This window comes from Musicola paradisiaca NCPPB 2511 (assembly GCF_000400505.1).
Lineage (GTDB): Bacteria > Pseudomonadota > Gammaproteobacteria > Enterobacterales > Enterobacteriaceae > Musicola > Musicola paradisiaca.
Genome location: NZ_CM001857.1, coordinates 2590708 through 2648378, shown reverse-complemented (window position 1 = coordinate 2648378; position 57671 = coordinate 2590708). Strand labels below are relative to the sequence as shown.

The window sequence follows — 57671 nt, the reverse complement described above, 5'->3', positions numbered from 1 at the left end:
GGGTCGGGAAAACCGAAGTAACGCTGCAACTGGCCAAAGCGCTGGATATTGAGTTGTTGCGCTTTGATATGTCCGAGTACATGGAGCGTCATACCGTCAGCCGGCTGATCGGCGCGCCTCCGGGATACGTCGGGTTTGATCAGGGCGGGTTGCTGACCGATGCGGTCATCAAGCATCCACATTCGGTGCTGTTGCTGGATGAAATTGAGAAAGCGCATCCGGATGTCTTCAATCTGCTGTTGCAGGTGATGGATAACGGTACGCTGACCGACAATAACGGCCGCAAGGCGGATTTCCGCAACGTTATTGTCGTGATGACCACCAATGCCGGCGTGCGTGAGACCCAACGCAAATCCATTGGCCTGATCCAGCAGGACAATAGCAGCGATGCGATGGAAGAGATCAAGAAAGTCTTCACGCCGGAGTTCCGTAACCGGCTTGACGGCATTATCTGGTTCAACCATCTGTCGCCGCAGGTCATTCAGCAGGTGGTGGACAAGTTCATCGTCGAATTGCAGGCGCAACTGGATGCCAAGGGCGTCTCGCTGGAAGTGAGCGAAGAAGCGCGCAACTGGCTGGCCGACAAAGGCTATGATCAGTCGATGGGCGCCCGTCCTATGGCGCGTGTCATTCAGGAAAACCTGAAAAAACCGTTGGCCAACGAATTGCTGTTTGGTTCGCTGGTGGATGGTGGTTCCGTCAAGGTAGAACTGGACGATGCCGCTCAGATGTTGACCTATCGCTTCTTGAGTGCGCACAAAACCCGGCCGGAAGGGGCGGTGCACTGAGCCTCCGTCATCAGGCAAAAAAATACCTATGTGAAAAGGCATCTGCGGATGCCTTTTTTACTGCCAGTTTATCAACGTTGCCGGCTATGAACGCGGGGTGTCATGACACATTCGATCCAATAGCCGCGACGCCGCGCTGATGTCAATCTGGGGAATGTGGTCATCGTCGGATTGAACCTAGCCGATGAGGTGGTTTTCTGTCGTTTGCGGTATAAAACCGGCTCTTATCGCAGGGTTGGATGCAGCGTGAACCTTCCAGCGGGAGACCCGTGCCTGCCCGTTGAGCGTTGGCGCTGTTGGGGCGCTGCCGCTCACGCGATGTTGCCCCAGCAATCCGACTCAATGGATTGGCATCTCGCCGCAAAGGGAGAAACCCCCGCTGCCCTGAACGATAGACGCTATCGGTGTATTGTCCTGGTTATATGTTGCTGTGTCGTCGTTGTCATGAGTCTGCGGTAAAGCGATTTACCTGCGCGGGGGAAACCCTTTTTACCGAAAAACAACGGGCCGGATGCAAACATCGACCCAAAGAAACGCCCTCGCCGAAGGCAAGGGCTGCGGAGGGGGACATCCTCGTGAAATCGCGTTACACGATGGCGAGCCTGTTAGCGGCTACGGAAGACAATGCGGCCTTTACTCAGGTCGTACGGGGTCAGTTCCACAGTGACTTTGTCACCCGTCAGGATGCGGATATAGTTTTTACGCATTTTACCGGAGATGTGAGCGGTAACCACGTGTCCGTTTTCCAATTCAACACGGAACATGGTGTTGGGCAGCGTATCAAGTACGGTGCCTTGCATTTCAATATTGTCTTCTTTGGCCATCGAATCCTCTAGGTTTAATTACCTTAGTTTTTAACCGGCAAGATAATGCCGAAAAACCCACATCATGTAAAGGCATGTAAACACCCACCGCCGATTTATCGGGATGGCGTGTCGGGGGGGAAGATCAGCGTTTGAGGCTGCCAGCAAGCGTTACCGAGGGACTGGGTGCGGTATTGCGCCAGCCGATATAGAAAATCACGCCGGGGGATTTCTGTTGCGCCCAGCGATGCGGTATGGGGGTTAAGCACCTGACAATCAATTAGCCGTCCGCCGTAACCTACAAAATGGTACAGGAATGCCGTCAACGCAAATTTGGAGGCATTATCAGCGCGGCTGAACATGGATTCACCGCAGAACAAGCTACCTTGCGCAATGCCGTACAGGCCGCCCACTAATTGCCCATCATCCCAGACTTCGACGGAGTGGGCATGTGTGGATTGATGCAAATATAAATAGGCTTCAATAATGTCGTCGCTGATCCAGGTGCCGTCATCCCGCTCGTTGGCGCAGGCAGTGATGACCTCGGTAAATGACTGGTTGAGCGTGACGCGATAACGGGTATGTCGCATAAATTTCTTCATGCTGCGGCTTAAATGGAATTGTTCCGGGAACAGGACGGCGCGTGGATCGGGGCTCCACCACAGAATAGCGTCGCCGGGCGTGTACCAGGGGAAAATACCCTGGCGATAGGCGCTGAGCAGGCGATCAGGCGACAGATCGCCACCGTAGGCCAGTAGGCCGTTGGGTTCGCGCAGCGCGGTTTCAGGATCTGGAAACTGCAACGAAAAAGGGGAAAGCTCGCGCAACAGCATACTGACCTCTGAACTTAGCCTGCGGACTCTATTGAGCTACGGACGATTGAGCTACGGACGATTAAGTTACGAACGATTGCGTTACAGACGACTGAGCTACAGACGTTGATGAAACTGCCAGTAGCGCCCCTGCTGTGCCATCAGACCAGAATGATCGCCCTGCTCAAGCAGGGAGCCATCGTCCATAATGCATAAGCGGTTGAAGCTTTCCAACCCATTCAAACGGTGGGTGATGATCATCAGGGTTTTGCCGATGCAATGTTGTCGCAACAATTCAAGTATCCGTCGCTCGGTCTCCGCATCCAGCCCTTCGGTCGGTTCATCCAGCAGCACCAGTGGGGCGGGGTGCAGTAGCGCTCGCGCCAGCGCGAGGCGTCGCTGTTCGCCGCCGGATAACTGACGACCGCCTTCTCCTAACCAGGCGTTCAGCCCATCATCCGCCAGCAGCTTGTCCAGACCGACCTGAACCAGCACGTTTTTTAACTGTTCATCGTCAGCGTGCGGTGCAGCCAGCGACAGATTGTCCCGCAGCGTTGCGCTGAATACGTGCACACGTTGCGGCACAACGCTCATCATGGCGCGCAGCCGGGATTCCGGCCAATCCTGAATCGGCACGTCGTTGAGTAGAATTTCACCGGTGGTGCACTCCCAGGCGCGGGTAAGCAATTGCAACAGTGTGGATTTACCGCAGCCGGTGCGGCCGAGCAACGCGATGTGCTCACCTGGCGCAATCGTCAGTGAAACCGAACGCAGTACCGGCTGTTGCTGATCGGGATAAGTGAATCCAACATTATTTAGCGTCACGTTGATTTGCCCAGACACGTCAGGCCCATTGACCGGGAACGTCACCATCGGCGGCAAGGTCATTAACTGACCGACGCGCACGGCAGACGCGGCAACCTGCCCGATATGCTGGAACGCGCCGGCTACCGGCGCCAGTGTCTCGAACGCCGCCAACGCCGCAAAAACGAACAGCGCGATTAGCGGGCCCGGCTCGGCATTGCCGCCGACGCCGCCGGCCGCCAGCCACAGGATCAACGTGACGGTCAGGCCGCTGGCGCCGATCAGCAACGCCTGGGAAAGGGCGCTCAAGCCTGCCTGCTGTTCCTGACGTGCGAACCAGCGTTCTTCCCAGTGATCCAACTGCTGACGGAAGGAAGCCAGCGCGCCAAAGATAGTCAGCTCGGCTTGCCCTTGCAGCCAGGTGGTCAATTGAACACGATAATCGGCGCGCAGTTCGGTCAACGCCACGCCGATCGGCTGCCCGGCGCGATAGAAAACGGGGGGCAGTAATAGCAACATCGCCAGCAGGATGACGCCCAGCGTCAGTGCCAGCGAACCATCAACCAGGCTCAGGCCGTAAGTGATCGCCAGAATCACGGCCAGCGCGCTGACCAATGGGGATATTACCCGCAGATAAAGATGATCGAGCGTATCCACGTCTGCGACCAAACGGTTAAGTAATTCAGCCTGACGAAACTGGCTCAATCCGCCGGGGGACAACGGCAGGAGCCGGCTGAAGGTAAACACCCGCAGATGCATCAACACCCGAAAAGTAGCGTCATGGCTAACCAAGCGCTCGAAATAACGGCTGGCGGTGCGGATAATCGCCGCGCCCCGCACGCCGGCGGCTGGCAACATGTAATTGAACGTCGTCAATCCCAGCAGGCCGACAATCGCCGACGCGGCAAGAAACCAGCCGGACAGCGTCAGCAGGCTGATACTGGCCAGCAATGTGACGATCGCCAGTATGATGCCCAGGCCAAGCTGCCAGAAATGACGTCGATAAAGGGCTAAAAAGGGTTTAAGCGCCTGCATCACCTGAATCTTATCCATTACAGTTCTCCATGACGCTGGGCCAGCAAGTCGGCGAACGGGCCTACCGTCCGGCTTAATTCAGCAAAGTGACCGCGTTGCACCAGCTGACCGTTATCCATCACCCAGATTTCGTCATAATGTTGAATATCCTGCAGTTGGTGAGTGATCAGCAGGGTGGTTTGCCGTAACGCCGCCTGATTGAGCGCATGCATCACCAGTTGTTCGCTGTGCGCATCCAGACTGGCGGCGGGTTCATCCAGCAATAACAGCTGGCATGGGTGGAGCAACGCACGCGCCACCGCTACCCGCTGCGCCTGACCGACGGACAGACGCGCCGCGCCGTCGCCGATCGTGGTATCCAGCCCTTGGGGCAGATGGGGGAGAAACTCCTGCACGCAGGCCCGTTCCAGCGCCTGCTGTACCGCTGTTTCGCTGATATCGGGACGCCCCAGCGTGATGTTTTGCCGGAGGGTGGCGGCCGGCAGATGAGGGTTTTGGCCGACCCAGCTTAAATGTTTGCGCCACGCGGTCAGGGAGAGTGTATTCAGCTCCTGCCCATTGACTGTCAGCGAGCCGCGGTAAGGCAGGAAACCGAGCAGCACATTCAGCAGCGAAGTCTTGCCCGACCCGCTGGTGCCCACCAACGCGACACGTTGGCCGGCCTGCAGATGAAACGTGAGCGGCCCGGCCAGCGTCTTGCCGGTTGGCGAATGCAGCATAAGGTTTTCCGCCACAATCTCTACCGGCTGAACGCTGTGAAAGTGCGTCTGGCCGTTGCCGACGGCCTCGCCTTCGGTGGTCAGAAAACGGTGGAGCGCTTCGGCCGCGCCGATGGCTTGGGCCTTGGCGTGATAAAAAGTCCCGAGATCACGCAGCGGCTGAAAGAACTCCGGAGCGAGGATCAGTACCAGAAACCCTGCAAACAGCGTCACCGCCGTGCCATAGCTGCCGAAATGCAACTCGCCGAGGTAGGAAAAACCGAAATATACCGCCACCACGGCGATGGATACCGACGCGAAAAACTCCAGCACGCCGGATGACAAGAACGCCATGCGCAGCACGTCCATCGTCCGGCCGCGAAAATCCTCCGAAGCCTGACGGATACTGTCGATTTCCGTGTGGCCGCGATGAAACAGCCGTAGTGTGTCCAGCCCGCGCAGCCGATCGAGAAAGTGACCGCTTAGCCGCGCCAGCGCCTGAAAATTGCGGCGGTTCGCATCGGCGGCGCCCATGCCGACCAGCGCCATAAACAGCGGAATCAGCGGCGCGGTAAGAAACAGAATCAGCCCGGCCGCCCAGTTCACCGGGAAAACGACCGCCAGAATCAGCACTGGAATCAGTGCGGCCAGATACATTTGCGGCAGGTAACGGGCGTAGTAGTCCTGCATATTGTCGACCTGTTCCAGAATCAGGCTAGCCCAGCTTCCGGCGGGTTTGCCCTGAATCCAGGCCGGCCCCAACTGCTGTAGCCGGTCAAGCACCTGGCGGCGAACCTGGCGCCGTACCGCCAGACCGCAGCGAAAGCCGACGCGCTCCCGCATCCAACTGACCGCAGCCCGCAACATAAAAGCCGCCGCCAGCCACAGAAACAAGGGCGTCAGCGCTGGGCGGGGTGTGTGGTCGATCATCAGCGCATGCAGCAGCGACGCCATCAGCCAGGCCTGAGCGACGATAAGCAGGCCGCTGATGATCCCCAGCAGCAGTGAGAGTCGTAGCCAGCGGTGCGCCAGTTTGCTTTGCTGTCTGAGCCAGCGCAGCAGTTCGCGTTGTCGGGTGTCTTTCATCGCTAAAGAGTCGCTTCCTGTGAATTACGTAAAAATAACGCTTATATAACCGCCAGTTAACATAAAGTGCTGGCAACGGTTAGGTTGGCGTCATGTTACCGCGACAGCGTGTCACTGCAAAAGAAAAGCCAAAGCCAGATAGGGGGGTTGATCAATTTTTGCGGGAGAGTACGCAGAGCAGAGAGCGCGATATCCCGGAAGCACGAGCCTCCGGGAGGGGGCGGTTATTTGTCGTTCAGGCTGTCCAGATAGCGTTCAGCATCCAACGCGGCCATACAACCGGTGCCGGCAGATGTAATCGCCTGGCGATAGTTGTGATCCATGACGTCGCCGGCGGCGAAAACGCCAGGAATGCTGGTCTGGGTAGCGTTGCCGTTGGTGCCAGATTGCACCTTGATGTAGCCGTTTTCCAGCGCCAACTGGCCGTTGAAGATCGCGGTATTCGGGCTGTGGCCAATAGCGATGAAGACACCGGCGATATCCAACTGTTCGGTGGCGTCGCTCTGCGTATTGCGCAGGCGCACGCCGGTAACGCCCATGTCGTCGCCGATCACTTCATCCAGCGTGCGATAGGTGTGCAGTACGATGTTGCCGCTGTCGACTTTCGCCATCAGGCGGTCGATCAGAATTTTTTCAGCGCGGAAGCTGTCGCGGCGATGAATCAGGTGCACTTCGGCGGCGATGTTGGACAGGTACAACGCTTCTTCCACGGCGGTATTGCCGCCGCCGACGACGGCGACTTTCTGTTGGCGATAGAAGAAACCGTCGCAGGTGGCGCAGGCGGAAACGCCCTTGCCTTTAAAGGCGTCTTCAGAGGGAAGCCCTAAATAACGTGCGGAAGCGCCGGTTGCGATGATTAGCGCGTCGCAGGTGTATTCATCGCTGTCGCCGAACAGGCGGAATGGGCGTTGTTGCAGATCGACGCGGTTGATGTGGTCGAAAACGATTTCGGTATTGAACTTGACGGCATGGTCATGCATGCGTTCCATCAGCAGCGGGCCGGTCAGATCGTTCGGATCGCCGGGCCAGTTTTCGACTTCGGTCGTGGTGGTTAACTGGCCGCCTTTTTCCATGCCGGTGATCAGCAGCGGTTGTAAATTGGCCCGTGCAGCATAGACCGCGGCGGTGTAACCGGCCGGGCCTGAACCCAGAATCAATAATTTACGATGTTTGGCAGTGCTCATGAGTTCCTCAATTCGTGTGAACGGACGATGGCAGCGATTGTAAGGAAATTACTTCGGTAAAAAAAGTGTAGTGGAATGTTGTTGGCTATTTGTCTAATCGTTACAGGTTATTGGAATACCGTGGCGCAATCGGGTGCCGGATCTTTGCGTTAAGGGGGACGTGCGATGCGGGAAAAACCAGTCAATTCAGGGAGGAAAGCGTGAATCTGGCACTTTCTCCTGATTTTAATTGTTTTGCTTTGACAATCGGCTGTAGTTTTGCGAAAACATCCTTGGAAGAGGAAATTTTTTGTATGTGAATAGTTGAATGCTCCGCTTTTCATCAGCTTTTATCTGGATGGAAACACAGTGCCGCTTTTTGTGGAACGCTGTTTTAACGCCGATGCGCCGACGACTGACGGGAACGCTATTGTACAACAAAAGGCAGGGGTCTTCTTTAGGGCAGCTCTGGTACATGAGGTTGGTCAGAGACAGCAATTAAGCAGGGAAGGATGAAGAGAGACAACAAGAATGGTAGACACGAAGAAACGTCCGGGAAAAGATCTTGACCGCATTGATCGCAATATCCTGAACGAACTGCAAAAAGATGGTCGTATCTCCAACGTGGAGCTCTCCAAACGGGTTGGTCTTTCACCCACCCCGTGTCTGGAGCGTGTTCGTCGACTGGAGCGGCAGGGCTTTATTAATGGTTACACTGCACTGTTGAATCCGCATTATCTGGATGCATCATTGTTGGTGTTTGTGGAAATTACGCTGAACCGCGGCGCACCGGATGTGTTTGAACAGTTCAATGCCGCCGTGCAGAAGCTGGAAGAAATTCAGGAGTGTCATCTGGTTTCCGGTGATTTTGACTATCTGCTCAAAACCCGCGTGCCGGATATGTCAGCTTACCGCAAGTTGCTGGGTGAAACGCTGCTGCGCCTGCCGGGCGTCAACGACACCCGCACCTATGTGGTGATGGAAGAAGTGAAGCAGAGTAACCGGCTGGTGATTAAAACCCGCTGACGGCAGGGATGCATAATCCGGTAAATTTAGCTACACTCCTGTGAATATATACAGCATGCGCCGGGGCACCCTCGGCGCTTTGTTATGGCACATTTGCAGGAACCTGGAGATTGGCTTGAGCCAGGAATACACCGAAGACAAAGACGTGACGCTGAAAACGCTCAGCGCGGGTCGACGCTTATTAGAAGCGATGCTTATCGTGGCAGCGCTGTTCGCCGTTTATCTGGCGGTCGCGCTGCTGAGTTTCAGCCCCTCGGATCCCAGCTGGTCGCAAACGGCCTGGCATGAACCGATTCACAACCTGGGCGGCGGGGCCGGCGCCTGGCTGGCGGATACCTTATTCTTTATATTCGGCGTGCTGGCGTATGCCATACCGCCGATAATGCTCTCCCTGTGCTGGGCGGTTCACCGGTCACGTAGTCATGAGCACATCATTGATTATTTCACCCTGTCGCTGCGCCTTATCGGGACATTGGCGTTGATCCTGACATCCTGTGGGCTGGCCGCGTTGAACGTCGACGACATCTACTATTTTGCTTCCGGCGGCGTGCTAGGCAGTTTGCTCAGCAGTTCAATGATCCCCCGATTTCACAATATCGGCGCCACCATGATCCTGCTGTGTGTGTGGGCGACCGGCTTGACGTTATTCACCGGTTGGTCGTGGTTGACCATCGCCGAAAAGATTGGCGTAGCGGTCATGGGATGCCTCACGTTCTTTTCCACCCGCCGTCGCGACGATGACTATCATTACGATGAAGCGGATGACGACGCGGTGCCGGATGATACGGTCGATGTTGTTCACGCCAACGAACCCGAGACTGACCGGCGTGACGAGACCGATGATGTACTGTTCTCTGCGCCCGGCATTGGCGCGGCGGCGTCCGCAGCGGTGCAAGCGCAGGAGACGGAGAATAAGGCTCGTCCCGATGAAAGCACGCCGCGGCCGGACGTTCCGCTCCCAGTCATCGCGCATGATTCGGCGCTGAGCCCGGCTGATGCGCCGTCTTCAGCCGAGGTACCGCCATCGCCCGCCACAGCATCGGTTGCGCCGTCCGCGTCGATGCAACCGGCGTATACGGTGTCGTCCGTGGTGTCGGCGGCGTTGGCCGCCAAAGCGTCGTCTGAGCCGGCGCAGCCGCCTGCGCCGTCGTTCAATGAACCTGCGCCATCGTTCAATGAAGTCGCAGACTGGCACCCGCTCAGCGTGCAGCCTGAGGATCGCATCTCTCGTGTCGCTGCATCGGCGGCACCCGCTTTTGCCGTTCCTGAGCCGGATTCTGCGGTGACACCGAAAACCAATACGTTGTTTACCCCCGCCTTTACAACGGATGAAAACGAAAATCCCCAGGTGAAACGGGGGATGGGGCCAGAGTTGCCGCGTCCAAATCCGGTGCGTATTCCTACCCGCCGCGAATTGGCGTCCTACGGTATCAAACTACCGTCCCAGCGTCTGGCAGAGCAGCAGGCGCGCGAGGCGGAACGGCATACCCACGCAACGCAGGACGAAACCTCAATCGACCTGCCGCGTGACGCTGATGTTTCGTCAGTCGCCGAAACCGTGGCGCCTGACAGAATGTTCGATAGCCAGCCCGCGTTGGATGATGGCGAACCGTTGGATAATGACGAACAACAGGTACTGATCCAGGAAGCCGAATTGCGTCAAGCGTTTATGGATCAACAACGTACCCGTTATGGCGAAGAGTACGCGGTAGCGGAGGAAGATGAGGATGCATTAATGCAGGCGCGTCTGGCCCGCGATTTCGCCGAACAGCAGAAGGTTCGCTACGAAGACGAGACGCCGCCGCTAGCTAGCGATGTTACGACGACGGCCGCGTGGCGACAGGCGCCGCCGGTGGCTGCTTCTGCGCCGGAATCGTCTGTAGAGGATGAGCCGTCTTCGGCAACAACCATGAATGCACGCGGCGCCTTCGCGATATCGCCGTTTGCCGATCTGGTGGATGAAGGCCCTGCCGAACCGCTGTTTACCTTGCCTGCTCAGGAAGAACCGGATAACGAGGCTCCACCGTTTGCCCCTGCCGTTTCAGCGGCGGCGTCGGCATTGCATGCGCAACCGGAAGACAAGCCGGCATCGTCGCTGATGAATAGCCTGATCCATCCCTTCCTGATGCGCAATGATCAGCCGTTGCATACGCCAACGACGCCGCTGCCTTCGCTGGATTTACTGACGCCGCCATCCGTCAACGATGCGCCGGTGGATGAATTTGAACTGGAGCAGATGGCGCGGCTGATTGAGGCGCGTCTGGCCGACTATCGCGTTAAAGCATCGGTGGTCGACTATTCGCCGGGGCCGGTAATCACCCGTTTTGAGCTGGATTTAGCGCCGGGGGTGAAGGCGGCGCGTATTTCCAACCTGGCGCGCGACCTTGCGCGTTCGCTGTCGGTGGTGGCGGTGCGTATCGTTGAAGTTATCCCCGGTAAACCGTATGTCGGCCTTGAATTGCCTAACCAGCACCGGCAGACCGTATTCCTGCGGGAAGTGCTGGACTGCGAACGGTTTCGTGATAACCCTTCGCCGCTGGCGGTAGTGCTGGGCAAAGATATCGCGGGTGCGCCGGTCGTGGCGGATTTGGCGAAAATGCCGCATCTGCTGGTGGCGGGCACCACGGGTTCCGGTAAGTCGGTCGGCGTCAATGCCATGATTATCAGCATGTTGTACAAGTCTACGCCGGACGATGTGCGGTTCATTATGATCGATCCGAAAATGCTGGAGCTGTCGGTTTATGAGGGCATCCCGCATCTGTTGACCGAAGTGGTGACTGATATGAAAGACGCCGCCAACGCCTTGCGCTGGTGCGTCGGTGAGATGGAGCGGCGTTACAAGTTGATGTCGGCGTTGGGTGTGCGCAATCTGAGCGGCTACAACGAACGGATTATGCAGGCGGAGGCGATGGGCCGTCCGGTGCCGGATCCGTTCTGGAAACCGACCGACGGCATGGATACCCAACCGCCGGTACTGGAGAAACTGCCGTACATTGTGGTGATGGTAGACGAATTCGCTGATCTGATGATGGCGGTGGGCAAGAAAGTTGAAGAGCTGATTGCCCGCCTGGCGCAGAAAGCGCGTGCCGCCGGTATTCATCTGGTGCTGGCGACGCAGCGTCCATCGGTGGATGTGATCACCGGCCTTATCAAAGCCAACATTCCGACCCGCATCGCTTTTACGGTGTCCAGTAAAATAGACTCTCGCACCATCCTCGATCAGGGGGGGGCCGAGTCGCTGCTGGGGATGGGCGACATGCTGTATATGGCGCCGAACTCTTCTATCCCGGTGCGCGTCCACGGCGCCTTTGTGCGTGATCAGGAAGTGCATGCGGTAGTGCAGGACTGGAAGGCCCGTGGGCGGCCGCAATATATCGACAATATCGTCAGCGGCGATGATGACGGTGAGGGCGGTGGCCTTGGTTTTGACGGCGATGAAGATCTTGACCCGCTGTTTGACCAGGCGGTGGCCTTCGTGGTGGAAAAACGCCGCGCCTCCATCTCCGGCGTGCAGCGCCAGTTCCGCATCGGCTACAACCGGGCGGCGCGTATCGTCGAGCAGATGGAAATGCAGGGGATCGTCAGCAGTCCGGGGCATAACGGCAACCGTGAAGTGCTGGCGCCGCCGTCGATGGAGTGAGTGAGGGCGGCCGTGAAAAGAAACGTAAAAGCGCAAAATAGCGGATAATTCGTCTGTCATGCACGGTGCGTCTGGGCTACAGTAGCGCCCAATCGAAACGGCGGCCCAGGCCGCCGTGCATGTGGTCAGAACAATGAAATGAAAGGATTTTATCTATGCTGAAGAAATGGTTGATGGCCGGTTGCCTGTTGAGCAGCGTGATTTCCGGTGCGGCGTTGGCGGATGCCGCTGGCGATTTGCAGAGCCGCCTCAGCAAAGTGAACAGTTTCCATGCCGGTTTCACCCAGAAAGTGTCCGGCAGTGATGGCGGCACCGTGCAGGAAGGTCAAGGCGAGCTGTGGGTAAAACGTCCCAATCTGTTCAACTGGAAAACCACCGCGCCGGATGAAAGTCTGCTGGTGTCCGATGGCAAAACCCTGTGGTTCTATAATCCGTTTGTCGAGCAGGCAACGGCGACCTGGGTGAAAGACGCGACAGGCAATACACCGTTCATCCTGATTACCCGTAACGACCCGAAAGACTGGAGCAAGTACAACGTGACCCGTAACGGGGACGATTTCCAGCTGGTCCCGCGTGCCGCCAGCGGCAATCTGAAACAGTTCGCCATCAGTGTCACCGGCGACGGGACGATCAAGGGGTTCACCGCCACCGAACAGGATGGGCAACGTAGCGTTTATACGCTGAAAAATCAGCAAAATGGCGATGTGGATTCAGCAAAATTCCACTTTACGCCGCCGAAAAACGTCACGGTGGACGATCAACGTCAGTGAGGCGTGTGTGAGCAATCTGTCTCTCGATTTTTCCAGTCATCAATTTCAGCCGTTGGCCGCCCGTATGCGGCCGACCACGCTGGCGCAATACATCGGTCAGCAACATCTGTTGGGGCCGGGCAAGCCGTTGCCGCGCGCTATTGAGGCCGGGCAATTGCACTCCATGATCTTGTGGGGGCCGCCGGGCACCGGCAAAACCACGCTGGCGGAATTGATTGGCCGTTATGGTGAGGCGGATGTCGAACGCATCTCGGCGGTGACGTCCGGCATTAAGGACATTCGAGAAGCGGTCGAGCGGGCGCGCCAGAATCGTAATGCCGGGCGCAGAACCATTCTGTTTGTGGATGAAGTGCACCGTTTTAACAAAAGCCAGCAGGATGCTTTTCTGCCCCATATCGAAGATGGAACGGTGACGTTTATCGGCGCCACCACGGAAAACCCCTCATTTGAACTCAACTCGGCGTTGCTCTCGCGAGCGCGCGTTTATCTGTTGAAATCGCTGGATACCGCCGATATTGAACAGGTGCTGGCGCAGGCGATGGTTGATCGCGAACGTGGGCTAGGCGGGCAACACATTGTACTGCCGGATGAGACCCGCCGCCTGTTAGCGGAACTGGTGAACGGCGACGCGCGTCGGGCGCTGAATCTGCTGGAAATGATGGCGGATATGGCCGAGGTCGACGCCGACGGGCAGCGTGTCCTGACGCCGGCGCTGTTGAAAGCGGTGTCCGGCGAGCGCAGCGCCCGTTTCGATAACAAAGGCGACCGTTACTACGATCTGATCTCCGCCGTGCATAAATCGGTGCGCGGTTCTGCGCCGGATGCCGCGCTGTATTGGTATGCCCGCATTATCACCGCCGGCGGCGATCCGCTGTATGTGGCGCGTCGTTTGCTGGCCATTGCCTCGGAAGATGTGGGCAATGCCGATCCGCGTGCTATGCAGGTGGCGATCGCCGCCTGGGATTGCTTTACCCGCGTTGGGCCTGCCGAAGGCGAGCGGGCCATTGCGCAGGCGATTGTTTATCTGGCCTGCGCACCGAAAAGTAATGCGGTGTACACCGCCTTCAAGGCCGCCATGCGCGATGCGAAGGATAAACCGGATTACGATGTTCCGGCCCATCTGCGCAATGCGCCGACATCGTTGATGAAAGAGATGGGGCTGGGGGCTGAATATCGTTACGCCCATGATGAAACCAACGCTTACGCGGCGGGGGAGGTCTACTTCCCGCCGGAAATGGCAGAAACGCGCTATTATCAGCCGACATCCCGTGGGTTAGAGGCCAAAATCGGCGAAAAGCTGGCCTGGCTTGCTGCACAGGATCAAAATAGCCCGACAAAACGCTACCGCTAATTTAAGGGTTGCGGTAAGGTTTACGCGATACTTTCTGCTGCATGGCGTCGTTGGCCGGCGCCCTGTAATTATCGATTATCCACTCATAAAACAAGCACAGGACTAGCATGCTCGATCCCAATTTGCTGCGTAATGAGCTAGACGCAGTTGCTGAAAAATTACTGGCTCGCAGAGATTTTAAACTGGATGTGGAAGCGCTGCGTAAACGGGAAGAACGCCGCAAAGTGCTTCAGGTCGAAACAGAAAGCTTGCAGGCAGAACGTAACTCCCGATCGAAAGACATTGGCTCCGCCAAAGCGCGCGGCGAAGATATCGAACCTTTGCGCCGGGAAGTCAACACCCTGGGTGAAAGACTGGATGCGGCCAAAGTTGAGCTGGAACAGATCCAGAGCGATATCCAGGCCATTGCGCTGACCATCCCTAATCTGCCCGACGATTGCGTACCGCTGGGTAAAGATGACTCCGAGAATCAGGAAGTGTTCCGCTGGGGCGAACCCCGTCAGTTCGATTTCCCGGTGCGCGACCATGTCGACCTCGGTGAACTATCCGGCGGTTTGAGCATGGCGCTGGGTGTGAAGCTGACCGGCTCCCGCTTCTCGGTGATGAAAGGCCAGGTTGCTCGTTTGCACCGCGCGCTGGCGCAGTTCATGCTTAACCTGCATACCGCCGAACATGGCTATGAAGAAGCCTACGTTCCTTATCTGGTCAACCATGCCACGCTGTATGGCACCGGCCAGTTGCCGAAATTCAAAGAAGATTTGTTCCATACTCGCCCGCTGGAAGAAGAAGCGGAAACCAGTAGCTATGCGTTGATCCCGACGGCGGAAGTGCCGCTGACCAACCTGGTGCGCGATGAAATTCTGGATGAAGAGTCTCTGCCGATCAAACTGACCGCGCATACGCCGTGTTTTCGCTCCGAGGCCGGGTCTTATGGCCGCGATATGCGCGGTTTGATTCGCGTGCATCAGTTCGACAAAGTGGAGATGGTGCAGATCGTTCGTCCGGAAGACTCCATGCAGGCGTTGGAAGAACTCACCGGGCATGCGGAAAAAGTGTTGCAGTTGCTGCAGTTGCCGTACCGCAAGGTGCTGCTGTGCACCGGGGATATGGGTTTTGGATCCTGCAAAACCTACGATCTGGAAGTCTGGCTGCCGGCCCAGAACACTTACCGTGAAATCTCTTCCTGCTCCAATATGGGGGATTTCCAGGCACGTCGGATGCAGGCTCGTTGCCGTGGCAAAGGCGACAAGAAAACCCGTCTGGTGCATACCCTGAACGGTTCAGGTCTGGCGGTTGGTCGTGCGCTGGTTGCCGTGCTGGAAAACTATCAGCAGGCCGATGGCCGTATCGAAGTGCCGGAAGTGCTGCGTCCGTATATGGGCGGGCTGGAGATCATCGGCTGACTTCTGCCAGCGTCCGCACAGTGAAAAGCGCCTCATGAGGCGCTTTTTTACTGGCGTCATTCAGGGAAGCCGTGACGTTTTTCCCCCGCAGGGCAACGCAAAAACCATGCTGACGCATGACGAGCCAATGCGTTTAGTTCCCTTTCAGCGATCCGCGTCAAATCCGCCCGCGATGAAAGCAGATGTTTACTGCTGACATCCATGCACCGTGTCGTCACGAAACATATCAATCTCGCCAGCAACCAGGCGGCTTGGGTGAATTTCCGCGTCAGGCATGGGCTTCGTTGTATTAAAAAGTATATAACGCTAATAGTTACTTTGTTGATATTAAACAATAAAACAAAATGCCAACGGCATAATCCTTATTAGTAATAAGGTTATTCAAAAATATGCAGAGTAGTCAGCGCCAGGCGGGTAAGTCTGTGGCGATCCGTTACCAGAATGATCGCGCTATTTGGCCATCGCGCCTGAATGTATTCTGCCGCTTTCGGGAGAGCACGATGTCGGGGAAAATAACGCATAACCTGCTGCAACAGGGTATGGATAGACGTTCGTTCATTAAATCAACGGCGCTGACCGGCCTGTCTGCGGCGATCGGGCAAGTCTTGTTGCCTTACCAGTCCCTGATGGCGGCGGGAACGGCGACGTTATCAGGAGAACCGGCGGCGGATAAGAGGGTATGGGGCGCCTGTTCGGTCAATTGCGGCAGCCGCTGTGCGCTGCGCTTCCATGTGCAGGATGATGTGATCCGCTGGGTTGAGACGGATAACACCGGTGACGATCAATACGGAAATCATCAGGTCAGGGCCTGCCTGCGCGGGCGCAGCATCCGCCAGCGCATCAATCATCCCGACCGGCTGAAATACCCGATGAAACGGGTCGGTAAGCGCGGCGAAGGAAAGTTCAAACGTATCAGTTGGGACGAAGTACTGGATGACATTGCCGGCAGCCTGAAACAGGTGGTGGAGAAGTACGGCAACGAATCGGTGTATATCAATTACAGCTCCGGCATCGTCGGCGGCAACATCACTCGTTCTTCCCCTTCAGCGTCGTTGGTGACGCGGTTGATGAACTGCTATGGCGGTTCCCTTGGGCAATACGGAACCTACAGCACCGCGCAGATCGCCTATGCCATGCCGTATACCTACGGCAGCAATATGGGCAACAGCACCTCCGATATCGAAAACAGCAAACTGGTGGTGATGTTTGGTAATAACCCGGCGGAAACCCGGATGAGCGGGGGCGGCATCACCTATTACCTGGAGCAGGCGCGGGCGCGTTCTAACGCCCGGATGGTAGTGATCGACCCACGTTATACCGATACCGCCGCAGGGCGGGAGGACGAATGGATCCCGATTCGGCCGGGAACCGACGCCGCATTGGTGGCGGGGCTGGCCCATGTGTTGATCACGGAAAATCTGGTCGATCAGGCGTTTTTGGATACCTATTGCGTGGGGTACGACGAAAAGACGCTGCCTGCCGGCGCGCCGTCGAACGGGCACTATAAGGCTTATATTTTGGGGCAAGGGGCGGACGGGATTGCCAAAACACCGGCCTGGGCGGCGGACATTACCGGCATTCCTCAGGATCGTATCATCAAGCTGGCGCGGGAAATCGGCAGTACCAAACCGGCGTATATCTGTCAGGGATGGGGCCCGCAGCGGCAGATGAACGGTGAGTTGACGTCGCGGGCGATTGCGATGCTGCCGATCCTGACGGGCAATGTGGGGATCAACGGCGGCAACAGCGGCGCGCGGGAGTCCACCTACACGCTGGAAGTGGAACGGATGCCGGTGCTGAGCAACCCGGTTAAAACGAAAATCTCCTGCTTTACCTGGACGGACGCCATCGTGCGCGGTACGGAGATGACGGCGAAGCGGGATGGCGTTCAGGGGCGCGAACAGCTGACGACGCCGATCAAGTTTATCTGGAACTATGCCGGCAATTGTCTGGTTAACCAGCATTCGGACATCAACCGGACTCATGAAATTCTGCAGGATGACTCGCTGTGCGAGAAAATCGTCGTCATCGAGAATTTCATGACGTCATCGGCGAAGTATGCCGACATCCTGTTGCCTGACCTGATGACCATCGAGCAGGAGGACATCATCCCCAATGATTACGCCGGGAATATGGGCTACCTGATTTTCATCCAGCCGGCGACCAGCGCCAAATATGAACGACGTCCGATCTACGACATCCTCAGCGAGGTCGCGCGTCGGTTGGGGCCGGATGTCCATCAGCGTTTCACCGAAGGGCGGACGCAGCGGCAATGGCTGACGTATCTGTACGATAAAACCCGGGCTAAAGATCCCACGCTGCCGGATTTTGAAACGTTACGGGCGATGGGCATCTACAAACGCAAAGACCCGGCTGGGCATTATGTGGCGTATAAAGCGTTCCGCGACGATCCGGTGAAGAATCCGCTGAAAACGCCGTCAGGCAAAATTGAGATCTACTCCGAGGCGTTGGCGAAAGTCGCCGCCAGTTGGGAATTGAAACCCGATGACGTCATCAGCCCGCTGCCGGTGTATGCCTCCACCGCTGAGGGGTGGGACGATGCCCTGCGCCAGCGCTATCCCTTGCAGATGATCGGTTTCCATTATAAGGCCAGAACCCATTCGACTTACGGCAACATCGAGCTGCTCAAGGCGGCTTGCCCGCAGGAAATCTGGATGAACCCATTGGATGCCGCCACGCGCGGTATCCGCAACGGCGATTGGGTCAAAGTCTTCAACGCCCGTGGCGAGGTACGGCTACAGGCGAAGGTGACGCCGCGCATTATTCCCGGTGTGACCGCCATGCCGCAGGGAGCCTGGCATCAGGCGGAAATGGCTGCCGACCGTATCGACCGGGGCGGTTGTATCAATACCCTGACGATGCTGCGGCCGTCGCCGCTGGCGAAGGGGAATCCGCAACATACCAACCTGGTCGATATCGCCCGGGTTTAAGAGCACGAAGAGGTCACTATCATGGTCAGGTACCGAGTCGGCGCAGCGGCGTGTCTGGCATGGCGATATGCCATGGCGGCGCGCCGATGCCGTGATGGTGTATCGGGCCGGTCAGGCATCCGTCAGGGTGGCGTCAAATCCGTGGCGGTTGCCCTCAAATATCATGTGATTCATGCAGTTATCGTTTCTTTATTGATTGTCATCCATAACTATTCTACCCGTTGTGCTGCACTCGCCTGTCTCTGCGGTGATGTCTGGCGTCCATCAGCCCTTTTATCACCGCATTCCAACCAGGGCATTTTTTGTTCTGGCTCTCTACTCCCTTTTGACGAAAGTGGGTTCGGCTTATGAACAATGTCAAGAAATCTTCTGTACTCCTATACCCGCTCAGCCGCCGTTCGTTGGTAAAAAACGGCGCGCTGTGCGGTATTGCGGCGGCAGTCGGCAACCTGGCGTTACCCTTTGCCAGCCGGGCGTTCGCCGGGCAATCCGTCTCTTCATCAACGTCTGCGGAACAGGTTATCTGGAGTGCCTGTACCGTAAACTGCGGCAGTCGATGCCCATTGCGTATGCATGTGGTTGACGGCGAAATTCGTTACGTTGAAACCGATAATACCGGCGATGACGAGTACGACGGTCTGCATCAGGTGCGGGCTTGCCTGCGGGGCCGTTCGATGCGCCGTCGCGTTTATCATCCCGACCGTTTGAAGTACCCGATGAAGCGCGTGGGCAAGCGCGGAGAAGGGAAATTTGAGCGCATCAGTTGGGATGAAGCGCTGGATATCGTCGCGGCCAGCCTGAAAAACACCGTGAGCAAATATGGTAATGAAGCCGTCTACCTGAATTACGGCACCGGCACGCTGGGCGGGACGATGACGCGCTCATGGCCGCCGGGGAAAACGCTGGTGGCGCGTCTGATGAATTGCTATGGCGGCTACCTCAACCATTACGGCGATTACAGCACCGCGCAGATTACGGTCGGGCTGAATTATACATACGGCGGCTGGGCGGACGGCAACAGCCCCTCGGATATCGAAAACAGCAAACTGGTGGTGCTGTTCGGTAATAACCCGGCCGAAACCCGGATGAGCGGGGGCGGCGTGACCTATTATCTGGAGGAAGCGCGCCGGAAGTCGAACGCCAAACTGATTGTTATCGATCCCCGCTACACCGATACCGGCGCCGGCCGGGAAGACGAATGGATCCCCATCTATCCGGGGACGGACGCCGCGCTGGTGGCGGGGATAGCGTATGTGCTGATCACCGAAAATCAGGTGGATCAGGCCTTTTTGGATAAATACTGCGTTGGCTACGATGAGAAAACCCTGCCGCCCGGCGCGCCGGCTAACGGGCATTACAAAGCCTATATCCTCGGGCAGGGCGCGGACGGTATCGCCAAGACGCCGCAGTGGGCGGCGGCCATTACCCGTATCCCGGCCGAGACCATCATCCGGCTGGCGCGGGAAATCGGCAGCGTCAAACCGGCCTTCATCGCCCAGGGATGGGGGCCGCAGCGGCGCGCCAATGGCGAACTGACCTCGCGGGCGATCGCCATGCTGCCGATCCTTACCGGCAACGTGGGGATTCACGGCGGTAACAGCGGCGCACGGGAAAGTTCCTACGGGACGGCATTCGTGCGGATGCCGACATTGACCAACCCGGTGAAAACCAGCATCTCCATGTTCATGTGGACGGACGCCATCGAACGAGGGCCGGAAATGACGGCGTTGAAGGATGGGGTGCGCGGTAAGGATAAGCTGGACGTACCGATTAAATTCATCTGGAACTATGCCGGCAACTGTTTGATTAATCAGCATTCCCAAATCAATCGTACCCATGAAATCCTGCAGGATGACAGCAAGTGCGAAATGATTGTGGTGATCGATAATCACATGACGGCCTCTGCGAAGTACGCCGATATCCTGTTGCCGGACTGTACGGCGGCGGAGCAGATGGATTTTTGTCTGGATGCCTCCTGCGGCAACATGGCTTATGTGATTTTCGCCGATCGGGTGATTGCCCCCCGGTTTGAGTGCCGCACGATCTACGACATGCTGACCGATCTCTCTCGACGGCTGGGGGTGGAGCAGGCCTTCACCGAAGGGCGCACTCAGGAACAATGGATGCGCTACCTGCACCAGCAGTCGCGGGCATTGATGCCGGCGCTGCCGGAGTTTGATTCATTCCGTCAGCAAGGGATGTATAAGGAGCGCGATCCCAACGGGCATTTTGTGGCGTACAAGGCATTCCGCGCCGACCCGCAGGCCCACCCGCTGACCACGCCGTCCGGAAAGATTGAGATTTACTCCGCGGCGCTGGCTGCCATCGCCGGTAGCTGGACGTTATCGCCGGGCGACGTCATCGACCCGTTGCCGGTTTATCATGCCGGTTTCGAAAACTATGACGACCCGCTCATGCGTCATTATCCGCTGCAACTCAGTGGGTTCCATTATAAATCCCGCACCCATTCCACTTACGGCAATGTTGAATTGCTCAAAGCCGCGTGTCCGCAGGAAATGTGGATCAACCCGCTTGACGCCCGCGCCCGCGGGATTGCCAGCGGCGATCGGGTACGTATCTGGAACGATCGGGGCCAGGTTGACGTGGCGGCCAAAGTCACGCCGCGCATTATTCCCGGCGTCGTCGCGCTGGGAGAAGGGGCTTGGTATGACCCGGATGCCCGTCGGGTCGATCAGAGCGGCTGCATTAATGTGCTGACGACGCAACGCCCTTCGCCGCTGGCGAAAGGGAACCCCTCACATACCAATCTGGTTGAAGTACAAAAAATTTAGGAGAGTAACCGATGGGTACGCAATATGGTTTTTATATTGATTCAAGCCGCTGCACCGGGTGCAAAACCTGCGAGCTGGCCTGTAAGGATTACAAGAATCTGACTCCGGAGGTGAATTTCCGTCGTATTTATGAGTATGCCGGGGGGGGATGGCAGCAGGACGGCAACTGCTGGCATCAGAACGTGTTCGCCTATTACCTCTCGGTGTCGTGCAACCACTGTAGCGATCCCGCCTGTACCAAGGTGTGCCCGACCGGCGCCATGCACAAGCAGGGCGATAACTTTGTGGTGGTGGATGAATCCATCTGCATCGGCTGTCGTTATTGTGAAATGGCCTGCCCGTATGGCGCGCCGCAGTTTGACGCCGCCAAAGGCCATATGACCAAATGCGACGGCTGTTACCAGCGGGTGGCCGAAGGGAAAAAACCGATTTGCGTCGAATCCTGCCCGCTGCGCGCGCTGGATCTGGCGCCTATCGAAGAGCTGAGAAAACGCTACGGCACATTGGCGGAAGTGGCGCCGCTGCCGGCCGCAAGGTTCACCCAGCCGAATATCGTGGTGAAACCGAATGCCAACAGCCGTGCCGTGGGCGATACCACCGGCTTCCTGGCAAATCCTGAGGAGGTGTGAAATGGGAAACGGATGGCATGAATGGCCGCTGGTGATTTTTACCGTACTGGGGCAGTGCGTGGTCGGCGGGTTTATGGTGATGGCGTGGGCGCTGTTGCGTCATGGGGTCGACTCGGCGCAGGCGACAAAAATCAACCGGCAAATGTTTTTCCTCTGGTTGTTGATGGGGATAGGTTTTGTCGCGTCGGTGCTCCATCTTGGCTCGCCGTGGCGGGCGATGAACGCGCTGAACCGCCTTGGCGCTTCGCCGTTGAGTAATGAAATCGCGCTGGGGTCGCTGTTTTTCGCGCTGGGAGGCGTGTTCTGGCTGTTGCGGTTATTGGAAAAAATCGCCGGCGGGCTGGCGCGGTTGTGGTTGGTGGTCACGTTATTGGTCGGGGTGGGTTTTTTGTACGCCATGATCCGGGTATACCTGATCGATACCGTGCCGACCTGGAATAACGGTTTTACGCCGGTGCATTTTCTGGTGACGGCGCTGCTGGGCGGCCCGCTGCTGGGTTATGCGCTACTGCGCGCGGCGGGTGAAACGGACGCCGAGATCCGCTGGTTGCCGGTTTTCAGCCTGTGCGGGTTGGTGGTGAGTATGGTGGCCATCCTGTGGCAAACCACCGCGCTACCCGAGATCCATAGCTCGGTGCAGCAGGCCACGCAGCTGGTGCCGGCCTATGCGGGGATACAGATTTTCCGCTGGTTGTTGTTGATCGCCGGTTTGTCGCTGTGGCTGGTTCCGCTGTTTCGTCGCCGCCCGTCTTCCGTCGGCGTGCTGGCGCTGGGATCGGGTCTGGTGATCGGCGGTGAATTACTGGGGCGGGTTATCTTCTACGGCCTGCATATGACGGTTGGTATGGCGGTCGCGGGCTAACCGACGGTGTGTGTGCCTCGGGCCGGGTTCGATTTCGGACACGGCCTTATGGCGACAGGCGCCAGGCTGAACCAGGATGATTGATGAGCGGTGATACTCCCCGGCGCTGATCGCTGCCGGGGGAGCGGTTGTCGGCGGATGCGGATGATGGTTCGTTGTCCCGTCGCAGTGGAGGAGATATGGCAAGACAAATGGTCAGCCTTACCGGGCGCATGCTGGGCGCGCTGTTGTATTACGCGCCGGATAATGACAACAACATGCCGCTGTTTGCGCAACTGCGGCAGTCGGGCTGGCATCAGACGTGGCCGTGCGGCGATGCGGCGCCTGTCGAGCAAGCGGCGCAGCAGATGACCCTGGGCCTGCAATCCGGGTACGAAGAGCGGTTGGCTGACGTGTGGCAGCGGTTGTTTATCGGGCCGGATCATCTTGAGGCGCCGCCGTGGGGCTCGGTCTATCTGGATAAAGAGAGCGTGCTGTTCGGCGATTCCACGCTGGCGTTGCGCCTCTGGTTACGCCAGCAAGGCATCGAGCCGTGCAACGAGGCGCGGGAACCGGAAGACCATATCGGCCTGATGCTGATGTTGGCGGCATGGTGCGCGGAGCACCAGCCCGACGGCGTGCCCATTCTGCTGGCGGATCACCTGCTGCCGTGGGCGATGCGCTATCTCGATTTGCTGGAGCAGGCGGCCGGGCACCCGTTCTATCAGGGGGTCGCCGCGCTGACCCGAACGACATTGCAGGACTGGCAACGTGTCTACCGGTTAACGCCCGCGCCCAGGCAACTGTTTTATTGACGACTGACACCTTGTTTATTGACGATTGATACCTTGGCGCTTGCCGTAAAAAGTGGCGCGGTTTGCGCGCCCCCGCACGGCAATGGCGCCGGTATCTGCGCTGAACGATACCGGCTGTGTATTACGTGCTCCGTCACGGCGGCGGTGTGGGAGGGCGCTCACGCGATGAAGCATGGCGGGACGCCAACTACGGGTAGCGCGCCGCCCGTTGCCAGGCCGGCCGGGCTCGCATTGCCGCCAATAGCCGCCACAGATGCGGGCGCGATTGATCGAACCAGCCCCGGCTGGCGGCGATATCCAGCGGGAATCCCATCATGATATCGGCGGCGGAGAAGGTGTTTCCCGCCAGCCAGGGGGACTTGCCCGCCTCCTGCTCCAGAAAATCAACATGCAGATTGAGCTGCTTATTGACCATGCCAAGAATCGGCCAGCCGAACGGCCCCATCTTCTGAGCCACCCGTTTTAACAGCATTGTGCTCATCAGCGAGCCTTCGGTGTAGTGCATCCAGTAGCGATAACGCCAGTATTCGGGGCAATCGGGCGTGGGAGCCAGATGCGGGCCGAAGGTGTCAACCAGGTACTCGATAATCAGCCCGGTTTCGGCCAGAACTTTGCCGTCGTGTTCAATCATCGGCGCTTTGCCCAGCGGATGAATTTTCCGCAGTGCGTCCGGCGCCCGCATCGAGAACCGATTGCGCTGCCAGTTGACCACCTCGTAGGGAACGTCCAACTCTTCCAGCAACCAGAGGATACGCTGCGAACGTGAGGTATTCAGATGGTGGACTCTAATCATAATGTCCCTCAGTCAACGAAGGTGACGGCAGGGGCGCCGCGCTGGGTTCGGGGGATTAAGCGGCGGGCTTAACCATGAATGGGACGGGCATCATCCCTGATCCCGGAGGTGTGCATGCGACGCGACGGTCGGCATGAGGTTGATAGCTATACGGTTATTGACTGACGGCGACCTGTTTAAGCAGATAATCTTGCCAGGCGTCAGGGCGACCAATCCAAGGCGCAATATTGAGCGTGGTCAGCGTATCGTCCAGCGCCAGAACCAGCGTCGGGAAACCGCCGCCGCCGGATTGCGTCAGCCATTGCCGGCTCTCGGCGATGTGCTGGCGGGTAGGCTGCCCGCGCCAGTGGGTACAGGCGTTTTCAAAATCATCCCGATTCAGCCCAATGTCGGTAGCCAGTTGCAATAACACCGGGAGATCCGAAATACGCTGGCCTTCGACATAATGGGCGCGTTGCAGGCGCTCCAGCAGATCCAGCCCGTGCCCGCCCAATTCCTCAGCCGCGAGGATGGCGGTAGTCGGCGGTTCTGAATCCAGCGTGGCGGTCACGTCCCACAGCAGACCGTTGAAATAGCCGTCCCCGAAGGGCTGCCCGCTCATCTGCGCGATGCGCCGATCATGGGGTTGCACGTATTCCCGCCATTCAGGGGTGATCCGGCGGCGGTTGGGGCCGGTCATCATGCCGCCGGCATGAAGCACAATCGGCAGCCCTTTAATTTTACGGGCTGCGTGGATTAACGGCGCTGCGGCATAACACCAACCACACAGCGGATCAAAGATGTAGTGTAGCCTGTTCATTTCTACGCTCCGTATGTTATCCGCAAGGGAACATGAGGGGATGCCTTGCTGTCGTGCCAATGTCGTTCCGGCGGACGGTGTCATGTCATCACCGAATAACGCGTATTGTTATTATTGACCATTTCCGGCGAGTTATCCGGTCATGGCATGGATTTCTATCCGGCCGGGATCGCAAACCTGAAAGAAAAGATCCCGGCGTTGGGCTTCCCCGCGCCGATTGCTGCTCACGCCGGAACGGCGTGGCGTCCAGTCCGCCCCTGTCAGGGCCAGGTCATTTCGCCTTTGATGACGTTGGCGCCCAGCGTTAATGAAGACGTTTCGCCAAGTGCCGGATAGGCTTTTTGCATGGCATCCGCCAACACTTTGCTGTCGGCGGCGAGGCCGGCCTGCCGTTCAAACGTGTGCAGATACTGGCGGGTAAACGCGATGTTTTGCGGCGTCCAGGGTTGGGAGCCGTCTTGGTTCGGGCTGGGAGTGACTCGGTACCACGGTGGTCGGGTTCAGTTTCTTGATGCTGTCCAGATCGTCCAGCCAATGCTGACGCGACGCCGCGGTTTGGGTGTCCGCCATCCAGACGTGGATATTGGCGACGGTGTGCACGCCGCCGACGAGGGCCTTCAGCGCCGGGATCCAGACAAAGGTGCGATCGGGCGTCGCACCGTTCAGCCCGATAATGACGATGTCGTTACCTTCCAGTTGCCGCCGGCTGCCGGCAAGCGGCTGATTGCCTTGTTTCCCGACGCGGAACCGACGGCGCTGAGCGTGTATGCCGTTTATCGATCGCGCGAGCATATGTCCGCCGCGTTGCGCGCGTTGCTGGATTTCCTGGTGGCGTGGTTTGCCGCCAATCTGGAATGGAAACGCCTCTCGCAACGTTGATGGCTGGCGGTTGCGAATCGGTGGATTGTCGATGTAACCGGGCCTGCTCGGCGGCGCCGTTTTGCGCTAGCGTGGGGCCCGGCCGGTCAAAAGACAAAATGTGCGGCTGCCGCCGACAGGGCAATTGACTTTGCCGACGCGGGTGTCATGATGCGCGCAGTCGCTACTCTTCTGTTTGGTTTTTCCTCCATGTCCACCTATACACGCCCCGTCTTACTGCTGCTTAGCGGTTCTGAATACTCTGGTGCCTTTGTGGCTGAATGAACGGCAGTGGCCGGTATGGCAGGTCGGGCTGGTCGGAACCGGCTATTTTACCGGTAATCTGGTCGGTACGCTGCTTGCCGGCAGGTTGATTCATCGCTGGGGGTTTAATCGCAGTTATTATCTGGCTGCTGCGATCTTCGCGTTGGCGACCGGCATGTTGGGCGTGTCGTCGGGGATGTGGAGCTGGCTGGTATGGCGGTTTGTGGCCGGCGTCGCCTGTGCGCTGATCTGGGTGGTGGTGGAGAGCGCGCTGCTGTGCAGCGGGCATGCCGTTAAACGGGGCCAACTGCTGGCGGCGTATATGATGTCTTATTATTTCGGCAGCGTGCTGGGTCAATTGCTGCTGGGAATGATGCCGAGCGCACAAGGTAGCATTCTGCCCTGGCTGGTCATGCTGGTGTTGGCGGCGATGTTCCCGTTGTTGTTCGCCCGCATTCCGCCGCCGCAGCCGGTGACGCACCAGGCCGGCGTATGGCGCATGTTGTGTTATCGCCGCGCCCGACTGGGCATTGACGGTTGTGTCATTTCCGGCGTGATCCTCGGGTCGTTATATGGATTGATGCCGCTCTACCTGGCGCATCAGGGGATGAGTGACGCCCAGGTCGGATACTGGATGGCGTTGCTGATTAGCGCCGGTATCGCCGGGCAGTGGCCGGTAGGGCGCTTGGCGGATCGCTTTGGCCGGTTGATGGTGCTGCGGGGGCTGGTTCTCGCCGTGGTAGTGGGCGCGCTGGCGGTGCTGGGGATGGGCAGTGCGGGTATGGCTTTCGCTTTGTGCCTGCTGGGGGCGGCGGGTTTTACGCTCTACCCTGTCGCGATGTCCTGGGCCTGTGAGCGCGTTGCGCCGGATGAGCTGGTGGCGATGAATCAGGCCTTGTTGCTCAGCTATACCCTCGGCAGTCTGTGCGGGCCGTCGCTGGCGGCGCTATTGATGCAGGCGTATTCCGATGCACAGTTGTTCGTGCTGATCGCCGTGGTGGCGCTGGGATACCTGATTCTGTTGCTGAAAACAACCGACCATCATCCGCGCCCGCTACCGGTATAGCGATGCGGCGCCGTTGAGTGCTGCGCAGGGATAACCCGGCACACGCGCAGCGCTGGCCGGTCATGTCGTCATGCGCGGAGTACCGCCGGTCAGTGACGGTTGCCCCGCTTCGATAATGTTGTTCCAGAGCACTTCCGCGACCGGGCTTAGCCGCTGTCTGGCATTCCGTACCAGATAAAAAATGCTGGCAAGGCCGAGATTTTCCGGAGATATCGCACACAGTTTCCCTTCCTGAACCCAGCGCTCGGCGTAGTGATCCGGCAAAAAGCCGACATGGGTGCCCGCGAGTAACAGCAGCAGGCTGCCTTCTTCATTCCAGGTTGTGTTCTTCAACCCTTGCCGGGCTATCGGCCCTAACTGTTGGCAGATTTCATTGGTGGCGTAGCCGCCGACCAGCAGACGTTTGGGATTCAGCGTACCGTCGCGCCACTCTTGTTCGACCCGGGGCGCCTGCTCCGCTGCGGCATAGAACGAGCTGCGTTCGATGAATGCCGGTTGAAAAAAGATATCCGGCGGGATGTCATCCGGCAGTACGGTGAGGACGATATCCAGCTCGCTGTTGCGCAGACGTTCCATCAGCGAATGATAGTCGTTGATGCTGAGGTGCATGGAGGCTTCAGGGCTGCGGGCAAACAGGCGGCGGATCGCCAGAGAAACCGCCTGTTCGGGATGCGAGGCGATATTGTCCAGGCAGCCGATGCGCACTTCGCCGATCAGTTCGTGCTTGATGCGCGCCAGACGGTTGGCGAAATCATCCAACGTGGCGATGACGGCTCTGGCTTCCTGATACACCACTTCGCCTTCGGTGGTCAGCGAGAATCCGCCGCGACCCCGTTCGCACAATACCAGCCCCAGCGCATCTTCAAGACGCGAAAGATAGTGGCTCAGCACCGGTTGGCTGAGGCCGGTGGCGTCCTGCGCGTTAGTGATCCCTTTTTTCTCGACGATTTTGCAAAAGAGTTTTAACCAGCGGATTTCAAGTTTATCGAGGCGCATACCTGTCCCTGAATACATGTATTTTTAAAATATTCACATTGAAATAAATCTATTTTATTCAATGCCAATTCCCATTATGTTACGCGCAGCCGTCAGCTCATTGAGCCGGCTCCACCCGATTGCGTGGTTTTATGCGTTACACCAGGGCTCTTTGTAAACACTCATGCCGCCTTTGGGCGGCATGAGTGCTCTCTGCAATATAATATCCTGCAATGTCTATTTTTACGCCTGTATTGCCGCCAGTCGGTGAAAATGGTGTTCATTGGGCGAGGGGAATAAAAGGACTGAAAGCGGTACAGCGCTTGATTGAAAAACCGTCGCGCCGCCGGCAGGCGACGCGCAGAGAACGGGGTGTGTTAGTGTGTTGCCCGAAAGGGTAGGCCGCTGTTCAGTAAACCACTTTATGGCCGTAGCCGGCGATAATGGATTTTACGCGATCCATAATATCGGCTTTGGGCGGTTTGATACCGTCCAGCTTGTACTCCTCACCCATGGCAGTCCATTTGTGCTTGCCCAGTTCATGGTAGGGCAGCAGTTCGATTTTCTCGATATTGCTCATGTTTTTGGTAAATTCCCCCAGCAGATGGGCGGAGGCGTCATCATCCGTCCAGCCGGGGACGACGACGTAACGGATCCAGACGCGCTGATTGCGTGTGGCCAGATAGCGGGCGAATTCCAGTGTACGGTGGTTGGATACGCCGACCAGATTCTGGTGGATATCATCATTGAGCTGTTTCAGATCCAGCATGACCAGATCGGTGACATCCAGCAGTTCATCAATAACCGGGTCGTAACGGCGCACGAAGCCGTTGGTGTCGAGGCAAGTATTGATCCCTTGCTCATGGCAGGCGCGGAACCAGTCGCGCACAAACTCCGCCTGCAAAATGGCTTCGCCGCCGGATGCGGTAACGCCGCCGCCGGACGCATTCATGAAATGGCGGTACGTCACCACTTCCTTCATCAGCTCTTCCACCGTGATTTCCCGACCGCCGTGAGTATCCCAGGTGTCCCGGTTGTGGCAGTAGAGACAACGCATCAGGCAGCCCTGAAAGAAGGCGATGAATCGGATGCCGGGGCCGTCGACGGTACCGCAGGATTCAAAGGAGTGAATGCGACCAATAACTGACATTGCGAGGTTTCTCCAGGTTTGGCCGGACAATAGCGGCCTGTCATGAGCGCAGATACGTGTTCTCCGACAGGGGAGATCTGCGTCGAATCTGTTTTGTCAGCACGTCAGCCGTGTGGCGGGCTGACAAAACAGGTTCTTTCCGGTGGGGCGGCGGATGAGTTTCGGGGACATCTCCATCCGTATGCGCAGCGATCCGTTGAGTATGAGCGAGATCACCCGCGATAAAAAGGCTCCACGGATGTGGAGCCTCTATGTTACGTGTTTTCAGACAGACATGTAATTACATGGACTGGGTGAAAGTACGGGTGATCACGTCCTGCTGCTGTTCTTTGGTCAGCGAGTTGAAGCGCACGGCATAACCGGAAACACGGATGGTCAACTGCGGATATTTTTCCGGGTTTTCCATGGCATCAAGCAGCATTTCGCGGTTCATGACGTTGACGTTCAGGTGCTGGCCGCCTTCGACGGACGCTTCGTGGTGGAAGTAACCATCCATCAGACCTGCCAGGTTGGTTTTACGCACGTCGTCGTCTTTACCCAGCGCGTTCGGCACGATGGAGAAGGTATAGGAGATACCGTCTTTCGCGTAGGCGAACGGCAGTTTCGCCACGGAGGTCAGAGAGGCGACAGCCCCTTTCTGGTCACGGCCGTGCATCGGGTTGGCACCCGGTCCGAACGGCGCGCCAGCACGACGACCGTCAGGAGTGTTACCGGTTTTCTTACCGTAAACCACGTTGGAGGTGATGGTCAGTACGGACTGAGTCGGTGTCGCGCCACGGTAGGTGTTCAGTTTCTGAATTTTCTTCATGAAACGTTCAACCAGGTCACAGGCCAGGTCGTCAACACGCGGATCGTTGTTACCGAACTGCGGGTATTCGCCTTCGATGTCGAAGTCGACAGCCAGACCGTTTTCGTCGCGAATCGGTTTCACTTTGGCGTACTTGATAGCAGACAGGGAGTCAGCCGCGACGGACAGACCGGCGATACCGCAAGCCATGGTGCGGAATACGTCACGGTCGTGCAGCGCCATCAGAGAAGCTTCGTAGCTGTACTTGTCGTGCATGTAGTGGATGATGTTCAGGGCGGTGACGTACTGCTTGGCCAGCCAGTCCATGAAGTGATCCATACGATCCATCACTTCGTCGAAGTGCAGAACGTCGCCTTTGATCGGCTCGGATTTCGGGCCTACCTGCATTTTCAGTTTTTCGTCCACGCCGCCGTTGATGGCGTACAGCATGGTTTTCGCCAGGTTTGCACGGGCGCCGAAGAACTGCATTTGTTTGCCAACCACCATCGGGCTCACGCAACAGGCGATCGCGTAATCGTCGTTGTTGAAGTCCGGACGCATCAGATCGTCGTTTTCGTACTGCAGAGAAGAGGTGTCGATAGACACTTTAGCGGCGAATTTCTTGAAGTTTGCCGGCAGCTTTTCAGACCACAAGATGGTCATGTTCGGTTCCGGAGACGGGCCCATGGTGTACAGGGTGTTCAGGAAACGGAAGCTGTTTTTAGTGACCAGAGTACGACCATCCAGGCCCATACCGGCCAGAGATTCGGTTGCCCAAATCGGGTCGCCGGAGAACAGTTCGTCGTATTCCGGAGTACGCAGGAAACGCACCATACGCAGTTTCATCACCAGGTGGTCGATCAGTTCCTGGGCATCCTGCTCGGTGATTTTACCGGCTTTCAGATCACGGTCGATGTAGATATCCAGGAAGCTGGATACGCGACCGAAGGACATGGCGGCGCCGTTCTGGGATTTCACCGCGGCCAGGTAGCCGAAGTAAGTCCACTGTACGGCTTCCTGAGCGGTGGTAGCCGGGCCGGAGATATCGCAGCCGTATTTGGCGGCCATCTCTTTGATCTGTGACAGAGCATGGTGCTGGTCGGCGATTTCTTCACGCAGGCGGATAGTCGCTTCCAGATCTTCGCCGTTTTCCAGTTTGGATTGCAGGGAAGTGAACTGGGCGAATTTGTCCGCCATCAGGTAGTCGATACCGTACAGCGCAACACGACGATAGTCGCCGATGATACGGCCACGGCCGTAGGCGTCCGGCAGACCGGTCAGCACGCCGGATTTACGGCAGCGCAGGATATCCGGGGTATACACATCGAATACGCCCTGGTTGTGGGTTTTACGGTATTCGGTGAAGATTTTTTTCAGCTGCGGATCCAGTTCACGGCCATACACCTTACAGGAGCCTTCAACCATTTTGATGCCGCCGAACGGGATCAGCGCGCGTTTCAATGGCGCATCAGTCTGCAGACCGACGATTTTTTCCAGATTTTTGTTGATGTAGCCGGCATCGTGGGAGGTGATGGTGGCTGCAACGTCGGTGTCGAAATCAACCGGCGCATGAGTGCGGTTTTCCTGTTTGATGCCGTCCATCACTTTATCCCACAGGGCTGTGGTGGCTGTGGTGGCACCGCTCAGGAAAGATTCGTCACCTTCATACGGTGTGTAGTTTTTCTGAATGAAGTCACGCACGTTGACGCCATTCTGCCATTCGCCTGCGCTAAAACCTTCCCATGCGTTGGCGAGTTTTTCATTCAGTTCGGTCATATTACACCTACCTTTGATATGGATTTTTTGTAACCCGACGTTGCGGCCGACAGCAGCTTAGTGCTGATCTCCACCGCGCAAATAGATGACCCAATAGGTCAGCCCAACCAGAAATCCGCCGCCGATGATGTTCCCCAGAGTGACCGGGATCAGGTTGTCGACGATGAAATTCCCGACGCTCAAGTGTTCAAACTGGACGGCAGTCATATTAATGGCGTGCCAGAATGAATCTGAAGCGAAATTCTTAATAACGATCCCCATCGGAATCATGAACATATTCGCGATGCTATGCTCGAAGCCGCTGGCGACGAACATGGCGACCGGCAGTATCATCGCCAAGCATTTGTCGGTCAGGGTGCGGCCGGAGTAACTCATCCATACCGCCAGACACACCATCAGGTTGGCCAGAATCCCCAGACACAGCGCTTCGATAAAAGTATGCTCCAGTTTGTGGCTGGCGGTTTGCAGGACATTAAGCCCCCAGGCGCCGTTTGCCACCATATATTCGCCAGAGAACCACATCAACGCCACGAAGAACAGCGCGCCAAGCAGGTTGCCGATATAAACGTTAGCCCAGTTCAGCCACAGTTGCTTCCAGGTGATGCGACCGCTGGCCTTTGCAATCACGGTCAGCACGGTGGAGGTGAACAGGTCGGCGCCGCACACCACGACCAACATCAAGCCCAGGGAGAAGCAGATGCCGCCTACCAGTTTGGCCATGCCATAAGGCATTGATGCGGTACCGGTGGTTGCCGTGATGTAAAAGACGAACGCGATAGAGATGAAAACACCGGCAGTGACCGCCAGAAAAAAAGCGGTTAACGGTTGTTTTGTCGCTTTATAAACGCCTGCGTCTTCGGCGACTTTCGCCATGGCTGGCGGTAATAATAGAGTGAAGGGGTTGTCAGTTTTCACACTAACTCTCTCTCAATGATTATCTACGTTGAAATATTAACAAAGCGCTATGGGCCAAAATTTGACATGGATCATATCGGTGAAAACTATAAGGCGATAACGCTCTATCAGTAGGGGTGTTTCTTGGTATAACCTAATGTTTTATAACGAGAAAAAAAATTTTAAAATTTATTAAATATGTTGAAAAAGGCAATGTTCGGGCTGTTTTAGCGTTAAAAAAAATATGTTTTTGTAGTAAATTCGTGCGTCGGTTTTAGGTTATTTAATTCTTTGTTCACTGTTTTATAACAATAACGTCATTTATTATCATCACAAACAATGAACCCAGATAAATAACTATTTTATACCCGACATACTTTGGTTTCATTTATTACTCGGCCCATCCCTGGGTTGCGCCTTTTTGGGGGCGTAATACGCTGCATTTAAATCTGCTCGCGGCAGATTTATCGTCCGTCCGCATCACTGACTGCAACTCGAATTATTTAAGGCATCGGTGTATGGAATAAACATATCGTCAAACAGGAACAATAAATATTTCCGGGAAAACAGCTCCTGGATTATTCCTGCTGCCAGCACGACCCGAAAAAATGCTGCCTGACCGGAAAAGAAAGGAAGCCAGAGTATGACGTCGCAATCTTCGCGCGATATTGTAAGGCAAAAATAGCCAGACAGGTAATAAAAACCCTGCACAAATCCGGAACGCAGACAGGCGAAACCGGTGTTCCGGTTTCGCCTGATCGGTGACAACAATAAAGTGATACTCGCCGGGTGGGAATTAGGCGTTCTGCCAGTGTCGGCGTTTGGCGTTTTGCAATTTTTCGTAGGCGGCTAAAAGTGACTGATGCGCTTTCAGGGCGGTAAGATCACTATCAATGGCGAACAGCCCGTAGAAGCTTTGTTCGCCGGTAATCGCCGCGCTGGCGGCGTCGACGGCGTCCTGACCATACATGCGCACGAAAGCGTCGTAGTACAACGCCGGTTCGCGTTCAGGCTCCAGCGCCAGTTGAAGCAGCGTTTGCAGGCAACGATAGTAGTTGCCGCGCTCGGCGCTGAACACGGACTGATTAAAATCGAGCGACCATTCCGCCCAACTCAGCGCCTGTTCCAGATCGCCGCCCGCCAACGCCAGCATGGATTTCAGCTCGCCGACGCGCAAAGTAAACCACCCGTTATCTTTGCCGGTGGCGATGCCCAGCAGTTCACGCACGCGGGTAAAATCGTCCAGACCTTCGTCATCCAACTGTTGCAGCAAATTCAGATATTCGCCTTGCTCCCATTGGCTGTCTGGCAGCGCCAGCAAGGTGTCGCGCAGATGCGCACCCATGCTGTTGTTGGCCAGCAGCAGATCTTCCTCCGGGTAAATATCCGACATACCCGGCACCAGAATGCGGCAAGCATAGACGGAAAGATGTTCATAATCCGCGATATACACTTCTTTATCTTCCTGCCGGAAGATCGCCATCAGGGTGGCGAACTCCTGTTCGGTCGTGCCGCTGAAGCTCCAGTCCGCAAACGCATAATCGGCTGTTTTACGGAACAAATCCCAGGAGATCAGACCGCTGGAATCGATGAAATGCGTTTCCAGATTGGTGTGCTCCGCCACTTCGTCGTTATCGAAGGTCGGGGGCGTGAAAACGTCCAGATCTTTCAGCCCGCGTCCTTGCAGCAGCTCGGTCACGGTACGTTCCAGTGCGACGCCGAAATCCGGATGCGCGCCGAACGAGGCGAAACAGGTGCCGTTGGCGGGATTGAACAGTACCACGCAAATCACCGGATAACGGCCGCCGAGCGAGGCGTCGTAAGCGAAGATCGGGAATCCTTCCTGTTCCAATGTGGCGATGGCTTCAACCACGCCGGGGTAACGTGCCAGTACGTCGGATGGAATTTCCGGCAGGCTGATGGCCTCGGCGATGATCCGGTTTTTTACGTAGCGTTCGAAAACTTCCGACAGACCCTGTACGCGGGCTTCATTACGGGTGTTGCCCGCAGACATCCCGTTGGAAACGTACAGGTTGCCGATGATGTTCATCGGAATGTACACCGTCTGATGATCAGACTGACGGGTAAAAGGCAGGGCGCAGATACCGCGTTCGGCGTTGCCGGACTGCAAATCCACCAGTTCGCTGGCGGTTAATTGTTGGTCTGGATCGTAGAAGCGGTGTAGGCGTTCATCCAGAATGCCTGCAGGCAGGCTGTCGTTATCGGGAATGGCGAACCATTTTTCATCCGGATAATGTACGAAGTCGCTGTTGGCGATCGCGTTGCCGAGATAAAAGTCGGCGAAAAAATAGTTGGTGGACAAGCGTTCGAAGTATTCACCCAACGCAGATGCCAGCGCTGCCTTTTTCGTCGCGCCCTTACCATTGGTAAAACATAAGGCGCAGTCGCGGTCGCGGATATGCACCGACCAGACATTCGGCACCGGATTAAGCCATGAGGCTTCCTCGATGTTGAACCCCAGGTCCTGGAGTTGTCGTTGAAAACGGGCGATGGAATCTTCCAGGGCGGCGTCTTTGCCTGGGATAAAAGTCTGGGTCATGGTAGCAACCTGATTATGGTAACGGGGCGTGCATAATACGGGGTTTTGCGTATCGACTCTATTTATTCTGTAACAGCCAGGTAACAGTGATGACGATCACGCAATCGGGTGCTAAAGATTTCATCCTCGAACGAGAATAAGCGTTGCAGGCATGCAGGGTGAGTGATAAAACCGATATAAGGTAAAACAATGCGACATATTAGGTCGCTATTTTTATTTAAAGTGGTGAGGGGAAATGACTCAGATTTTCAATTTTAGTGCCGGTCCAGCCATGTTGCCGGTAGAAGTATTGCGTCGTGCGGAACAGGAACTTTGTAATTGGCACGGTCTGGGCACATCGGTGATGGAAATCAGCCACCGCAGTAAAGAATTCATGCAAGTCGCCGAAGAGTCCGAACAGGATCTGCGTGACCTGCTAAAGATCCCCGCCAACTATAAAGTTCTATTTTGTCACGGCGGCGCCCGTGCCCAATTTGCGGCGGTGCCGTTGAATCTGCTGGGTAATAATTCGACAGCCGATTATATCGACGGAGGCTACTGGGCTTACAGCGCAGTGAAAGAAGCGGAAAAATACGGCACGCCGAACGTTATTGATATCAAAACCCGTATCGACGGGCTGCGTGCGGTCAAACCGATGCGTGAGTGGGCGCTGTCCGCCGATGCGGCCTATGTGCATTACTGCCCGAATGAAACGATCGACGGTCTAGCGATTGAAGAAGAGCCGGATTTTGGCGACAAGGTGGTGGTGGCCGACTACTCGTCCAGCATTCTGTCTCGTCCGCTGGATATCAGCCGTTATGGTGTGATCTACGCCGGCGCGCAGAAAAACATCGGCCCGGCCGGTTTAACCCTGGTGATCGTGCGTGATGACCTGATCGGCAAAGCCCGTCGCGAACTGCCTTCCATTTTGGATTACAAAGTGCTGGCGGATAACGGTTCCATGTTCAATACGCCGCCGACCTTCGCCTGGTATCTCTCGGGCATGGTATTCAAATGGCTGAAAGAGCAAGGCGGGCTGGTGGAATTGGATAAACGCAATCAAGCCAAAGCCGACCTGCTGTACTCGGCCATTGATGGCAGCGCTTTTTATCGCAATGATGTGGCTACGGCGAACCGTTCGCGTATGAATGTGCCGTTCCTGCTGGCGGATGCGGAACTGGACAGCCTGTTCCTGAAAGAATCCAAGGAGGCGGGTCTGCATGCGCTGAAAGGCCATCGCGTGGTAGGTGGTATGCGGGCCTCCATCTATAATGCCATGCCGATCGAAGGCGTGAAGGCATTGACCGATTTCATGGCCGACTTTGAACGTCGCCACGGCTGATAATGAGCCAATGGCACGGCGGTTTGCTGCCGTGCCGATCCTTGGGTGTCAATCCCCGATTGCAATCCCCCGGTCGTCGTCCCCGGTTGTCCCGGTTGTATAGCAGCAGTGCTGTCGGAAAAACGTTGCAAGCCATGACAGGAATACGGGGTTCGCATAGAAAACCGTAATAATGACAATGCCTTGCCTCGCTTGTCGATGGATGGCCGCTGTGTTTTCGATCGGACTGTTATATCTATTCATGAGGAGAATGAGTTTCACATGCAGGAATCCCTGACCCTACAGCCTGTCTCTCTGGTTAATGGCACCATCAACTTGCCGGGCTCCAAAAGCGTTTCAAACCGCGCGCTGCTGCTGGCGGCGCTCGCCGAAGGTACGACCCGGCTTACCAACCTGCTGGACAGCGATGATGTCCGTCATATGCTCAATGCGCTGAAAGCGTTGGGGGTCAGCTATACGCTTTCCGACGATCGAACCGTGTGTGAAATTACGGGCCTGGGACATGCCTTCGAGACGTCGGAACGTCTGGAGCTGTTTCTGGGGAACGCGGGCACGGCGATGCGTCCGCTGACCGCTGCATTGTGCCTGACTGCCGGCGACATCGTTTTGACGGGCGAGCCGCGTATGAAAGAGCGTCCCATCGGTCATCTGGTGGACGCGCTGCGCCAGGGAGGCGCCGGCATTGATTATCTGGAACAGGAAAATTACCCGCCTCTGCGGTTACGGGGTGGGTTTGTCGGCGGCGACATCAGTGTTGACGGCTCGGTTTCCAGTCAGTTTCTTACTGCGTTGCTGATGACTGCGCCGCTTGCTCCGCAGGATACCCGCATCACCATCCAGGGCGATCTGGTGTCCAAACCCTATATCGACATTACGTTACATATGATGAAAGCATTCGGTGTCGATGTGACAAATGCGGAATATCGAACTTTCGCGATTGCCGGGAACCAGCATTACCGGGCGCCGGGAGATTATCTGGTTGAAGGCGATGCGTCTTCCGCTTCGTATTTCCTGGCTGCTGCGGCGATTCGCGGCGGTACGGTGCGCGTGACCGGTGTCGGGCGTAAGAGCGTGCAGGGCGATGTCCGCTTTGCCGATGTGCTCGAAAAAATGGGCGCGCAGATTCGTTGGGGCGATGACTATATTGAGTGCCAGCGTGGCGAACTCCATGCCATTGATATGGATATGAACCATATTCCGGACGCTGCGATGACGATCGCCACGACGGCGCTGTTCGCGCAAGGCGGAACCACGACGTTGCGTAATATCTATAACTGGCGCGTGAAAGAAACCGATCGGCTGGCTGCGATGGCGATTGAACTGCGTAAGGTCGGCGCTGAGGTGGAAGAAGGGCATGATTACATCTGCATTACGCCGCCCAAACAGCTGCAAGCGGCTGAGATTGGTACTTATAACGATCACCGAATGGCCATGTGTTTTTCATTGGTGGCGTTGTCCGATACGCCTGTCACGATCCTCGATCCCAAGTGCACCGCCAAAACGTTTCCGGATTACTTCCAACAACTGGAGCGTCTGAGTCGGCACGATTGAATTTCCTGTCGTGGGGTCGTACCGACCCCGTATTGTAGAAACTTGCTCTGCCGATAGATTAATTCCCGGAATTTTCTGCAGTAATAAGTCTTTAATTTCACGATTGTCCCCGCTACAGCGTATAATGACTTGGTAAATTGTCTGTAGAGACATGCAGTTTCCTAATATCTGAAGGAGAGTGAAATGGCGGTGACTGCCCCGGTGATTACGGTCGACGGGCCGAGTGGCGCAGGCAAAGGTACGCTGTGCAAAGCGTTGGCCGATGCGTTGCAGTGGAACCTGCTGGATTCCGGCGCAATCTATCGGGTGCTGGCGTTGGCCGCGTTGCACCATCATGTGGATATCGCGTCGGAAGAAGCGCTGGTTCCGATCGCATCGCATCTGGACGTCCGTTTTGTGCCGGCTGATGGGCAATTGCGTGTCATTCTGGAGGGTGAGGATGTCAGCAGTGAAATCCGCACGGAAGACGTCGGAAATACCGCTTCACAGGCTGCTGCGTTCCCTCGTGTGCGCGAGGCGCTGCTCAGACGGCAGCGGGCGTTTCGGGAGTCGCCAGGCCTGATTGCCGACGGACGAGATATGGGAACGGTGGTATTCCCTGATGCGCCGGTGAAAATTTTTCTGGATGCCAGTGCTGAAGAACGCGCCAAACGCCGCATGCTGCAGTTGCAGGAAAAAGGCTTTAATGTTAACTTTGAACGTCTTTTGTCCGAGATCAGAGAGCGCGATGAGCGCGATCGCAACCGGCCGGTTGCACCGCTGGTGCCTGCAGCGGATGCTTTAGTGCTGGTTTCGACAACAATGACGCTGGATGAAGTGGTGGCCCGTGCGCTGGAATATGTCCGCCATATGCTGCCGCAACTGACTGGCAAATAATTTTACCTCGTCGCAAGGATTTCGGCGGGGATGTGAAGCAACCCCATCGGGCAGGATGCTAGATGGACGTTAAATGTAAAAACTCAAGATTATCAACATGACTGAATCTTTTGCTCAACTCTTTGAAGAATCCCTGAAAGAAATCGAAACCCGTCCGGGTTCCATTGTCCGCGGTGTTGTGGTCGCTATCGACAAAGACGTCGTTCTGGTTGATGCCGGCCTGAAATCTGAATCTGCCATTCCGGTAGAGCAGTTCAAAAACGCCCAGGGTGAAATTGAAATCCAGGTCGGTGATGAAGTTGACGTGGCTCTGGACGCGGTAGAAGACGGCTTCGGTGAAACCCTGCTGTCCCGTGAGAAAGCCAAACGTCACGAAGCATGGCTGATGCTGGAAAAAGCTTACGAAGAATCCGCTACTGTTACCGGTATTATCAACGGCAAAGTGAAAGGTGGTTTCACCGTTGAGCTGAACGGTATCCGTGCGTTCCTGCCGGGTTCTCTGGTAGATGTGCGTCCGGTTCGCGACACTCTGCATCTGGAAGGCAAAGAGCTTGAGTTTAAAGTGATCAAGCTGGACCAGAAACGCAACAATGTGGTTGTTTCCCGTCGTGCCGTTATCGAATCTGAAAACAGCGCCGAGCGCGATCAGCTGCTGGAAAACCTGCAGGAAGGCATGGAAGTCAAAGGTATCGTCAAGAACCTCACTGACTACGGTGCATTCGTTGATCTGGGCGGCGTTGACGGTCTGCTGCACATCACTGACATGGCCTGGAAGCGCGTTAAGCATCCGAGCGAAATCGTCAATGTGGGCGACGAAATCACTGTCAAAGTGCTGAAGTTCGACCGCGAGCGTACTCGTGTCTCCCTGGGCCTGAAACAGCTGGGTGAAGATCCGTGGGTTGCTATCGCTAAACGTTATCCGGAAGGCACCAAACTGACCGGTCGCGTCACCAACCTGACTGATTACGGCTGCTTCGTAGAAATCGAAGAAGGCGTTGAAGGTCTGGTACACGTTTCCGAAATGGATTGGACCAACAAAAACATCCATCCGTCCAAAGTGGTTAATGTGGGCGACGTGGTTGAAGTCATGGTTCTGGATATCGATGAAGAACGTCGTCGTATCTCCCTGGGCCTGAAACAGTGCAAAGCCAACCCGTGGCAGCAGTTCGCTGAAACCCACAACAAGGGTGATCGCGTAGAAGGCAAGATCAAGTCCATCACTGACTTCGGTATCTTTATCGGTCTGGACGGTGGTATTGATGGTCTGGTGCACCTGTCCGATATCTCCTGGAATGTAGCTGGCGAAGAAGCTGTTCGCGAATACAAGAAAGGCGACGAAATCGCTGCGGTGGTTCTGCAGGTTGACGCAGAGCGCGAACGCATCTCCCTGGGCGTGAAACAGCTGGCTGAAGATCCGTTCAACAACTACCTGTCTGTAAACAAGAAAGGTGCGATTGTTACGGGTAAAGTCACTGCGGTTGACGCCAAAGGTGCTACAGTTGAATTAGCCGACGGCGTTGAAGGTTATCTGCGTGCGTCTGAAGCTTCTCGCGACCGTATTGAAGATGCAACGCTGGTGCTGAACGTGGGTGATGAGATCGAAGCCAAATATACTGGTGTTGATCGTAAAAACCGTGTTGTAAGCCTGTCCATCCGTGCCAAGGATGAAGCTGACGAGAAAGACGCTATCGCTTCTGTTAATAACAAACAGGAAGAAGGCAATTTCTCCAACGCTATGGCTGAAGCGTTCAAAGCTGCAAAAGGCGAGTAATTTCGGTGGGTTAGGCGGCGGGACTTGCCGCCCGACCTTAAACGGTAGTAAGTTACAGTGGCATGCACAAGCCACTCACTTGGAGGAATCATGACCAAGTCTGAACTTATTGAAAGACTTGCTGGACAGCAATCGCATATCCCGGCCAAAGTGGTTGAGGAAGCGGTGAAAGAGATGCTGGAGCAGATGGCCACTACGCTGGCCGATGGCGATCGCATCGAAATTCGCGGGTTTGGCAGTTTTTCACTCCACTACCGTGCACCACGCACTGGCCGTAATCCGAAAACCGGCGAAAAAGTGGATCTGGAAGGTAAATATGTTCCTCACTTCAAACCGGGTAAGGAATTGCGAGATCGTGCCAACATATATGGCGGATAATCAGCCATAACGCCTGTTTCATGAATAGCACCCGAGAGGGTGCTATTTTTTTGCCAGCTGTAAACCACCGCCTCGGGAGGTGGTGATTATTAGTCGATAGAAACCCCTACCTGGCCGAGGGTTTCGAAAAGCTTCCAGCGTTAAGCCAGTTATTAGGTGGCGACGGTTGGTTAAAAAGGCCCTATCCCCCTGATGCTGGACGATTATTTTGCCAGAAGCACGTAGGCGATAATGGGCTCTATTTTTTGAGGCGGCTGTAACCAGCCGTTGAAAATGTTGCCCAATCCTTTGTTCTTATATTCGGCATCGCAACTGCCCGAGGTTCCTTTTCCCCCGAGTCCGAATGTACCGCCGCCTTCCGCTTTGATTTGGCAGCGATGCTTATTGGTGAATTCGTTATAAAGCCAGCCCGGTTCTATCGTACTGAACTGAACCATGACCCCGGGTTTTTCAATGGTCAGATATTTAGCCGCGTAAGTATATTCCGGTGTAATGCCGCAAAAGCTGTCCTGTTGCACGCAAGGGAGTGTTTTAAATTTAGTGGCGTCGAAAGCCTTGTACTCATCAAATTGCATACCCCGATACCAGTACATGGCCTTGCTTGCCTCTACATCGGTGGCACGGACTTTAGGATTAACCAGAATCAGCTTGTTTGGCGTTTCAGTTTGAAGCTGCAGGTTGCCGTTCTGATACATAACCAGCACCCGTGTGTTATCCAGCCCATTCTTTTTGATCAAGCTTTCTACTTTGGCATCCGCTGCCGATACTCCTTGACTCAGCAGCGTCGCCGCCAACATGGCGCCGATTACCGTCAGTTGGGAACCTCGTATTTTCTGTTGCATATCATTTTCCTTACTTGGCGAAAATGTCCGAAACGGTGACGCGGACTTGCGCCACAGGAGCGGGCCGGTTTGATTGACTGCTGCGGTCGCGAAGTATCGTTATTCCGCACCGCTGAACACGAATAAAGCCTAATCAACCAGACATGCGCAGACGCGGTTAAACCGGGCGAATATTTTGCCGAAGATGGGAAAGAAGGGAAAAGCGAGACGCTTTACCGGCGGCGGAAGCCGGCAAAGCGGATGACATATCAGCGGTTATGACGCGCTTTCAAACGCTGAATGATGGTGGCCAAATCCAGCTCCTGATCCTGTAGCAACACCAGCAGGTGATAAACCAGATCGGCGGCTTCGTTAGTCAGTTCCTCCCGATCGTGGACAGTCGCCGCCAGCGCGGTTTCCAGCCCTTCCTCGCCGACTTTCTGCGCGATGCGCTTGGTGCCGCTGGCGTACAGTTTCGCGGTGTAGGAACTGGCCGGATCGGCATTCTTACGCTCGGCCAGCAGTTGTTCCAGTTGGTAAAGGAACTGCCAGCGGCTTTCCGCCGGATGGAAACAACTGGTATTGCCCAGATGACAGGTCGGGCCGATCGGCGTCGCCAGCACCAGCAGCGTATCGTTATCGCAGTCCGGTGTAATCGATTCCACATTTAAAAAGTGTCCGGACGATTCGCCCTTAGTCCACAACCGCTGTTTGGTACGGGAGTAGAAGGTCACTTTACCGGTTTCTTCCGTCACCTGCAGCGCGGCCTGATTCATATAGCCCAGCATCAGCACTTCACCGGAAACCGCGTGTTGTACGACGACCGGTAACATGCCGTCGGTTTTTTGCCAGTCGAGCTGGTTTCGTTGTTGTTCAGTTAACACACCCGAATCTCCACGCCTTGTTGCTTAAGGAATTGCTTGAGTTCACCAATATTGATGATTTGTTTATGGAATACCGACGCCGCCAGTGCGCCGTCCACGCCGGCCTGCTGAAACGCCGCCAGAAAATGCTGCATGGTTCCCGCACCGCCGGAAGCGATCAGCGGAACATGACAAACATCGCGCACCCGCGTCAATTGCGCCAGATCGTAACCATTGCGCACGCCATCCTGATTCATCATGTTCAGAACGATCTCGCCGGCACCGCGCTTCTGCACCTCTTGCACCCAATCCAGCGTTTCCCACTGGGTGACACGGGTACGTGATTCATCGCCGGTATACTGATTGACATGATAACGGCCGGTTTCGGCGTCATGCCAGGTATCGATGCCGACCACGATGCATTGTACGCCATAGCGATCCGCCAGTCGGGAAATTAAATCGGGGTCGGCCAGGGCGGGCGAATTGATGGAGATCTTATCGGCGCCGAAAGAGAGTATCTGCCCGGCATCTTCAATACTCTTGATCCCGCCGGCGACGCAGAAGGGGATATCAATCACTTCCGCCACGCGAGACACCCAGCTTTTGTCCACCACCCGGCCGTCGGAAGAGGCGGTGATATCGTAAAACACCAGTTCATCGGCGCCTTCTTGCGCATAGCGCTGAGCCAACGGCACGATATCGCCGATAATTTCATGATTGCGGAACTGCACGCCCTTGACCACCTGGCCGTCACGCACGTCCAGACAAGGGATTATCCGTTTTGCCAGCATGAGATTGCCTCCGCCACGTTAAATTTACCTTCCAGCAAAGCTCGACCGACGATCACGCCCTGAACGCCGCTACCGCGCAACGCGGCGATATCCGCCAGCGAACCGATGCCGCCGGAAGCTTGAAACGCCACCTGCGGATAACGCTGGCTCACCTCGCGGTATAAATCGACATTCGAGCCCTGCAACGTACCGTCGCGGGAAATGTCGGTACAGAGTACGTGTTTCAGGCCGAACGGCAGATAACTCTCCACGGTCTGCTCCAGCGTGGCGCCGCTGCTTTCCTGCCAGCCGCTGATAGCGACTTGCTTAACGCCCTGCGCGTCGATGCGCACGTCCAGCGCCAACACCAGCGCTTCCGCGCCGTAGCGGGTAAACCACTGTTGTACCAACTCCGGCTGTTTTACGGCGGTGGAGCCAATCACTACGCGGCGCGCGCCGGCTTCCAGCAGGGATACGACATCCTGTTCGGTGCGGATGCCGCCGCCAACCTGTACCGGCACGGAAACGCCGGCCAGCAGCGTTTTCAGCAGCGGGATCTGGCGCGCCGCCGGGTCTTTGGCGCCGGTCAGATCCACCAGATGCAACACCTGCGCACCCTGGTGTTGGTAATCCTGCAAACGGGGCAGCGGGTCGTTGCCGTACTGGCGTTGCTGACCGTAGTCGCCCTGATGCAAACGAACCACCTGTCCGTCAATTAAATCCAAAGCGGGAATAATCATCGCCGTTTACATCTCCAGAAAATTTTTCAGCAACTGCGCGCCCGCCGCACCGGAGCGCTCCGGGTGGAATTGCACGCCGTAGAAATTGTCTTTCTGTACCGCCGCGGTGAACGGCTCGCCGTAAGTGGATTGCGCGATCGTATTGGCGCATACCGGCATAGCGTAACTGTGGACGAAATAGAAGTACGCGCCGTCGGGAATCGCGTGGAACAGCCGGTGGCCCGCCTGCGGCGTGACCCGGTTCCAGCCCATATGCGGCAGCGGCAGGCCGTGGTCGGCCATCTGTACCACCGGCGTGTCGATGATACCCAGTGTGTCCACGCCGTTATTTTCATCGCTACGGCTGCCCAGCAGTTGCATACCGAGACAGATACCCAGCACCGGCTGGGTGCAGGTTTTTATCAGGTCGATCAACTGGCGCTCCGCCAGTTGATCCATCGCCGCCTGCGCGGTACCCACGCCCGGCAGAAACAGCTTATCGGCGCGCAGCACCACCTCTGGGTCGCGGCTGACCAGCGGGTCATAGCCCAGACGTTTCACCGCGTACATCACCGAGGAGAGATTGGCGCAACCGGTATCGAGAATCACCACGTTCATCACAACACTCCTTTGGAGCTGGGCAGCGTATTACCCTCGACACGTATTGCCTGACGCAAGGCGCGGCCGAACACCTTGAACAGGCTTTCCACCCGATGATGGTCGTTGCGGCCCTTGGTTCTCAGGTGCAGGGTGCAGGCCATGGCATAAGAGAGCGAGCGGAAAAAGTGCTCTACCATCTCGGTGCTGAGGTCGCCCACGCGCTGGTAATTGAACTCCGCTTTGTACTCCAGATGCGGCCGGCCGGAGATGTCCAGCGCGCAACGGGCCAGACACTCATCCATCGGTAGCACGAAACCGAAACGGCCGATGCCGCGCTTGTCGCCCAGCGCCTTGTTCAGCGCCTCGCCCAGCGCCAGCGCGGTGTCTTCCACCGTGTGGTGATCGTCGATGTACAGATCGCCCTTAACATCGATATTCATGCGGAAACCGCCGTGAGTGGCGATTTGATCCAGCATATGGTCGAAGAAACCAACGCCGGTGTTGATCTTGCTGCCGCCTTCGCGATCCAGCCAGACGTCAACGTCGATAGCGGTTTCGCGCGTTACCCGGTTAACCTGGGCGTGGCGGTCGCTCTTGGTCAGTTGCGCGGTAATCGCCTGCCAGTTCAAACCATCACGTTGATAGCGCAGACCGGCAATCCCCATATTTTGCGCCAGTTGCACGTCGGTTTCGCGGTCGCCGATGACGAAGCTATTGTCGCTGTCCATCACGTTGTCTTTCAGAAACGCATCCACCAACGCGGTTTTGGGTTTACGGCACGCGCAGTTATCGCCGGGCAAATGCGGGCAAATCAGCACACGCTCGAAGCGCACGCCCTGCGAGGTGAAAATCTGCATCATCAGGTTATGCGGCGGGTCGAAATCCGCCTGCGGGAAGCTGGCGGTGCCTAACCCATCCTGATTGGTGATCATCACCAGTTTGAAACCGGCCTTCTGCAATGTCAGCAGCGACGGGATCACGTCCGGCTCCAGCGCCAGCTTGTCCAAACGGTCTACCTGAAAATCCTCGGGCGGCTCGGCGATCAGGGTGCCGTCGCGGTCGATGAAAAGATATTTTAATCCCACGGTGATTCCTCAATTACGCAGTAGTGGCAGACAGCGCCTGCAGTGCGGTGATAACGCGCTCGCATTCGTAACGATTGCCGATGGTAATACGCAGGCAACCGGCCAGCCCTGGCTGTTTATTTTGATCGCGCAGAATAATGCCTTGATCCCACAAGGTTTTAAAGACGGTTGCCGAGTCGGCGAAACGCACCAGCAGGTAGTTGCTCTCGCTGGCGAACACGGTGTCTACGCCGTCCAGGTTGTTCAGCGCCTCTTCCAGCCAGCGGCGGTTTTCCCGCACCTCGGCGACGTTCCGGCGCATCTGGGCAATTCCGGCATCGCTCAAGGCTTGCGCTGCGATATCGGCCACCGGCAGCGAGAGCGGATAAGGGGCAATCACTTTGAGCAGCAACTGGATAACGTCGGCATTGGCGAGCGTGAAACCACAACGTAACCCGGCCAGCGCGAAAGCCTTGGACAACGTACGCAGGATCACCAGATGCGGGTAGTCCGCCAACCAATTGACGGTGGAGGCTTGCGGGCAGAATTCGATATAGGCCTCGTCGATAGCCACGACCGCCCGGCCGCGCGCCAGCGCCAGCACCCGACGCAGATCGTCCTGATTGACCAGATTGCCGGTCGGGTTATTGGGGGAGCAGATGTAAATCAGCTTCACGTTATCCAACTGACGCTCGATGGACGCCACATCAAGCTGCCAGTCCGCCGTGCTCTGGGCGATACGACGTTCCACGCCGAAGGTTTCGGCGCTGACGGCGTACATGCCGTAGGTGGGCGGGCAGAACAGAATGGCGTCTTTGCCCGGTTCGCAAAAGGCGCGAATCAGCAGTTCGATACCTTCGTCGGCGCCGCGGCTCACCAGTACCTGTTCCGGCGTGACGCCGGCGTAAGCGGCGTAACGCGCGATCACCTGCGCCGGTTGGCATTCCGGATAACGGTTCAGGGTGTGCAGCGTGAGCGAGTATTCCGGCGCCTGCGGGAATTCGTTGGCGTTGAGCCACACATCGCCGTTGCCGCCAAGGCGACGGGCAGACTGGTACGGGGTCAAACGGCGCACATTCTCGCGCGCCAGATTTTCGATACTCATGCTTGCTCCTTCAGGGCGTTGACGCGCAGGGTGACGGCATTCTTGTGGGCGGTTAACTGTTCGGCCTGCGCCAGGGTCTCGATGGTGACGGCCAGGCCCAGCAACCCTTGCGGCGATAACTGCTGCACGGTCATGCGCTTTTGGAAATCCGCCAGACCCAGGCTGGAATAGGTGGCGGTATAGCCATAGGTCGGCAGCACATGGTTGGTGCCGGAGGCGTAGTCACCCGCCGATTCCGGCGACCAATCGCCCAGAAACACCGAACCGGCGCTGGTGATGTGCGCCACCAAATCTGCCGCGTTGCGGGTCTGGATGATCAGGTGTTCCGGGCCGTACTGGTTGCTGATGTCCACGCACTGATCCAGATCGCGGGTCACAATCACCCGGCTGCTGTCCAGCGCCTGACGGGCGATGTCGGCGCGGGAGAGGGTGGCGAGCTGGCGCTCGACCGCCGCGATCACCGCCTGCGCCATGGCGGCGTCCGGCGTCAACAGAATCACCTGCGAATCCGGGCCGTGTTCCGCCTGGGAGAGCAAATCGGCGGCGATGAAATCCGGCGTAGCGCCGCCATCGGCGATCACCAACACTTCGGACGGGCCGGCCGGCATGTCGATGGCGGCGCCGTCAAGGCGTTGGCTGACCTGACGTTTGGCCTCGGTGACGTAGGCGTTGCCGGGGCCGAAGATTTTATCCACTTTGGGCACGCTGTCGGTGCCGAACGCCATCGCCGCCACCGCCTGCGCGCCGCCGAGCTGGTAGATTTCCTGCACGCCGCACAGCTTCGCCGCATACAGAATTTCATCGGCGATGGGCGGCGGCGAACACAGGATGACCTTGCCGCAGCCGGCGATGCGCGCCGGCGTCGCCAGCATCAGGACGGTGGATAACAGCGGCGCAGAGCCGCCGGGGATATACAGGCCGACGCTGGCGATGGGGCGCGTCACCTGCTGGCAACGCACGCCGGGTTGGGTTTCCACATCCACCGGCGGCAACACCTGCGCATAATGGAACGTCTCGATATTGCGCACCGCATTCGCCATCGCCTGTTTGATGTCGTCGCCCAACCGGGCGGCGGCGGCGTCGATATCGGCGGCGGAGACGCGCAGATTATCCACCTGTACCTTGTCGAAACGGGCGCTGAAATCGCGCAGCGCCGCGTCGCCTTCGGCGTTAACGCGATCCAGAATCTCGCTGACGGTGGCGGTGATGCGGCCGGAGGCGGAAATCGCCGGGCGCGTCAGCAACTGCCGCTGTTGTTCCGCCGAACTGGACTGCCAGTCAATCAGGGTATTGAAACGATTGGTCATGACCCTCACTCCATCATTTTCTCGATCGGCAGTACCAGAATGGAACTGGCGCCCAGCACTTTCAGTTTTTCCATGGTTTCCCAGAACAGGGTTTCGCTGCTGACCATGTGCATGGCCACCCGGTTCTGATCACCCGCCAGCGGCAGGATGGTGGGGCGCTCGGCGCCCGGCAACAACCCGATCACCTCTTCCAGGCGATCGCTGGGCGCGTGCAGCATGATGTATTTGGATTCACGCGCCTGAATCACGCCTTGCATGCGGGTCAGCAATTTGTCGATCAACTGCTGTTTATCCACCGGCATCTCGCCGTCGCGTTGGATCAGGCAGGCTTTGGAGCGGTAAATCACTTCCACTTCGCGCAGGCCGTTGGCTTCCAGTGTGGCGCCGGTCGAAACCAGATCGCAGATAGCGTCGGCCAGCCCGGCGCGCGGCGCTACTTCCACCGAACCGTTAAGCAGGCAGGATTTGAAATTGACGCCTTGTTTATCAAGGTATTTCTTGAGCAGGTGGGGGTAGGACGTGGCGATGCGTTTATTGTTCAGGCATTGCGGGCCGGTGTACTCCTCATCGAGCGGCATAGCCAGCGACAGGCGGCATCCGCCGAAGTCGAGACGACGCAGCGTGAAGTAGCGCGGGTCTTCCCCCTGGGCGCGGCGGTCGAGCAGTTCCTCTTCCAGCACGTTCTCGCCGATGATGCCCAAATCGACCACGCCGTCCATCACCAGACCGGGGATATCGTCATCGCGGACGCGCAAAATATCGATAGGCATGTTTTCGGCGAACGCGATCAGACGTTGCTGTTGCAGATTGATTTTGATGCCGCAGCGAGCAAGCAATTCCCGTGAGTCGTCGCTCAGGCGGCCTGATTTCTGCATCGCGATGCGTAAACGTGATTTATCCAGCATGTGAACCTCAATTTATCCTGTCTGTGACGCCTGTTGATTCAGGCTTTTAAAAGTTAGGGCCATAAAAAAAGCCCCCGAAATCGATCTTCCGGGGGCTCTTTTCGCACGCTGTGCCACTGGAAGATTTGACTGTCTTCCAGCACCAAATGCCTGAAAGACTAGTCAGGGTGATGGTGATGATGGTGGCTTAACAGGGTGCGTAACATAATTTGGTTATCTCTGTGTCAGTGATGGCGCGCGTTTTTGGGGCGCCTTCGCGGCATTTCCGCGTTGTTTCAACTGTCAGCTAACCTAAACTATCTTGCTATCTTCACGCAACATTTTTTTACCCCAAAAATATCACCCTTTAAAAACATCACGTTTATTGTCATCACTGCCGGGGGACGAAGAGTAAACTGAACAAGGGACGCCGTGCCGCGTCACGGTGTTACTTCATGATGCAACAACCTGGCGAAAACCGCAGAGATCGGGGTGAAACGATGAAGAAGGTATCAATAATCGGGCTGGGCTGGTTGGGGATGCCGCTGGCGCTGGCCTTGCTGGGGCGGGGGTATCAGGTCACGGGCAGCAAGACGACGGATGACGGCGTGGAAGCGGCGCGGTTGTCGGGGGTGGACTGCTACCGCTTGAGGCTGACGCCGGAACCGGAGTGCGAGCCGGAAGCGCTGGCGGCGCTGCTGCAAACGGAGGCGCTGATCGTTACCCTGCCGCCGGGGCGCACCGCCCGGGAAGGGGCGGCCATTTGCAGGCGGTACAGCAACTGGTCAACAGCGCGCTGGCGTTTGGCGTACCGCGCATCATCTACACCAGTTCGTCGGCGGTGTACGGCGCCACCCGCGGCAAATTGAAAGAGGACAGCCCGTTGCAGCCGGATACCGACAACGGCCGGGTGTTGGTGGCGTTAGAGCAGTGGCTGCATGCGCTGCCGCATACGCAGGTGGATATTTTGCGGCTGGCCGGGCTGGTGGGGGCGGATCGGCATCCCGGGCGTTTTCTGGCGGGGCGGCGTGACGTGCCGAACGGGTGTCACGGTGTGAATCTGGTGCATCAGGACGACGTGATCGCCGCGGTCGAGCTGCTGCTGCAACGCCCGCACGGCGGGCACCTGTATAATCTGTGCGCGCCGCTGCACCCGGCCCGCGACGTGTTTTATCCGGCGCAGGCGACACACATGGGGCTGACGCCGCCGCACTTTTTGCCGGGCGACCCGGCGCAAGACCGGCGGGTGGACGGGCAGCGAATCTGCCGTGAACTGGGATTTGAGTACCAGTATCCAGACCCGATGAGCATGGTGTTTTAAGCGCGGGGAAAGGATGAGCGGCCACGGGCGTTGTTCGCAGCACGCCCGTCGCCGTCGGAGGGGTTATTCGGCTTCTTTTTTACGGTACAGACGGCGCGGGTGCCCGATCTTGCCGTAGCGCATTTCAATTTCCAGAAAGTGGTTCTCCACCCCGAATTCCAGATAACGGCGTGCGGTGGTTTTACTCAGCCCGGTCTGCGTGACCACCTCATCGACGGAGTACAGCGTGTCGGGCGCGTTGAGGAACATTTGACGCACCCGATTGAGGGTATTTTCCTCAATGCCTTTGCTGCCGGGCCCATTGGGGGCGGTTGACGCTTGCAGTTGATAAAGCACATCCACGTTTTGCTGGTCGACAACCTTGTAAGTATGTTGCGTTTTGACGAACTGGATAAAACGCTCCAGCGAGGAGCGCAGACGCGGGTAGGCAACCGGTTTGATGATGTAATCGAACGCGCCGCAGCGGATCGCCTGCGCGCAGGTATTCATGTCGCTGGCGGCGGTGATGAAGATCACCGAACACTGGGTGCCCTTGAGTACATCGCTTTCGATCAGTGAAACGCCTTCGCCGTCCGGCAAGTAATTGTCCAGCAGGATCAGCCGTGGTTTGTGTTGCTGTATCAGCCGCCTGGCATCGTTCAGGGTTGAGGCGATGCCCACTACGCGCAGCGCGAAGTTCTTTTCGATGAACTCGGCATGGATGTTGGCCAGCTTTCTTTCATCCTCCACGATAAGCACGTCGAAATTATCAATGGATCGTTCAGTCGGCATGGTACTCGCAATCGGCATGGTACTCAGTTTTCCTGTTGTTGGCGGTTGTGATTAAGCCCAATGTGCTTGGGAATAAAAAGCGAAAAAATTGTGCCGTATGGCTGGTTATCGGAGACTTCAATCACCCCTTGAGCCTGACTGACGTAACTGGACACCAGGTGCAGCCCCAAGCCGTGATCGCCTTCTCGCTTACTGGTCACGCCCATCTCAAATACCCGATCGGCGATGGCGGGGTCAATGCCGGTGCCCTGATCGGCCACTTCAATGACCAATTCCTGCTCACCGTCGTGGATATAAACCTCGACAGGATAATGAGTCCAGGTGCTGGCGAGTGTGGCTTCCACCGCATTATCAATTAAATTGCCGATGATCGACATCAGTTCGGTTTCGTTCAGTGCTGCGGGGATGGCGTTAAGCTGACAACGCGGATCGAAGCGCAGTTCGATACCTTTTTCCCGCGCGCTGGCATATTTACCCAGCAGCAGCCCGCACAGCGTCGGAGAGCAAAACCGGCTGGCGATAAAATCCAGCACGACCTGGGCGCCTTCTGACTGCGCTTCGATATAACTGATCGCTTCATCGTAGCGCCGCAGGTGCAGCAGGCCGGCCAGGGTTGCGGTCCAGTTAAGCTGTTCATGACGCAGGATGCGCAGGCTGTTGGCGTAACGCTTCACCTGGCTGAGCTGCATCCCCAGCGTATGAATGTCGTTTTTATCGCGGAAACTGATCACCCATCCTTGCAACTCGTCTTCCAGCATGATGCGCACCCGGCTGGCGATCACGGTGACATGGTTGAAACGGCAGATTTCGTCGTGCGTGTCGGTGTTCACGATATCGGGTTGGCTAAAGAACGCGGCGGGCGCGATGACATCGTCGATCGGCTTTCCCCGCAATTGCCAGGTCGGCGCGTCCAGCCCCAGCAGTTCTTTGGCCGCCCGGTTGATCACCGCGATGCGCCGCTCTTTATCGATGGCGATCACGCCTTCGTAGATGGATTCCAACAGCGCTTTTTGTTGCCGCACCAGCAGGCGGATTTCCAACGGCTCCAGCCCGAACATCTGTTTTTTCAGATTGCGGGCGAACAGCCATGAAAAGAAGAACAGCGCCACCAGCGTGACGCCGATAGCTAACCCGATTTGGGCAACTTTGCTGAAGGTGAGGTTATCGATACGTTTTTTCAGATAGCCGACGGAAACAATGCCGATCACCTGATCGCCATCCATAATCGGCGCTTTGCTGCGTAAGGAAATGCCAATCGCGCCGCGGCGCAACGTAATGGTGCTTTGGCCTGCCAACACCTCCTGATTGTCGCCGCCGATCATCTCGGTGCCGAGCAGCGCCGGATCTTCAGAATGGTAAAGGTGGGTGGCGTTGCGATCGCCGATGACGATAAAACTGGCGTCGCTGCGTGCGCGGAGTTGATCGACCAACGAGTCGATGGTGACGAGGTCACGTTGCTTCACCGCCGCGATCAACGACGGAATAATGGCAATTTCCCGCGCCTGAATCTGGGCGCGACTGCCGAGGTCGGAATACATCTGCTGTTCGACGACATAATAATAATAGATGCTGGTGCCGCCGAGCAGCAGCGAAAAAAAGATCATCAGATAGATGAATAACCTGAGATGGAAAGGGTATCTGACAGTCATAACGTGCATATTCCGGAAGCATTCAGCATTCTGAGGTGGCTAATTTATCATGAACGGCGTAAAAAACAGGGAGCAAAAAGTCGTATTGTGAGTTGTGCCGGGGACATTGTGAAATTTGTATTTTTTATTCCGAAGTTTTAAATAAAAATTAAATTGGAATTCACGGCAATCGGACAATTGTTTTACCTTTTTTCAACATGTGATTTTTTATTTCCAAACAAACCATTTTCACCATAAAATCCATAAAAACCACGGAAAAACCTCCCATCTTGGCGTATTTTAATTTGTTGTTTTTAAATGAAAAAATAATTAAAACCATAAAAACCATAAGTGCCATTAAAACTCATTTTCTAATTTGAGGATTGTCACATAATAATGAGCATTCAACTTTTAAGATGCGCGGGAAAATAACAAGGGGAGAAGGTTATGAGTACCACTGATGATGCTTATATCGTTGTGAAAGAGGGGGCCTCTGGGAAGGCTTCGTTAAAAGAGAAATGGTGGCATATTCTGGATAACTACAAAATTGGTGTTATTCCAGTGCCGTTATTTTTGCTGGCGGGTTTGTTGATCGGTCTGGATTGTCTGGGAGGGAAACTGCCCAGTGATATCGTCGTGATGGTCGCGACGCTGGCGTTTTTTGGTTTTGCCTGCGGCGAGTTCGGTAAACGTCTGCCGCTCGTCGGCAAGATGGGGGCGGCGGCGATTTGCGCCACCTTCATTCCGTCTGCGCTGGTGTACTACGGTCTGCTGCCGCAGGTTGTGGTTGAGTCCACCACCAAATTCTACAAATCCACCAACATTTTATATCTGTATATCTGCTGCATCATCGTCGGCAGCATCATGAGCATGAACCGGCAGACGCTGATTCAGGGCTTCCTGCGGATTTTCTTCCCGATGCTGTGCGGTGAAGTGGTCGGCATGCTGGTCGGTATGGGCGTAGGTATCACGCTGGGTATGGATCCGTTCCAGGTGTTCTTCTTCCTGGTGTTGCCGATTATGGCCGGCGGTGTGGGCGAAGGCGCCATCCCGTTATCCATCGGGTATGCCGCATTGATGCATATGGATCAAGGCGTGGCGCTGGGCCGTATCCTGCCGATCGTGATGCTGGGCAGCCTGACCGCCATTGTTATCTCGGGTGCCTTGAACCAGTTGGGTAAACGCTATCCGCACCTGACCGGCGAAGGCGAGCTGATGCCGAACAAAGCCAATGATACAGAACAGGCTCCGGCCTCTCTGACCAGCGCGGTGAGCGGCAAGATGGATCCGTCCAACCTGGCGGCGGGTGCGCTGCTGGCCATCCTGTTGTACATGGTGGGTATGGTCGGCCAGAAAACGATCGGTCTGCCTGCGCCAGTCGGTATGCTGTTCGTGGCGGTCTTCGTCAAATTGGTGAATGGCGCGTCTCCGCGACTGCTAGAAGGTTCTCAGGTGGTTTACAAATTCTTCCAGACGTCCGTGACCTACCCGATTCTGTTCGCCGTTGGTGTGGCTATCACGCCGTGGCAGGAACTGGTACACGCATTCACCCTCACTAATCTGCTGGTGATTGTTTCTACCGTGGTCGCTTTGGTCACTACCGGTTTCTTCGTCGGTAAGAAAATTGGCATGCACCCGATTGATGTCGCCATCATCTCCTGCTGCCAGAGCGGGCAGGGCGGTACCGGCGACGTGGCAATCCTCACCGCCGGCAACCGTATGGTGCTGATGCCGTTTGCTCAGATTGCCACCCGTATCGGTGGGGCCATCAACGTCTCCGTGGCCTTGCTGGTTCTCGGCAAGTTCCTGGTGTGACGGCGGTATTAACGCAATAAAACTGCACGAGCAACGCAGCGTTATTCAAATAGGTAAAGAATTATGAAACTTGCAAGCTACCGCCATAACGGCAAAAACAGCTACGGGATCTACACCCAGGCCGGTCTTATCGACTTGGGCAGCCGCCTCGGCGAACGTTACCCGGATCTCAAAGCGCTGCTGGCCGGCGAGGCCCTCCGCCTGGCGGAAGAATTTCAGCATCAGACCCCGGATATCCCGGTGGCGGATGTGACCTTCCTGCCGGTCATCGTGTCGCCCTCCAAAATCCTGTGCGTGGGCATGAACTACGCCGACAAACGCAAGGAGTTCGACGAACAGAACCCGGCGCCGACGCTGTTTGTCCGTTTCGCCGATTCGCAGACCGGTCATAACACGCAAGTGCTCAAACCGCACTATTCCAGCGAGTTCGACTATGAAGGCGAACTGGCGGTGGTTATCGGCAAGGCCGGTCAGGGCATCCACCGCGACCATGCCCTGTCCCATGTCGCGGGGTACAGTTGCTACATGGACGGTTCGGCGCGCGACTGGCAGCACAGCTGGTTCACCGCCGGCAAAAACTGGCAGAAAACCGGCGCGTTCGGGCCATACCTGACCACCCGCGACGAAATTCCGGATCCGCATCAGTTGGCCATCCGCACCTACCTCAACGGGCGTATGGTGCAGGACGACAACACCGCCAGCATGATCCACAAGGTGGCGGAGCTGATTGAATACATCAGCACCTTCACCGCACTGAGCGCGGGCGATGTCATCATTACCGGGTCGCCGGGCGGCGTCGGCAAAAAACGCACGCCGCCGCTGTTTATGCACCCCGGTGACAGCATCGAAGTGGACATCGAGAACGTGGGGCATCTGCGCAACACTATCGGTGAAGCGCCGCAGCCGGCGAAAGCCGTACCGGCAACGCCGATCGCCGTCGGCCACTGACCGGGTCGGCCGTCGGAACACCGGCGGCCGTACCGAAAAGCGCAAGACCAGCAGCAGGAAAACCGTTATGTACGTCGATGAGAATGTTGAATTTTCCCCACTGAATAATCCGGGCGCCCATGCGGCGCGGGAAGAGGTAAGCGGGTTTCTGGCCCATTGCCATCTTGGCATGGATCGGGACATCGACATGTTCGTCGTCGGGCGGCATCAGGGGCGGCTGGTGGCCTGCGCCGGGCTGTGCGGCAACACCATCAAGTGCGTCGCGGTCGACCCGGCTTACCGGGAACTGAATCTTGGCGTGCGGGTGGTGAGCGAAGTGGTGCAGTACGCGGCGGAACGCGGGCAGTTCCACCTGTTCCTCTACACCCGGCCGGACAACATTGCGCTGTTCCGGGGCTGCGGGTTCTATCCGCTGGCCTGTTATGACCCCCACGCCGTGTTGATGGAAAACACCCCCATCGGCATCCGGCAGTATTGTCAGTCGCTGGCGGCGCAAGTCATGCCGGGCGATAACATCGGCGCGATTGTGATGAACGCCAACCCGTTCACGCTGGGGCACCGTTATCTGGCCGAACAGGCGGCGGCGGCCTGCGACTGGCTGCACCTGTTTGTCGTGCGCGAAGACGTTTCGTTCTTTCCGTTCAGCGAACGGCTGGAGATGGTGCGTCAGGGCGTGGCGCATATTCCGAACCTGACCGTGCATGCCGGCTCGGAATACATGATTTCCAAAGCGACCTTCCCCGGCTACTTCCTGAAGGAAGAAAAACTGATCACCCAGGCCCATGCGGCGCTGGATCTGATTATTTTCCGCCACTACATCGCGCCGGCGTTGAACATCACGCGGCGCTTTGTCGGCACCGAGCCGTTCTGCCCGGTGACGCATCGCTACAACCAGGACATGCACGACTGGCTGGAGTGTGCGGACAGGGTGGACGCGCCGGCCTTGCAGGTCATTGAGATTGAACGCACGCGGGCGCAAGCCGGGCAGGCCATATCGGCCTCCGAAGTGCGCCGGCTGCTGAAGCTGCGCCAGTTCGACGCGATACGCGCGCTGGTGCCGGCGACGACTTTTGTGCATTTACAGCGTTATGGCGAATTGGCCTGCGCGTAACACATTCACTGTATCAGTCAGGAAAACACCATGAAAATCATCAAGGAGGCCCTCGCAGGCACCTTCGAATCCAGCGATCTGCTGGTGAAGGTGGCACCGGCGGCCGGCGAATTGACCGTTGTGATCAACAGCGAAGTCATCAAACAGTTTGGCGAACAGATTAAGCAGGTCGTCAACGAAACGCTGGCCGCGCTGGGCGTGACCGAGGGAACCATCATTGTGGACGACAAGGGCGCGCTGGATTGTGTCATCCGCGCCCGGGTACAGAGCGCGGTACTGCGTGCTGCGGATACCGACGTCATCGAATGGGAGAAACTGTCATGAAAAAATTGCGCCGCAGCATGCTGTTTATGCCGGGGGCCAATGCCGCCATGCTGTCCAACGCCTTCATTTACAAGCCGGACTCCATCATGTTCGACCTGGAAGACGCGGTTTCCCTGCGTGAAAAAGATACCGCTCGCCTGCTGGTTTTCCATGCGTTGCAGCACCCGATGTACAACGATATCGAGAAAGTGGTGCGCATCAACCAGCTCAGTACCCCGTTCGGTCTGAAAGACCTGGAAGCGGCGGTGCGCGGCGGGGTGGACGTGGTACGTCTGCCGAAGACCGACTCCACCGACGACGTGGATGAACTGGAACATCACCTGGTGCGCATCGAAAAAGCCTGCGGCCGGGAAGTGGGTTCCACCCGCATTATGGCGGCGATCGAATCCGCCGT

General features: G+C 56.8%; 47 protein-coding genes, 2 pseudogenes and 1 other annotated feature (1 of these 50 running past the window's edge). Of the genes and pseudogenes, 25 read left to right on the top strand and 24 right to left on the bottom strand.

Annotated features, from left to right (window positions below; translation table 11 throughout):
• Positions 1 to 788 carry the 3' portion of an ATP-dependent Clp protease ATP-binding subunit ClpA gene (clpA, locus tag DPA2511_RS11655; protein WP_015853959.1) on the top strand. 1492 nt of this gene lie to the left of the window's left edge, so only the last 788 of its 2280 coding nucleotides appear in the window; the start codon falls outside the window, past its left edge; the stop codon is at positions 786 to 788.
• 605 nt (positions 789 to 1393) lie between these two features.
• On the opposite strand, the gene infA is transcribed toward clpA, so the two are convergent.
• The 5 genes from infA to trxB form a co-directional block, all read right to left on the bottom strand.
• Positions 1394 to 1612, bottom strand: a complete 219-nt coding sequence (gene infA, locus DPA2511_RS11650) for a translation initiation factor IF-1 (RefSeq protein WP_002211347.1) — start codon at positions 1610 to 1612, stop codon at positions 1394 to 1396.
• Positions 1613 to 1707: 95 nt separating this feature from the next.
• Entirely contained in the window at positions 1708 to 2424 is a 717-nt protein-coding gene (gene aat, locus DPA2511_RS11645) for a leucyl/phenylalanyl-tRNA--protein transferase (RefSeq protein WP_015853958.1), read from the bottom strand.
• A 96-nt stretch (positions 2425 to 2520) separates the two neighbouring features.
• Entirely contained in the window at positions 2521 to 4242 is a 1722-nt protein-coding gene (gene cydC / locus DPA2511_RS11640) for a heme ABC transporter ATP-binding protein/permease CydC (RefSeq protein WP_023638338.1), read from the bottom strand.
• A gap of 17 nt (positions 4243 to 4259) precedes the next feature.
• Positions 4260 to 6026, bottom strand: a complete 1767-nt coding sequence (gene cydD / locus DPA2511_RS11635) for a heme ABC transporter permease/ATP-binding protein CydD (RefSeq protein WP_015853956.1) — start codon at positions 6024 to 6026, stop codon at positions 4260 to 4262.
• 224 nt (positions 6027 to 6250) lie between these two features.
• The gene (gene trxB, locus DPA2511_RS11630; RefSeq protein WP_015853955.1) at positions 6251 to 7210 is read right to left on the bottom strand and encodes a thioredoxin-disulfide reductase; all 960 of its coding nucleotides are present in this window, start codon (positions 7208 to 7210) and stop codon (positions 6251 to 6253) included.
• Between the two features lie 510 nt (positions 7211 to 7720).
• On the opposite strand from trxB, the gene lrp reads away from it, so the two are divergent.
• The 10 genes from lrp (at position 7721) to dmsD (ending at position 23407) form a co-directional block, all read left to right on the top strand.
• The gene (lrp, locus tag DPA2511_RS11625; RefSeq protein WP_010277211.1) at positions 7721 to 8215 is read left to right on the top strand and encodes a leucine-responsive transcriptional regulator Lrp; all 495 of its coding nucleotides are present in this window, start codon (positions 7721 to 7723) and stop codon (positions 8213 to 8215) included.
• A gap of 115 nt (positions 8216 to 8330) precedes the next feature.
• Complete coding sequence (locus DPA2511_RS11620; protein ID WP_015853954.1) at positions 8331 to 11855, top strand: DNA translocase FtsK 4TM domain-containing protein; 3525 nt, start codon at positions 8331 to 8333, stop codon at positions 11853 to 11855.
• Positions 11856 to 12013: 158 nt separating this feature from the next.
• On the top strand, positions 12014 to 12625 hold the full coding sequence (gene lolA, locus DPA2511_RS11615; RefSeq protein ID WP_023638337.1) for an outer membrane lipoprotein chaperone LolA: 612 nt from the start codon (positions 12014 to 12016) through the stop codon (positions 12623 to 12625).
• 7 nt (positions 12626 to 12632) lie between these two features.
• Positions 12633 to 13976 carry a replication-associated recombination protein A gene (locus tag DPA2511_RS11610; protein ID WP_015853952.1) on the top strand — a complete coding sequence of 448 codons (1344 nt, stop codon included), beginning with the start codon at positions 12633 to 12635 and terminating at the stop codon, positions 13974 to 13976.
• A 107-nt stretch (positions 13977 to 14083) separates the two neighbouring features.
• Positions 14084 to 15379: a serine--tRNA ligase gene (gene serS, locus DPA2511_RS11605; protein ID WP_015853951.1), complete on the top strand. Its 1296-nt coding sequence runs from the start codon at positions 14084 to 14086 to the stop codon at positions 15377 to 15379.
• Positions 15380 to 15879: 500 nt separating this feature from the next.
• Positions 15880 to 18330 carry a DmsA/YnfE/YnfF family dimethyl sulfoxide reductase gene (locus tag DPA2511_RS11595; protein WP_015853950.1) on the top strand — a complete coding sequence of 817 codons (2451 nt, stop codon included), beginning with the start codon at positions 15880 to 15882 and terminating at the stop codon, positions 18328 to 18330.
• Between the two features lie 347 nt (positions 18331 to 18677).
• Positions 18678 to 21122: a dimethylsulfoxide reductase subunit A gene (dmsA, locus tag DPA2511_RS11590; protein ID WP_015853949.1), complete on the top strand. Its 2445-nt coding sequence runs from the start codon at positions 18678 to 18680 to the stop codon at positions 21120 to 21122.
• An 11-nt stretch (positions 21123 to 21133) separates the two neighbouring features.
• Positions 21134 to 21751 (top strand): DMSO/selenate family reductase complex B subunit, encoded by a 618-nt coding sequence (locus DPA2511_RS11585; RefSeq protein ID WP_015853948.1) that lies wholly within the window; start codon positions 21134 to 21136, stop codon positions 21749 to 21751.
• Between the two features lies 1 nt (position 21752).
• On the top strand, positions 21753 to 22613 hold the full coding sequence (locus DPA2511_RS11580; RefSeq protein WP_015853947.1) for a DmsC/YnfH family molybdoenzyme membrane anchor subunit: 861 nt from the start codon (positions 21753 to 21755) through the stop codon (positions 22611 to 22613).
• 179 nt (positions 22614 to 22792) lie between these two features.
• The gene (gene dmsD, locus DPA2511_RS11575) at positions 22793 to 23407 is read left to right on the top strand and encodes a Tat proofreading chaperone DmsD (RefSeq protein WP_015853946.1); all 615 of its coding nucleotides are present in this window, start codon (positions 22793 to 22795) and stop codon (positions 23405 to 23407) included.
• Positions 23408 to 23594: 187 nt separating this feature from the next.
• Here dmsD and DPA2511_RS11570 read toward each other — a convergent pair whose 3' ends face one another.
• Both DPA2511_RS11570 and DPA2511_RS11565 read right to left on the bottom strand, forming a co-directional pair.
• The gene (locus DPA2511_RS11570) at positions 23595 to 24200 is read right to left on the bottom strand and encodes a glutathione S-transferase family protein (RefSeq protein WP_015853945.1); all 606 of its coding nucleotides are present in this window, start codon (positions 24198 to 24200) and stop codon (positions 23595 to 23597) included.
• Positions 24201 to 24354: 154 nt separating this feature from the next.
• Positions 24355 to 24999, bottom strand: coding sequence for a DsbA family protein (locus DPA2511_RS11565; protein ID WP_015853944.1), 645 nt, complete (start codon positions 24997 to 24999; stop codon positions 24355 to 24357).
• 105 nt (positions 25000 to 25104) lie between these two features.
• On the opposite strand from DPA2511_RS11565, the gene DPA2511_RS23480 reads away from it, so the two are divergent.
• The 3 genes and pseudogenes from DPA2511_RS23480 to DPA2511_RS21640 all read left to right on the top strand — a co-directional run bounded on the left by DPA2511_RS23480 (position 25105) and on the right by DPA2511_RS21640 (position 27187).
• Positions 25105 to 25335, top strand: a complete 231-nt coding sequence (locus DPA2511_RS23480) for a hypothetical protein (protein ID WP_153247098.1) — start codon at positions 25105 to 25107, stop codon at positions 25333 to 25335.
• A gap of 90 nt (positions 25336 to 25425) precedes the next feature.
• A complete protein-coding gene (locus DPA2511_RS23475) occupies positions 25426 to 25878 on the top strand; it encodes a type 2 periplasmic-binding domain-containing protein (protein ID WP_153247097.1) in 453 nt (150 codons plus the stop codon).
• Positions 25879 to 26067: 189 nt separating this feature from the next.
• Positions 26068 to 27187 (top strand): annotated as a pseudogene (locus DPA2511_RS21640) (MFS transporter).
• A gap of 60 nt (positions 27188 to 27247) precedes the next feature.
• Here DPA2511_RS21640 and DPA2511_RS11545 read toward each other — a convergent pair.
• The 5 genes from DPA2511_RS11545 to ycaO form a co-directional block, all read right to left on the bottom strand.
• Entirely contained in the window at positions 27248 to 28183 is a 936-nt protein-coding gene (locus DPA2511_RS11545; protein ID WP_015853942.1) for a LysR family transcriptional regulator, read from the bottom strand.
• A gap of 388 nt (positions 28184 to 28571) precedes the next feature.
• Positions 28572 to 29312, bottom strand: a complete 741-nt coding sequence (gene pflA / locus DPA2511_RS11540) for a pyruvate formate lyase 1-activating protein (RefSeq protein WP_015853941.1) — start codon at positions 29310 to 29312, stop codon at positions 28572 to 28574.
• A gap of 280 nt (positions 29313 to 29592) precedes the next feature.
• A complete protein-coding gene (gene pflB / locus DPA2511_RS11530; protein WP_015853939.1) occupies positions 29593 to 31875 on the bottom strand; it encodes a formate C-acetyltransferase in 2283 nt (760 codons plus the stop codon).
• Between the two features lie 57 nt (positions 31876 to 31932).
• Entirely contained in the window at positions 31933 to 32790 is an 858-nt protein-coding gene (gene focA / locus DPA2511_RS11525) for a formate transporter FocA (RefSeq protein ID WP_015853938.1), read from the bottom strand.
• Positions 32791 to 33565: 775 nt separating this feature from the next.
• Positions 33566 to 35329, bottom strand: a complete 1764-nt coding sequence (ycaO, locus tag DPA2511_RS11520) for a 30S ribosomal protein S12 methylthiotransferase accessory factor YcaO (protein WP_015853937.1) — start codon at positions 35327 to 35329, stop codon at positions 33566 to 33568.
• A gap of 235 nt (positions 35330 to 35564) precedes the next feature.
• Here ycaO and serC point away from each other — a divergent pair, with 235 nt between their 5' ends.
• The 5 genes from serC to ihfB all read left to right on the top strand — a co-directional run bounded on the left by serC (position 35565) and on the right by ihfB (position 41226).
• Complete coding sequence (gene serC / locus DPA2511_RS11515; RefSeq protein WP_015853936.1) at positions 35565 to 36650, top strand: 3-phosphoserine/phosphohydroxythreonine transaminase; 1086 nt, start codon at positions 35565 to 35567, stop codon at positions 36648 to 36650.
• A gap of 261 nt (positions 36651 to 36911) precedes the next feature.
• Positions 36912 to 38201 carry a 3-phosphoshikimate 1-carboxyvinyltransferase gene (aroA, locus tag DPA2511_RS11505; protein WP_015853935.1) on the top strand — a complete coding sequence of 430 codons (1290 nt, stop codon included), beginning with the start codon at positions 36912 to 36914 and terminating at the stop codon, positions 38199 to 38201.
• A 183-nt stretch (positions 38202 to 38384) separates the two neighbouring features.
• On the top strand, positions 38385 to 39077 hold the full coding sequence (cmk, locus tag DPA2511_RS11500; RefSeq protein WP_015853934.1) for a (d)CMP kinase: 693 nt from the start codon (positions 38385 to 38387) through the stop codon (positions 39075 to 39077).
• 97 nt (positions 39078 to 39174) lie between these two features.
• Complete coding sequence (gene rpsA / locus DPA2511_RS11495) at positions 39175 to 40848, top strand: 30S ribosomal protein S1 (protein WP_015853933.1); 1674 nt, start codon at positions 39175 to 39177, stop codon at positions 40846 to 40848.
• 90 nt (positions 40849 to 40938) lie between these two features.
• Positions 40939 to 41226 carry an integration host factor subunit beta gene (ihfB, locus tag DPA2511_RS11490; protein WP_015853932.1) on the top strand — a complete coding sequence of 96 codons (288 nt, stop codon included), beginning with the start codon at positions 40939 to 40941 and terminating at the stop codon, positions 41224 to 41226.
• A gap of 203 nt (positions 41227 to 41429) precedes the next feature.
• Here the strand turns inward: ihfB and DPA2511_RS11485 are convergent, their stop codons facing one another.
• From DPA2511_RS11485 to hisG, 9 genes are all read right to left on the bottom strand, one after another.
• Positions 41430 to 42068, bottom strand: coding sequence for a hypothetical protein (locus DPA2511_RS11485; RefSeq protein ID WP_015853931.1), 639 nt, complete (start codon positions 42066 to 42068; stop codon positions 41430 to 41432).
• Between the two features lie 248 nt (positions 42069 to 42316).
• Positions 42317 to 42931: a bifunctional phosphoribosyl-AMP cyclohydrolase/phosphoribosyl-ATP diphosphatase HisIE gene (hisIE, locus tag DPA2511_RS11480; protein ID WP_015853930.1), complete on the bottom strand. Its 615-nt coding sequence runs from the start codon at positions 42929 to 42931 to the stop codon at positions 42317 to 42319.
• Positions 42925 to 43701: an imidazole glycerol phosphate synthase subunit HisF gene (gene hisF, locus DPA2511_RS11475; protein WP_015853929.1), complete on the bottom strand. Its 777-nt coding sequence runs from the start codon at positions 43699 to 43701 to the stop codon at positions 42925 to 42927. Before hisF ends, hisIE begins: the two co-directional genes overlap by 7 nt.
• Entirely contained in the window at positions 43683 to 44420 is a 738-nt protein-coding gene (hisA, locus tag DPA2511_RS11470) for a 1-(5-phosphoribosyl)-5-[(5-phosphoribosylamino)methylideneamino]imidazole-4-carboxamide isomerase (RefSeq protein ID WP_015853928.1), read from the bottom strand. The genes hisF and hisA overlap by 19 nt, the downstream gene beginning before the upstream one ends.
• Positions 44421 to 44426: 6 nt before the next feature.
• A complete protein-coding gene (hisH, locus tag DPA2511_RS11465) occupies positions 44427 to 45017 on the bottom strand; it encodes an imidazole glycerol phosphate synthase subunit HisH (RefSeq protein ID WP_015853927.1) in 591 nt (196 codons plus the stop codon).
• A complete protein-coding gene (gene hisB / locus DPA2511_RS11460) occupies positions 45017 to 46084 on the bottom strand; it encodes a bifunctional histidinol-phosphatase/imidazoleglycerol-phosphate dehydratase HisB (RefSeq protein ID WP_015853926.1) in 1068 nt (355 codons plus the stop codon). The genes hisH and hisB overlap by 1 nt, the downstream gene beginning before the upstream one ends.
• A gap of 13 nt (positions 46085 to 46097) precedes the next feature.
• The gene (gene hisC / locus DPA2511_RS11455) at positions 46098 to 47168 is read right to left on the bottom strand and encodes a histidinol-phosphate transaminase (protein WP_015853925.1); all 1071 of its coding nucleotides are present in this window, start codon (positions 47166 to 47168) and stop codon (positions 46098 to 46100) included.
• A complete protein-coding gene (gene hisD / locus DPA2511_RS11450) occupies positions 47165 to 48475 on the bottom strand; it encodes a histidinol dehydrogenase (RefSeq protein WP_015853924.1) in 1311 nt (436 codons plus the stop codon). Before hisD ends, hisC begins: the two co-directional genes overlap by 4 nt.
• 5 nt (positions 48476 to 48480) lie before the next feature.
• The gene (gene hisG, locus DPA2511_RS11445; protein WP_015853923.1) at positions 48481 to 49380 is read right to left on the bottom strand and encodes an ATP phosphoribosyltransferase; all 900 of its coding nucleotides are present in this window, start codon (positions 49378 to 49380) and stop codon (positions 48481 to 48483) included.
• A 62-nt stretch (positions 49381 to 49442) separates the two neighbouring features.
• Positions 49443 to 49563 (bottom strand) — a sequence feature (His leader region).
• 296 nt (positions 49564 to 49859) lie between these two features.
• Between hisG and DPA2511_RS21635 the strand changes: the two are divergent.
• Positions 49860 to 50680 (top strand): annotated as a pseudogene (locus DPA2511_RS21635) (SDR family oxidoreductase).
• A gap of 63 nt (positions 50681 to 50743) precedes the next feature.
• Here the strand turns inward: DPA2511_RS21635 and DPA2511_RS11435 are convergent.
• The 3 genes from DPA2511_RS11435 to DPA2511_RS23470 form a co-directional block, all read right to left on the bottom strand.
• Positions 50744 to 51469: a response regulator gene (locus DPA2511_RS11435; RefSeq protein ID WP_015853921.1), complete on the bottom strand. Its 726-nt coding sequence runs from the start codon at positions 51467 to 51469 to the stop codon at positions 50744 to 50746.
• 5 nt (positions 51470 to 51474) lie between these two features.
• Positions 51475 to 53100 (bottom strand): ATP-binding protein, encoded by a 1626-nt coding sequence (locus tag DPA2511_RS11430; protein WP_015853920.1) that lies wholly within the window; start codon positions 53098 to 53100, stop codon positions 51475 to 51477.
• Positions 53101 to 53260: 160 nt separating this feature from the next.
• Complete coding sequence (locus DPA2511_RS23470; protein WP_015853919.1) at positions 53261 to 53437, bottom strand: hypothetical protein; 177 nt, start codon at positions 53435 to 53437, stop codon at positions 53261 to 53263.
• 89 nt (positions 53438 to 53526) lie between these two features.
• Between DPA2511_RS23470 and DPA2511_RS11420 the strand changes: the two genes are divergently transcribed.
• From DPA2511_RS11420 to DPA2511_RS21630, 5 genes are all read left to right on the top strand, one after another.
• Positions 53527 to 54894, top strand: coding sequence for a 2-hydroxycarboxylate transporter family protein (locus DPA2511_RS11420; protein ID WP_015853918.1), 1368 nt, complete (start codon positions 53527 to 53529; stop codon positions 54892 to 54894).
• Between the two features lie 63 nt (positions 54895 to 54957).
• Positions 54958 to 55842 carry a fumarylacetoacetate hydrolase family protein gene (locus tag DPA2511_RS11415; protein WP_015853917.1) on the top strand — a complete coding sequence of 295 codons (885 nt, stop codon included), beginning with the start codon at positions 54958 to 54960 and terminating at the stop codon, positions 55840 to 55842.
• A 67-nt stretch (positions 55843 to 55909) separates the two neighbouring features.
• Complete coding sequence (citC, locus tag DPA2511_RS11410; RefSeq protein ID WP_015853916.1) at positions 55910 to 56953, top strand: [citrate (pro-3S)-lyase] ligase; 1044 nt, start codon at positions 55910 to 55912, stop codon at positions 56951 to 56953.
• 30 nt (positions 56954 to 56983) lie between these two features.
• The gene (citD, locus tag DPA2511_RS11405; RefSeq protein WP_015853915.1) at positions 56984 to 57277 is read left to right on the top strand and encodes a citrate lyase acyl carrier protein; all 294 of its coding nucleotides are present in this window, start codon (positions 56984 to 56986) and stop codon (positions 57275 to 57277) included.
• Positions 57274 to 57671 (top strand): aldolase/citrate lyase family protein (locus DPA2511_RS21630; protein ID WP_035050179.1); only part of this gene is annotated, 398 nt, incomplete at its 3' end. The genes citD and DPA2511_RS21630, both read left to right, overlap by 4 nt.

Coding starts and splice junctions, on each gene's coding strand:
- infA (WP_002211347.1), bottom strand. CDS start 1,612: ATGGCCAAAGAAGACAATATTGAAATGCAAGGCACCGTACTTGATACG.
- aat (WP_015853958.1), bottom strand. CDS start 2,424: ATGCTGTTGCGCGAGCTTTCCCCTTTTTCGTTGCAGTTTCCAGATCCT.
- cydC (WP_023638338.1), bottom strand. CDS start 4,242: ATGCAGGCGCTTAAACCCTTTTTAGCCCTTTATCGACGTCATTTCTGG.
- cydD (WP_015853956.1), bottom strand. CDS start 6,026: ATGAAAGACACCCGACAACGCGAACTGCTGCGCTGGCTCAGACAGCAA.
- trxB (WP_015853955.1), bottom strand. CDS start 7,210: ATGAGCACTGCCAAACATCGTAAATTATTGATTCTGGGTTCAGGCCCG.
- lrp (WP_010277211.1), top strand. CDS start 7,721: ATGGTAGACACGAAGAAACGTCCGGGAAAAGATCTTGACCGCATTGAT.
- serS (WP_015853951.1), top strand. CDS start 14,084: ATGCTCGATCCCAATTTGCTGCGTAATGAGCTAGACGCAGTTGCTGAA.
- DPA2511_RS11595 (WP_015853950.1), top strand. CDS start 15,880: ATGTCGGGGAAAATAACGCATAACCTGCTGCAACAGGGTATGGATAGA.
- dmsA (WP_015853949.1), top strand. CDS start 18,678: ATGAACAATGTCAAGAAATCTTCTGTACTCCTATACCCGCTCAGCCGC.
- DPA2511_RS11585 (WP_015853948.1), top strand. CDS start 21,134: ATGGGTACGCAATATGGTTTTTATATTGATTCAAGCCGCTGCACCGGG.
- DPA2511_RS11580 (WP_015853947.1), top strand. CDS start 21,753: ATGGGAAACGGATGGCATGAATGGCCGCTGGTGATTTTTACCGTACTG.
- dmsD (WP_015853946.1), top strand. CDS start 22,793: ATGGCAAGACAAATGGTCAGCCTTACCGGGCGCATGCTGGGCGCGCTG.
- DPA2511_RS11570 (WP_015853945.1), bottom strand. CDS start 24,200: ATGATTAGAGTCCACCATCTGAATACCTCACGTTCGCAGCGTATCCTC.
- DPA2511_RS11565 (WP_015853944.1), bottom strand. CDS start 24,999: ATGAACAGGCTACACTACATCTTTGATCCGCTGTGTGGTTGGTGTTAT.
- DPA2511_RS23475 (WP_153247097.1), top strand. CDS start 25,426: ATGTTTTGCGGCGTCCAGGGTTGGGAGCCGTCTTGGTTCGGGCTGGGA.
- DPA2511_RS11545 (WP_015853942.1), bottom strand. CDS start 28,183: ATGCGCCTCGATAAACTTGAAATCCGCTGGTTAAAACTCTTTTGCAAA.
- pflA (WP_015853941.1), bottom strand. CDS start 29,312: ATGTCAGTTATTGGTCGCATTCACTCCTTTGAATCCTGCGGTACCGTC.
- pflB (WP_015853939.1), bottom strand. CDS start 31,875: ATGACCGAACTGAATGAAAAACTCGCCAACGCATGGGAAGGTTTTAGC.
- ycaO (WP_015853937.1), bottom strand. CDS start 35,329: ATGACCCAGACTTTTATCCCAGGCAAAGACGCCGCCCTGGAAGATTCC.
- serC (WP_015853936.1), top strand. CDS start 35,565: ATGACTCAGATTTTCAATTTTAGTGCCGGTCCAGCCATGTTGCCGGTA.
- aroA (WP_015853935.1), top strand. CDS start 36,912: ATGCAGGAATCCCTGACCCTACAGCCTGTCTCTCTGGTTAATGGCACC.
- cmk (WP_015853934.1), top strand. CDS start 38,385: ATGGCGGTGACTGCCCCGGTGATTACGGTCGACGGGCCGAGTGGCGCA.
- rpsA (WP_015853933.1), top strand. CDS start 39,175: ATGACTGAATCTTTTGCTCAACTCTTTGAAGAATCCCTGAAAGAAATC.
- ihfB (WP_015853932.1), top strand. CDS start 40,939: ATGACCAAGTCTGAACTTATTGAAAGACTTGCTGGACAGCAATCGCAT.
- DPA2511_RS11485 (WP_015853931.1), bottom strand. CDS start 42,068: ATGCAACAGAAAATACGAGGTTCCCAACTGACGGTAATCGGCGCCATG.
- hisF (WP_015853929.1), bottom strand. CDS start 43,701: ATGCTGGCAAAACGGATAATCCCTTGTCTGGACGTGCGTGACGGCCAG.
- hisA (WP_015853928.1), bottom strand. CDS start 44,420: ATGATTATTCCCGCTTTGGATTTAATTGACGGACAGGTGGTTCGTTTG.
- hisH (WP_015853927.1), bottom strand. CDS start 45,017: ATGAACGTGGTGATTCTCGATACCGGTTGCGCCAATCTCTCCTCGGTG.
- hisC (WP_015853925.1), bottom strand. CDS start 47,168: ATGAGTATCGAAAATCTGGCGCGCGAGAATGTGCGCCGTTTGACCCCG.
- hisD (WP_015853924.1), bottom strand. CDS start 48,475: ATGACCAATCGTTTCAATACCCTGATTGACTGGCAGTCCAGTTCGGCG.
- hisG (WP_015853923.1), bottom strand. CDS start 49,380: ATGCTGGATAAATCACGTTTACGCATCGCGATGCAGAAATCAGGCCGC.
- DPA2511_RS11435 (WP_015853921.1), bottom strand. CDS start 51,469: ATGCCGATTGCGAGTACCATGCCGACTGAACGATCCATTGATAATTTC.
- DPA2511_RS11430 (WP_015853920.1), bottom strand. CDS start 53,100: ATGACTGTCAGATACCCTTTCCATCTCAGGTTATTCATCTATCTGATG.
- DPA2511_RS23470 (WP_015853919.1), bottom strand. CDS start 53,437: ATGGCACTTATGGTTTTTATGGTTTTAATTATTTTTTCATTTAAAAAC.
- DPA2511_RS11420 (WP_015853918.1), top strand. CDS start 53,527: ATGAGTACCACTGATGATGCTTATATCGTTGTGAAAGAGGGGGCCTCT.
- DPA2511_RS11415 (WP_015853917.1), top strand. CDS start 54,958: ATGAAACTTGCAAGCTACCGCCATAACGGCAAAAACAGCTACGGGATC.
- citC (WP_015853916.1), top strand. CDS start 55,910: ATGTACGTCGATGAGAATGTTGAATTTTCCCCACTGAATAATCCGGGC.
- citD (WP_015853915.1), top strand. CDS start 56,984: ATGAAAATCATCAAGGAGGCCCTCGCAGGCACCTTCGAATCCAGCGAT.